Below are 56933 nucleotides of genomic sequence, written 5' to 3' on the forward strand. Positions count from 1 at the left end.
CGACACCGACGGCAAGGTCACCTACGCCGAGGTCCAGGCCAACTACTGGCCCCGCCCCGCCTAGGAGACCGGATGAACGAGGCCCTGCTGGCGTTCCCCGACGTGGAACGCCTCATCGTCGACAACCTCAAGAACCGGCCGGAGCTGGCCGAGGTCAAGGTCGACAACCGCCCGCCGGCCGACTTCAACGGCACCCAGAAGGTCGTCCTGGTCTCCCGGACCGGCGGCGCCTGGATCGACGACCTCCACCTCGACACCCCGCTCGTCGAGCTGGAGGTCTACGGGCCGGACAAGACCACCGCGCACTCGATCTCGCTGGCCGTCCGCGCCGCGCTCCTGACGCTCCGCGGCACCGTCTACGGCTCCGCGGTCGTCACCGACGTCGTCGAGACGGAAGCGGTGCGCTGGCTGCCGGACTACAACCGCCCGGCGGGCAACCGCTACCTCACCACGGTGCGCTTCTCGCTCCGCCCCGCGTAACCGCAACTTCCTGCCTTTCCCCTTCACCTCCCAAGGAGTACCCATGTCCGGAATGAACCCGAGCGAGATCCGTGTTGCCGGCACCGGCCGCATCCTCCTCGCCAAGCCCGGCACCGAAGCCCCGGCCGCCATCGACGCCCCGTGGGGCGACGCCTGGCACGACCTGGGCTACACCAGCACCGACGGTGTGAAGTTCGGCCGCAAGGGCAAGACCGCCAACATCGACACCTGGCAGTCCCTCACCCCGGCCCGCACGATCTACACCGAGCGCGAGCTCACCGTGAAGTTCGGCATGCTCCAGCTGAACGAGGACACCCTGCCGTTCTTCTTCGGCGGCGGCGAGGTCGTCGAGACCGGCCCGAACTCGGGCCTGTACAAGTACGAGATCCAGAGCGACCAGGGCGAGGACGAGCGCGCGCTCGGCGTCGAGTTCACCGACGGCACGGACGTCCGCTACCGCTTCGTCATCCCGCGCGGTGTGGTCACGGTCAGCGATGACGTGGACCTCAACCGCAAGGGCGCGGTGAAGCTGGGCGTCACCTTCACGGCGATGGCCGCGAAGCCGGGGGCGGCGCTGGCGACGTGGCTGATGAAGGACAAGTCCTTCGCCCCGACGGCCGCGCCGGCCAAGTAACCGGGCCCCCTCCGGAACCACCTGAATACGGGCGCCGCCCCGGCCTCCCCCGCCCGCCACCGGGGCGGCGCCCCCTTTTCCCACCGCTTTTTCACCCACTTCTAGGAGCAGCACATGCCCGCTTTCGATGTCAACGCGGCCCGCGCCCAGCGCCTGGAGGCCCACGGCAAGTCGTGGTCCTTCCAGCTGGACGGCGACGCCTTCGAACTCCCCACCGAGATCGGCCACCGCACCGCCCGCGCCCTGCGCGAGCTCGACGACAGCGACGTCGACGGCCTGCTGGGCCTGCTCCTGGGCGAGAAGCAGTTCGCGCGCCTGGTCGAGCACGACCTGACGATGCAGGACATCGCCGCGATCCTGGAGGCCTACGGCCAGGAGACCGGGCTCGGCCTGGGGGAAGACTGAGCCTCGACGCGTTCGTAGCCGAACACGCCGAGGCTCTGGAAGCCGATCTGCTGCGGCACTACGGGGTTGACCTGCTGGACTGGCACCGCGGGACGCTCTCTTCGAGACGCCTCGCGGTGCTGGTCAAGCACATGCCACGCGACAGCGCGGTCAACCGCGACCTGCACGGCGAAGCCGTGGAGTGGGACGCGTCGACGCACCTGCTGGCGGCGCTCGTCGACCACTCGGCTGTCGCCAACTGGATGACGGCGACGATCAACAGCGGCGAGGACGCGGAGCCGCTGGATTACCCGGAGCCGGTGGCAAGACCGGGTGATTCGGATCAGCCGGCGGCGGAAGAGGACAACGCCTTGGACAACGCAAATCCGCCGACCGGGCCCGCACGCGGCGACCTCATCCAGTTTTTCAGCTGATGAGAAGACTCGTGGCTCACAGACCGGAAGCCACGAGAGTCCCCACAGCCACCCCTGATGTCATGGCTGCCATGTGGGTCCAAAAGAAGGCTGCCCGAAGGGAGACATCCCCGTCACTCCCGGGTTCCACGGCAGTGTAAGGGAACGGTTTCTTGACCTTTATGCACCAGAACAAGGACCGTACTCCGAGCCGGCGAATCCCCTTCCAGGCAAGAAGGCAGCCGAAGGCGAATACCAACAAGCCCAGGTGCCCCAGCCTAAAGAAATCTCCCAATCCTTCGGATCGACTTGTGGCCGCCCACATGAGATCGGCGCCGACGCCCACCACAAAGGCCACGAAGGCCAATATGGGGGTGACAGGGCCGCGCCGCTCTCCGCCGAGGACGTAAATCAAGAACGCGATCAAAAGGATGCCGCCGAGGAACAGCGCAGGGACGGACCAGTCCATGCTCCGGGGGCATGCCACTCCCACCCTCGTCCCGCAGTTCCTTCCGGTGGATCCCCACGACGCGACACCGTGGAATGCAAAGGAAAAAGCTGCGTACACGGGAACGCTCAGGACGAAAATCGAAGAGCAGACACCGATCGGGCCTGCGTCGCCTTTCCGGCTTCTTCGCCGCCCTCTCGGGACCTCCAAGCTCGACATACAACACCCCACCCCTCAAGTTGATGATTTGCCCAGAAATGAGCGGATCATAGCACTCCAGGAGCGAATAGACCAAGGAGAAGGTCATGCCTGACAGCGAGCTGGAGAAACTGCAAAAGCAGGTGACCGAGCTCAAGAAGGACGTCGACGGCAAGGTCTCCAGCAACGACTTCGACAAGAAGTGGGACGACAGAAAAAACGCCACTGACGACGATGACAAAAAGAAGAAGGTAAAGCAGTGGTTTGACGAGTGGGTGGAGTACAAGCCCACCGAGCGCACCGGACAGAAGTCCGAACTGAACGGCGCAAAAGAGGAGGCCAACGGGGCGAACATCGCGTTCAACGGTTTCGAAATGGGCGCAAGCGCCGTCAAGGTCGACATGAAGCCGCTTCTCGACCTGTCGGACGGGCCCAACAAGCTGATCGGGAAGATTCAGGACAGGCTCGGTCTGCCGAACCCGGAAAGAATCGCCGAAGAGCGCCTGGTGCGCATGGAAACGAGCATTGGCCGTTTTCAGTCCGCCATCATCCGCCTCAACACCGAGTTCCCTCCGACCAAGCAAGCGGCGAACAATGCCCACAAGCGAATCGACAGGCTTCAGACGCAGCTGAGGTCCCAAGGCAGCTCATCCGCGCAACGGCAGCGAATCAACAACAGCGTTCCCGCCGGACGCGCCACCCAGGCGGCCGCAGTGAGTGACATCTCCAGCGCGGCCCGGGAGATCCAGAAACTCGACGCACGTCTCTCTCGCCTGATCACGGCGCTGGGCTGACAGATCGCAGCCGAACACACAAGCCCAAAGAGGAAGGAGGAACATGTCCCTAGTTCAATCCCTCGGCCGCGCCGGCGGCGCCGCCCGGACTTTCAGAACCAACATCGACGCCGCCGGCCGAGCCGCCGGCACGCTCGGGCGGAACGCCGGCACCGCCAATACCAACGTCGGCAGGATCAAGAACTCCGCCAAGCAGTCCGCCCGTGAGCTCAAGGGCATGAAGACCGCCGCCGATCAGGCGGCCCGGTCGGTGGCCAAGGTCGGCAAGGAGGCCGGCAAGGGCGGGACGTCCATGGGGAAGTTCCAGGGCGGACTGAAGAAGGCCGACGGCGGGTTCAAGGGCCTCAACAAGGCCATGAAGGGCAACGTCATCGGGATGTTGCTCGAACTCTTCGCACCGCTCATCGAGAAGGTCGTCGCCATGGCGTCCAAGTCGAAGGCGATGCAGAAGATCATGAAGGTCGCCTTCGACGTCATCGGCAAGGTCGTCGACACCGTCATGAAGGCCATCGGCCCCCTGATGAAGACCACCGGAAAGATCATCTCGAAGGTCTGGGACGGCATCAAGGCGGCCATCCTGCCCATCGCCCTGTGGATCGGCTCCGCGATCCCCGGTGCGTTCAACACCGTCAAGGACGCCCTGTCCAGCGCCTGGGGCGGGCTGTCCTCCTTCGCCGGAAGTGTCTTCGGCGGCATCCTCTCCGCCGTCAAGTACCCGCTCAACGGCGTCATCAGCCTCATCAACTCGGCGATCGGCGCGCTGAACGGCATCAAGGTCTCCATCCCCGGCTGGGTGCCCCTCGTCGGCGGCAAGACCTTCGGCGTCAGCATCCCCCGGATCCCGATGCTCGCGGAGGGCGGCATCGTCGCGCCCCGCAGTGGTGGTGTGCCGGCGATCGTCGCCGAGGCGGGCGAGCACGAGGCGGTCATGCCGCTGTCGAAGCTCGACCGGCTGCTGAGCCGCACCGCGGTCGAGGCCCGGCTCAAGTCGGCCGGTGTCGGGGGCAGCACAAGCGGCGCGGCCGCCGGGTTCCACATCGAGAACTACTACGCCACCTCGTCCTCCACCCCGCGCGACACCGCCCGAGCCCTGATGTTCCTCGCGAAGGCCCGCGGCTAGGCCCACCGAACAGAGAAGGAGGGACCCCCCATGGCCGCCGCCGCGGCAGCAGCGCTCCCCAGAAATCCGCTCGCCAACTCCGCCGGCGCGTTCCGCAACTTCGGCTCGGCCCTCGGCCAGGCGGCCCGTTCCGTCCGCACCGTCCAGAACGGGGTCAGGAACGCCGCCCGGGCCGCCGACCGCATCCGGACGTCCACCGGTCAGGCCGGCAAGGAGGCCCGGCAGTTCGGTACGGGCGCCGGGGCCGCCGGCCGCTCCGCACTCGCCGTCGGCCGGCAGGCCGGCACCGCCCACACCGGTCTGCTGAAGACGAAGTCCGGCGGCCGGCAGTCCGCCCGGCTGCTGAAGAACATCAACCGCCAGGCCACCGCCTCCGGCAGGGCGATCGCCCGCACCGGCAAGAGCGCCGGAATCCTCGGCAAGTTCACCGGGATCCTCGGCGGCAAACTCAAAATCGCCGGCGGCATCATGACAGCCGTCAACCTCGTGATGAAGACGAACCCGTTCGTCCTCGTCCTCTCCCTCCTCGCCCCCTTCGCCACCGAGCTCATCGACTTCGCGCTGAACTCGGAGCTCGGGCAGCAGATCATGGAGACGGTCTTCGGGCTCGTCGAGGCGTACTTCACCACCGCCCTGACCGTCGTCGTCCCCGTGATCACCGGCTACCTCGCCGTGATCAAGGGCGTCTGGAAGACGCTCGAGAGCGTCGTCAAGCCGGTGGTCACATGGGTCACCAAGGACATCCCTGGCGGGTTCAGGAAGGTCAACTCCGCGATGGAGAAGGCCCTCCACGGCATGGGCGACTTCCTGCAAACCGGATTCCAGATGGTCACCGGCGTCGTCAAGGGCCCCCTCAACGGGCTCATCGCCTTCGCCAACTGGGTCATCGACGGCCTCAACAGCCTCAGCTTCAACTTCCTCGGCAAGCACTTCGGCGTCGACCTCCCGAAGATCCCGATGCTCGCCGAAGGCGGCGTCGTCAGCCCCCGCGAGGGCGGCGTCCCCGTGATCCTCGCCGAGGCGGGCGAGGCCGAGGCGGTACTGCCCATGCCGAAGCTCGAAGCGTTGCTGGCCCGTACGGCCGAGACGGCCCGGCGCGCCGCCCCCGCGCGGGCCGGTGCCCGCATCGGCACCTATCACGAGCCCGAGGGCCGCGGCGCCCACGCCATCGCCTCGGACCTGCTCTTCCTCGCCGCGGCCCACGCCTGAGCGCACGCCGCAGCCCATGCCACGGCCCACGCCACGGCCCACGCCTGAGCCCAAGGCGGACCCCTACACGCGGACCCATACACCCGGAGGTGAGGCCCACCCATGCCCACAGCGACCCAACTCGACACCGCGACCGCCACCGCTCCCCCCGGCTCCCAGATCACCCAGGACGGGCAGATCGAGTGGGCCGGGCTCCTCATGGGCCCCGGTACGCCCTACCAGATCGACGCCAAGGGCCTGACCGGCTGGGACGACCTGCCCGAGCTGGACTCGGCCGACGTGCCCCGGCCCGACCAGCACGGCTCCTGGCCCGGCGCCCAGTGGGCCAAGCCGCGGACGGTCGCCGCGACCGTCTGGCTGCTGCCCGACCGCCCCGACCAGGCGCAGGCCGTCGCCCGGGCGTTCCGCGCCGCCACGGCCGTGCACAGCGGCGAGCAGTGGCTCGCCGTGCGCCTCCACGGCCAGACCCTCGCCTGCCGGGCGCGCGTCGACCGCCGCGTCGTCCCGACGGACCGCACCTACGTCACCACCGGCATCGCGTCCGTCTCCGTCCAGTGGCTGTGCACCGACCCCCGCCGTCTCGGCATCACCGAGCAGCTGGGCCGCACGGTCCTCCCCACGTCCGAGCCCGGCCTGCTGTGGCAGCCGGACGGCGGCCTGGAGTGGTCGCTGGAGTGGGGCGCCGCCGGCAGCACCGGAGTGATCACGGCGGTGAACGAGGGCGACGCCCCCGTCAGCCCCCTGATCGAGTTCCGCGGTCCGGTCTCCCTCCCGTCCCTCACCCGGATCGGCGACGGGCGGCAGCTGGAGTACGACATCCAGCTCGCCGAGGCCGACGTGCTCACCGTCGACACCGCCGACGGAACGGTCCTGCTCAACGGCACCGCCTCGCGGCTCTACACCGCCACCGCCCGCTCCACTCCGGAGCAGCTGTTCCAGCTGGAGCCGGGCGACACCTCGCTGGCCTTCCGCGCCGGCCCCGACTCGACCGACCCGCGCGCCTCGGTGACCGTCCGCTGGCGCAACGCCCACTGGTGACCCACCCCCACGGGTGAACCACCCACCCGCCGCCTTTCCCCACCTCCCCACCTCCCCACCACCTTCCTCGGAGGACGAGATGAACAACGTCCGCAGCGCATGGCTGCTCAACCGCACCGACGCCGGCGGGGGCCAGTCCCGCGTCGACACCCGGCTCGCCCCGCTCGGCACCATGGCCCCGGAGGGCGTGCTGGCCACCCGGGACGGCGTGATCCCCGGCGCCCAGGGCGGCGGGCGCGCCATGGACGGCCTGTACGTCTTCGGCGACCAGGGCATGACGGGCAAGGTCACGCCGGGCCGCGCCGTCGTGCAGGGCACCGAGCCGACCGGTGCCTACCCGGTCGTGGTGACCGACTACGTCCCCCTGACCTTCGCCGACGGCGACGCGAACAACCCCCGCGTGGACCTGGTCGTGCTGCGCGTCTACGACGCCCAGCAGGACACCTCCAACCGCACCGAGGCCGTCGTCGAGATCGTCCAGGGCGTGCCGGCCGCCAACCCGGCCGCGCCCGCGACGCCCCGCGCGGCCATCGCCCTCGCCGAGGTCACCGTCCCCGCCGGGGCCTCCGCCGGCAAGGGCGGGATCAACTGGGACACCGTCCGCGACCGCCGCCGGGCCACCGTCGCCGTCGGCGGCATCATCCCGCGCGGCTGGGGCCAGAACTTCCCCGGCGGCTACGTCGGCCAGTACCGCGACACCGGCACGGGCCTGGAGCGCTGGGACGGCTCCCAGTGGAAGGCGTACCCGGAGCCCCGGCCGGGCTGGCGGGACTACACGCCGGAGTGGGGCGCCGACAACGGCCCCGCGCCGCGCGTCGGCAACGGCTCGCTGACCGGCCGCTACCTCCAGGACGGGGCGATCGTCCACTTCACCGCGACCCTCCGGATCGGCTCGTCCTCCAACTGGGGCGGCGCCGGCCGGAACGGCAACTGGTGGGTCTCCCTGCCCGTCCGGCCCACCGGCCCCAGCATGTCCGGCAGCCTCAAGTTCCGCACCAACTCCGGCTACTACCACGGCGGCTGCTACCTGGAGGCCACCCGCCACCCCAACGGTTCCGCCTGCGGCTGGACCGCCAACAACGCCTCCCGCCAGGTCAACGGCGGCTGGGCCGACGGCGACTGGCCGGACACCGTCGTCGAGGGCAACTGGTTCACCGTCTCGGGCTTCTACGAGGCGAGCGCATGACCGTGGCTCCCCAGCCCGCCTACCGCGCCCTCTTCTGCGATCTGCGCAGCGACCAGGTCGTCGACGCCCTGCCGCTGACCGGCGTCGAGTTCGACGACTACATCGGCAAGACCGGATCGCTGCGCGCCACCGTGCCCCTGCCGGACCGGGCGCTCGCCCAGCGCGCCCGGTCCGCGCTCCAGCCCGGCCGCACCGCGGTCTGGCTGGAGCGCGGCGGCGAGATCTGGTGGGGCGGCATCCTGTGGACCTGCACGCCCTCCGGCGACGAGAGCGGGCGGATGACGGCCGAGATCCAGGCCGGGACCTTCGACTCGTACCTCGACCACCGGATCCTGTCGAGCGGCTTCGAGGCCAAGGACGTCGACCAGTTCGACGTCGTCCGCGGCCTCTTCGACCACCTCCAGGCGCAGCCCGGCGGCGACCTCGGCATCGAGTACGGCAACGAGGTCTCGGGCGTCCGCCGCACCCAGAACTACGCCTACACGGACGTCGCCCGGATCCGCGAGATCCTCGACGGGCTCGCCGCCCAGCGGGACGGCTTCGAGTGGCGGGTCCACTGCTACCGCGACCCCGTCAGCGCCCGGCGCGTCAAGCGCCTCCAGCTCGGCCACCCGAGGATCCACGTCGGCGCCCAGGACATCGTCCTGGACCGGCCCGGCCCGCTGCTGTCGTACAGCCTGCCGAGCGACGCGACGCTCCAGTCCAACGTGTGGGTGGCCCGCGGCGATTCGGCCAACCGCAACCAGGCCGCGGACTCCGTGCCGACGGTGTCGGAGCGGAAGGTCTCGATCGAGGACCTGAACGCCGGCTGGCCGCGGCTCGAAGGCACCTCCGACCACAGCTCGATCAGCGACCGCGACATCCTCAACGGCCTCGCCGACGCCGAACTGGCCCGATCCCGGCGCCCCCAGCTCATCCCCGAGGTCACCATCCGCGTCGACGGCCGGATGACACCCGCCCTCATCGGCGCCACGGTCCGGCTGCGCGTCACCGACCTGTGGCACCCGGAAGGACTCGACGCCCGCTACCGGGTCGTCGGCATGACCGTCTCGCCGCCCGAGCGGGCGAAGGCCGAGACCGCCAAGCTCTATCTGGAAGGACTCTGATGGCCGCGATCCCCCTCGACATCCTCGACCGCATCCGCGATCTGGAACGACAGGTCCGCGCGCTGATGGGCAGCGCCAACACGCGGCCCAGGATGGACGAGATCCAGGGCGGCCGCGTCGTCATCGGCGACGGCGGCTCGCTGACCGTCCGCACGCCCGACAACAAGGACCTCGCCTACATCGGACGGGTGTGGCCGGACCGGGAGGGCGGCCAGTACCAGCAGGGCTTCCGCGTCCGGCGTGACGACGGCTCCGTCGCACTCGACATCTGGACCGGCGACCCCAAGAACATGCCGGTCCAGCCCATCCGGATGTGGGACGCCAAGGGCAACATCATCTTCGCCGAGGACGCCCAGAACTTCGGCCTGGCCAAGCCCTACCTCCCCTACCCGCTGCCCGGCCCGGAGGACGCCACGAAGTGGCAGTCCACCAGCTCGACGAGCTGGCAGACGCTGTACAGCAGCCAGGCGATCATTCAGCACCCCCGGCTCTACTGCAAGATCGACTACGCCTTCGCGGGCGACGGCGGGGAGGTCCGGCTGCTCGTGAACGATCAGCAGGTCGGGCCGACCGGCAAGAACGGCCTGTGGTTCTACGAAAAGATCGGCGCGGCATACGACGCCGACGTCACCTTCAAGGTCCAGGCGCGCGCGGCCAATTCCAAGAGCACCGTCTGGTGCATCCCCCGCGCTCTCTACGGCGTTCAGTCCTGAGCGCCCCCAGCCCCTGAGCCCCCATTCGCCCCACGACAGGAAGGCGCGCCTCGTGCTACCCGGTGCCATCCCCACCGTCACCGTAACCGCCCGCTACCTCTCCATCGACGGTCACGCCCTGTCGGGCAGCGTCACCTTCGAACCGCCCCCGCTGCTCACCCACAGCGACAGCGACGTCATGCTCGGCGGAATCTTCTCCGCGCCCCTCGACGCCGACGGGCGGATCAGCGTCACGCTGCCCGCCACCGACGCGCCGGGCATGAACCCGACGAACTGGGCCTACACCGTCACCGAGCGGCTGTCGGGGCTGCCCGCCCGCGCCCCGTACAAGATCCTGCTGCCGGCCGCGCGGCCGAAGGTCGACCTGGCCGACATCGCCCCCAGCGATCCCCGCACCCCCGACTACGTCCCGGTCGCCGGGCTCCCCGGCCCGCCCGGGCCGCCCGGACCGGCCGGCGCCCCCGGGCCGGTGCGCTCCGTGAACGACCACACCGAGGCCGAGATCCGGCTCGACGCCAAGGACGTGGGCGCCGTGCCGGTCACCGGGGGCACGGTGACCGGCACGTTCACCGTCCGCGGCAACGGCAACGGCGCCGCCCTGGACGTCCAGGACACCACGGGCGCCAGCCGGGTGCGGGTCGACTCCACCGGTGGCCTTGTGGCCAACGCCGACGCCCGCTTCACCGGCAATGTGCAGATCGGCGCCACCGTCGCCGACAGCGCGGGCGGCCAGTCCGTGCTCGGCATGAAGAACGTCACCGCCGTGCCCACGGGCAAGCCCACCGACGGCATCGTGCTGTACGCCAACGGCGGCGTCCTGGCCTACCGCAAGCCCGACGGCACCACGGTCACGCTCGACGAGCGGGCGGCGGGCGTACGGTCCGTCAACGGCTACAGCGGCATCGTGAACCTCACCGCCGCCGATGTCCGCGCGGAACCCGCCGGCCGGTCGGTCCTGCTCTCGGGCGCGCAGACCGTCGAGGGCGCGAAGACCTTCACCACCGCGCCGTCCGTCACGGTCGACCCGACCGCCCCGGAGCACCTCGTCCGCAAGTCCTACGTCGACGCCGCGGCACGCTCCGGCAACTGGGCACCGTCCGACCTGGGCTTCCTCGCCTGGACGTTCGACCCGGGGCTGGGCGACGGCAAGAGCCCCATCAACTCGGGGGCGCCCGGCGACATCCCGGCGAGCGGACGCATCTACTACAGCGCGGTGATCCTCCGCTCGGCGGCCACCGTCAAGGAGATCTGCGTCCAGACGCTCGGCTACTCCGGCGCGTCGGGCGGGATCGGGCCGGGATCGTTCGCGGGACTCTACGACGCCGCCGGCAAGCGGGTCGGGCAGAGCGCCGACCTCAGCATGGTCTACCCCGAGGCGCACGACATCGGCGGCATGACCTCGTTCCTGCCGCTGACCGCACCGGCGACGCTCCAGCCCGGCATCTACGTCGTCGCGCTGCTGCTCAACTACTCCAACTCGTCGAACGCGCCCCGGATCATGACCGGCAACGGCGGCTACGACGTCCCGGGCCGCTTCGGCCGCCCGGGAACCGTCCCCCGCACGGTCATGTCGCCCACCAAGGCCAACACGGCACTGCCCACCGACGTCGACTGGGCCAACGGAACCATGGCCCTGGGCACCCGGTACTGGTTCGCGCTGGCCTGACCGTCCCCTCCCCGCCCCGCACGGACAAGGAACCCTTTATGGCCATCGACTGGATCCCGCTCACCCCCGTGGCACCCATGCACGGAAACCCCCTGGCACGCGTCGTCGGGGACCGAGTGGAGTTCGCCGGACACCTGCAAGGCAGGTTCCAGGTCGCCACCCCGCTGTTCACCCTGCCCGAGGGCATGCGCCCGGCGGGACTGCAGCGCGTGCTGTTCACCGCCAACGTGGGGGCCCACAACCCCTACGGCACGGCGCAGTTCTACATCCACCCCGACGGGAACGTCTATCTGGCGACCTACCCCGAGTACCTCGGGCAGGGCCCCGAGGAGACGGTCCTGCTGAGCGACTCCTTCAGCATGACGGCGCCCATGTAGCGACCCCCGTCCCGCCCCCACCACCCGTGCCCCGGGCCGCCCAGCGGCCCGGGGCCCTCGCATGTCTGGAGCGACTTCCATGGCAACTCCCCTCACCGCCGACCAGTTCGTCGCCGCGCTGCGCGCGGAAGGCGTCGACGTCGTGGAGACCGACGACTGGCGCGACCACAACCGCAACCACAAGGGCGCCTGGGGCCCCGTGCACGGGGTGATCATTCACCACACGGTCACCTCCGGCACCGACTCCTCCGTCGAGCTCTGCTACGAGGGCTACGACGAGCTCCCCGGCCCGCTCTGCCACGGCGTCATCGACAAGTCCGGCACCGTCCATCTGGTCGGCAACGGGCGGGCCAACCACGCCGGTACGGGTGACGGCGACGTGCTCGCGGCCGTGATCGGCGAGACGTCCCTGCCCCGGCCCGTCGCCAACGACACCGACGGCAACGCCCGTTTCTACGGCTTCGAGTGCGTCAACCTCGGCGACGGCGACGACCCGTGGCCGGCCGCGCAGCTCGACGCCATCGAGCGCGTCTCGGCCGCGCTGTGCCGGGCGCACGGCTGGAGCTCGGGCTCCGTGATCGGCCACAAGGAGTGGACGAACACCAAGGTCGACCCGGTCGGCTTCGAGATGGGCGACATGCGCGGCCGGGTCGCCGGCCGGCTGGGCGGGGCGCCGGCCGGGCGCCCGGAGGAGCCCGCCGAGCCGTCCCGCCCCGCCATGACCACGTACACCGTGCGGCCCGGCGACACCCTCAGCGGCATCGCCGAGTCCCACGGCACCACCCCCGCCCGGCTCGCCTCCCTCAACGAGCTGGCCGACCCGGACCGCATCCACCCCGGCGACGAGCTCTCCGTCCCCGGCCCGGGCAACGACTACGCGCCCTTCCCCGGCCAGTCGTTCTTCCGGGCCGAGCCGAAGTCGCCGGTCGTCACGGCGATGGGCCGCCGCCTGGTCGAGGAGGGCTGCTCGGCGTACTCCCAGGGGCCCGGCGAGCAGTGGACCGACGCCGACCGGCAGTCGTACGCCCGCTGGCAGCGCAAGCTCGGCTTCTCCGGGCCGGAGGCCGACGGCTGGCCCGGACGGGTCTCGTGGGACGCGCTGAAGGTCCCCCGCGTCTCCTGAGAGCGGAGAGCGGCCCCACAAAAGAAAGACAGAAAGGAACCACCGTGTCCGACGCCGCCAGGCGGACCCTCCGCACCGTCCTCCAGACCGCCGTCGCCCTCGCGCTCGCCCTGCCCGCGATCGTCGACGCCTCCGGCATCCCGGCCAGCCTGCCGTGGGTGGCCGGGGCGCTCGCCGTCGCCGGCGGGCTCGCCCGCGTCATGGCCCTGCCCGCCGTCCAGGCCCTCCTCCCCCGCTGGCTGCGGGACGGGCGGGACGGACGGGACGGGGACGACGACCGGGGCCGCGCATGAGCGAGCGGCAAGGAAACGAGGCCGCCACGGTCGCCGTGGAGCTGGAGCGGCTGCGCGGCACGATGGAGGCCGGCTTCGCCCGGGTCGACGGCTCGCTCGCCCTGCTCGTCCAGCGCAGCGACCAGACCGACAAACAGCTCGCCGATCACGAGGCCCGGCTGGACGCCCTGGAGCGCGCCCGCTGGCCGCTGGCGAGCGTGGCGGCCCTGACGGCCGTCGGCGGGGTGGTCCTCGCCGGGCTGCAGCTCACCGGCCGCTGACCACCAAAGGCTCAAAAACGCCGCAGGGCGGCCACCCCGCGTGCGCGGGGCGGCCGCCCTGACGAGCGAACCAGAGGCTTACTGGTTGTACGGACCGTAGTCGTAGTCCTCCAGCGGGACCGCCTGGCCGGAGCCGGTGCCGAAGGGCGAGTAGTCGATGTCGTCGTAACCGACGGCCGAGTACATCGCGGCCTTGGCCTCCTCGGTGGGCTCCACCCGGATGTTGCGGTAGCGGGACAGACCCGTACCGGCCGGGATGAGCTTACCGATGATGACGTTCTCCTTGAGGCCGATGAGCGAGTCGGACTTGGCGTTGATCGCCGCGTCCGTCAGCACTCGGGTCGTCTCCTGGAAGGAGGCGGCCGACAGCCAGGACTCCGTCGCCAGCGAGGCCTTGGTGATACCCATCAGCTGCGGACGGCCGGAGGCGGGGTGACCGCCCTCGGTGACCACACGACGGTTCTCGGACTCGAAGCGCGAGCGCTCCACGAGCTCGCCCGGCAGCAGCTCCGCGTCGCCGGACTCGATGATCGTCACGCGGCGGAGCATCTGCCGGATGATGATCTCGATGTGCTTGTCGTGGATCGACACACCCTGCGAGTTGTAGACCTTCTGGACCTCGCCGACCAGGTGGACCTGGACGGCGCGCTGGCCGAGGATCCGCAGGACGTCGTGGGGGTTGGTGGCACCCACGGTGAGCTTCTGGCCCACCTCGACGTGCTCGCCCTCGCTGACCAGCAGACGGGCACGCTTCGAGATCGGGAACGCCGTCTCGTCGCTGCCGTCGTCCGGAGTGACGACGATCTTCTTGGTCTTCTCGGTCTCCTCGATCCGCACGCGGCCGGCGGCCTCGGAGATCGGGGCGACACCCTTGGGCGTACGGGCCTCGAAGAGCTCGACGACACGGGGCAGACCCTGGGTGATGTCGTCACCGGCCACACCACCGGTGTGGAAGGTACGCATCGTCAGCTGGGTACCGGGCTCACCGATGGACTGGGCGGCGATGATGCCGACCGCCTCACCGATGTCCACCAGCTTGCCGGTCGCCAGCGAGCGGCCGTAGCAGAAGGCACAGGTGCCGACCGCGGACTCACAGGTGAGGACCGAACGGGTCTTGACCGTCTCGACGCCGTGGGCGACGAGCTGCTCGATGAGCACGTCACCGAGGTCGACGTTGGCCGGCGCGATGACCTTGCCGTCGACGACGACGTCCTCGGCGAGCATACGGGCGTAGACGCTCGTCTCGACGTCGTCCGTCTTGCGCAGGACGCCGTCCTCGCCCTTGACGGCGATCGCCAGCTTGAGGCCGCGCTCGGTGCCGCAGTCCTCCTCGCGGATGATCACGTCCTGGGAGACGTCGACCAGACGACGGGTGAGGTAACCCGAGTCGGCGGTACGGAGGGCGGTGTCCGCGAGACCCTTACGGGCACCGTGGGTGGAGATGAAGTACTCCAGCACGGTGAGACCCTCACGGAACGACGCCTTAATGGGTCGCGGAATGGTCTCGTTCTTCGCGTTCGACACCAGACCACGCATACCGGCGATCTGCCGCATCTGCATCATGTTTCCTCGGGCACCCGAGTCAACCATCATGAAGATGGGGTTCGTCTTGGGGAAGTTCGCGTTCATCGCCTCGGCGACCTCGTTGGTCGCCTTGGTCCAGATCGCGATGAGCTCCTGCGTGCGCTCGTCCTTGGTGATCAGACCGCGCTCGTACTGCTTCTGGACCTTCTCGTCCTGCGCCTCGTAGCCCTTGACGATCTCCTTCTTCGCCTCGGGAACGACGACGTCGGAGATGGCCACGGTGACACCGGAACGGGTCGCCCAGTGGAAACCGGCCGCCTTCAGGTTGTCGAGCGTCGCCGCCACGATGACCTTGGGGTAGCGCTCGGCCAGGTCGTTGACGATCTCGGAGAGCTGCTTCTTGCCCACCGAGTAGTCGACGAACGGGTAGTCCTCGGGCAGCAGCTCGTTGAAGAGCGCGCGGCCCAGGGTGGTGCGCAGGCGGAACGAGTCACCCTGCTGCCACTCCGGCTCGCCCTCCTCGCGGACCGGGGGAACCCAGCCGCGCGGCGGAACGGTGCCGATCGGGAAGCGGATGTCGACCTTCGCCTGGAGCGAGAGCTCACGGGCGTCGAACGCCATGATCGCCTCGGCGACCGAGCCGAAGGAACGACCCTCGCCGCGGACCTCGCGCTCCTCCTCGTCGGTGGTGAGGAAGAACAGGCCCAGCACCATGTCCTGGGTCGGCATGGTGACCGGACGGCCGTCGGCCGGCTTGAGGATGTTGTTCGAGGACAGCATCAGGATGCGGGCCTCGGCCTGCGCCTCCGCGGAGAGCGGCAGGTGGACGGCCATCTGGTCACCGTCGAAGTCCGCGTTGAACGCGGTGCAGACGAGCGGGTGGATCTGGATGGCCTTGCCCTCGACCAGCTGCGGCTCGAAGGCCTGGATGCCGAGGCGGTGCAGCGTGGGCGCACGGTTCAGCAGCACCGGGTGCTCGGCGATGACCTCTTCGAGGACGTCGTACACCACGGTGCGGCCGCGCTCGACCATGCGCTTGGCCGACTTGATGTTCTGCGCGTGGTTCAGGTCGACCAGGCGCTTCATCACGAACGGCTTGAAGAGCTCCAGCGCCATGGCCTTGGGCAGACCACACTGGTGCAGCTTCAGCTGCGGACCGACGACGATGACGGAACGGGCCGAGTAGTCGACACGCTTACCGAGCAGGTTCTGACGGAATCGACCCTGCTTACCCTTCAGCATGTCGCTGAGGGACTTCAGCGGACGGTTGCCGGGGCCCGTGACCGGGCGACCACGACGGCCGTTGTCGAAGAGGGCGTCGACCGCCTCCTGGAGCATCCGCTTCTCGTTGTTCACGATGATCTCGGGGGCACCGAGGTCGAGCAGACGCTTCAGACGGTTGTTGCGGTTGATCACACGGCGGTACAGGTCGTTCAGGTCGGAGGTCGCGAAGCGGCCACCGTCCAGCTGCACCATCGGACGCAGGTCCGGCGGGATCACGGGGATGCAGTCCAGCACCATGCCGCTGGGGCTGTTGCGGGTCTGCAGGAAGGCGGAGACGACCTTGAGGCGCTTGAGCGCACGGGTCTTCTTCTGGCCCTTGCCGGTCCGGATGATCTCGCGGAGGCGCTCGGCCTCCTCGTCGAGGTCGAAGGACTCCAGGCGCTTCTGCAGCGCGGCGGCGCCCATCGCACCCATGAAGTAGGTGCCGAAGCGGTCGCGCAGCTCGCGGTAGAGCAGCTCGTCGCCCTCGAGGTCCTGGACCTTGAGGTTCTTGAAGCGGCTCCACACCTCGTCGAGGCGGTCGATCTCGCGCTGCGCGCGGTCGCGCAGCTGCTTCATCTCACGCTCGGCGCCCTCGCGCACCTTGCGGCGCACATCGGCCTTGGCGCCCTCGGCCTCGAGCTCGGCCAGGTCGGACTCGAGCTTCTTGGCGCGGGCCTCCAGGTCGGCGTCGCGACGCTGCTCGATCTGCTGACGCTCGACGGAGACGTGGGCCTCCAGCGAGGGCAGGTCGCGCGTACGGCGCTCCTCGTCCACCCACGTGATCATGTAGGCGGCGAAGTAGATGACCTTCTCGAGGTCCTTCGGGGCGAGGTCGAGGAGGTAGCCCAGGCGCGACGGGACGCCCTTGAAGTACCAGATGTGGGTGACGGGAGCGGCGAGCTCGATGTGGCCCATCCGCTCACGGCGCACCTTGGCGCGCGTGACCTCGACGCCACAGCGCTCACAGATGATGCCCTTGAAGCGGACACGCTTGTACTTGCCGCAGTAGCACTCCCAGTCCCGGGTCGGACCGAAGATCTTCTCGCAGAAGAGTCCGTCCTTTTCGGGCTTCAGGGTGCGGTAGTTGATGGTCTCCGGCTTCTTGACCTCGCCGTGGGACCAGGTCCGGATGTCGTCCGCGGTCGCCAGGCCGATCCGCAGCTCGTCGAAGAAGTTGACGTCGAGCACTGTTCGTCAATCCCTCTTTCAGGGTCGTGCCCCTCGCGTTAGCGATTTATGGGCTCTACATCAGTGGTCTGGGGGTCCGGGGACGGTGGGGGCCTCTTGCGAGGCCCCCACCAGACCCGTCAGACCTCTTCGACGCTGCTCGGCTCGCGCCGGGACAGGTCGATACCGAGCTCCTCCGCCGCGCGGAAGACGTCCTCGTCGGTGTCCCGCATCTCGATGGACATGCCGTCCGAGGACAGCACCTCCACGTTGAGGCAGAGGGACTGCATCTCCTTGATGAGCACCTTGAAGGACTCGGGGATGCCGGGCTCGGGGATGTTCTCGCCCTTGACGATCGCCTCGTAGACCTTCACTCGGCCGGTGACGTCGTCGGACTTGATGGTCAGCAGCTCCTGGAGGGCGTACGCGGCGCCATAAGCCTCCAGCGCCCACACCTCCATCTCACCGAAGCGCTGGCCACCGAACTGAGCCTTACCACCCAGCGGCTGCTGGGTGATCATGGAGTACGGACCGGTCGAACGGGCGTGGAGCTTGTCGTCGACCAGGTGGTGCAGCTTGAGGATGTACATGTACCCGACCGAGATCGGGTCCGGGAACGGCTCGCCGGAGCGGCCGTCGAACATCCGGGCCTTACCGGACGGGAGCACCAGGCGCTCGCCGTCGCGGTTGGGGATCGTGGACTCGAAGAGACCGGCGATCTCGTCCTCGCGGGCGCCGTCGAAGACCGGGGTCGCGACGTTGGTGCCGGCGGCGACGTCGTCGGCGCCGATCGCCTGGAGGCGCTTCATCCACTCCTCGTCGCCCTCGACCTTCCAGCCGCGGCTGGCGAGCCAGCCGAGGTGGATCTCGAGGACCTGTCCCGGGTTCATTCGGGACGGGACACCGAGCGGGTTGAGGATGATGTCGACCGGGGTGCCGTCCTCGAGGAACGGCATGTCCTCGACCGGGAGGATCTTGGAGATGACACCCTTGTTGCCGTGACGGCCGGCGAGCTTGTCACCATCGGTGATCTTGCGCTTCTGGGCCACGTAGACGCGGACCAGCTGGTTCACGCCCGGGGGCAGCTCGTCGCCCTCTTCGCGGTCGAAGACGCGGACGCCGATGACCTTGCCGATCTCACCGTGGGGGACCTTCAGCGAGGTGTCACGGACCTCACGGGCCTTCTCACCGAAGATCGCGCGGAGCAGACGCTCCTCGGGGGTCAGCTCGGTCTCACCCTTCGGGGTGACCTTGCCGACGAGGATGTCGCCGGCGACGACCTCGGCACCGATGCGGATGATGCCGCGCTCGTCGAGGTCGGCGAGGACCTCCTCGGAGACGTTCGGGATGTCCCGGGTGATCTCCTCGGGGCCCAGCTTGGTGTCACGGGCGTCGACCTCGTGCTCCTCGATGTGGATCGAGGAGAGGACGTCGTCCTGGACGAGGCGCTGCGACAGGATGATCGCGTCCTCGTAGTTGTGGCCCTCCCACGGCATGAACGCCACGAGGAGGTTCTTGCCGAGCGCCATCTCACCGTTCTCGGTGGACGGACCGTCGGCGAGCACCTGGCCGGCGACGACGCGGGCGCCCTCGTCGACGACGACCTTCTGGTTGAAGGAGGTGCCCTGGTTGGAGCGGGAGAACTTGGCGACGCGGTAGGTGTTGTACGTGCCGTCGTCGTTGGCCACCGTCACGTAGTCGGCGGAGACCTCCTGGACGACACCGTCCTTCTCGGCCTTGATGACGTCACCGGCGTCGACCGCGCAGCGGTACTCCATGCCGGTGCCGACCAGCGGCGCCTCGGCCTTGATCAGCGGAACGGCCTGGCGCATCATGTTCGATCCCATGAGCGCGCGGTTGGCGTCGTCGTGCTCGAGGAACGGGATCATGGCGGTCGCGACCGACACCATCTGGCGCGGCGAGACGTCCATGTAGTCGACCTCGTCCGGCGCGATGTAGTCGATCTCGCCGCCACGGCGGCGGACCAGCACGCGGGCCTCGGTGAAGCGCATGTCCTCACCCAGGGCGGCGTTCGCCTGGGCGATGACGAAGCGGTCCTCCTCGTCGGCGGTCAGGTAGTGCACCTCGTCGGTGACCTGGCCCTCGACGACCTTGCGGTACGGGGTCTCGACGAAACCGAACGCGTTGACGCGACCGTAGGAGGCGAGCGAGCCGATCAGACCGATGTTCGGGCCTTCGGGCGTCTCGATCGGGCACATACGGCCGTAGTGCGACGGGTGGACGTCTCGGACCTCGAAGCCGGCCCGCTCACGGGAGAGACCGCCCGGACCCAGCGCCGACAGACGACGCTTGTGGGTCAGACCCGACAGCGGGTTGGTCTGGTCCATGAACTGGGACAGCTGGCTGGTGCCGAAGAACTCCTTGATGGAGGCGACGACCGGCCGGATGTTGATCAGGGTCTGCGGCGTGATCGCCTCGACGTCCTGGGTGGTCATCCGCTCGCGGACGACGCGCTCCATACGAGCCAGACCCGTGCGGACCTGGTTCTGGATGAGCTCGCCGACGTTGCGCAGACGACGGTTGCCGAAGTGGTCGATGTCGTCGGTCTCGACGACGATGTCCGTGCCGTTCTCGCCGACGGTCTCGACCTCGCCGGCGTGCAGCTTCACCAGGTACTTGATCGTCGCGATGACATCGTCGACGGTCAGCACACCGGCGTCGAGCGGGGCGTCGGCACCCAGCTTCTTGTTGACCTTGTAGCGGCCGACCTTCGCGAGGTCGTAGCGCTTCGGGTTGAAGTAGAGGTTCTCGAGCAGCGTCTGCGCGGCCTCACGGGTCGGCGGCTCGCCCGGGCGCAGCTTGCGGTAGATGTCGAGCAGCGCGTCGTCCTGGCCCTGGGTGTGGTCCTTCTCCAGGGTGGCGCGCATGGACTCGTACTCGCCGAACTCCTCGAGGATCTGCTCGGTGGTCCAGCCGAGAGCCTTCAGGAGGACGGTGACGGACTGCTTGCGCTTGCGGTCGATGCGGACGCCGACCATGTCGCGCTTGTCGACCTCCATCTCCAGCCAGGCACCCCGGGACGGGATGATCTTGGCGGTGAAGATGTCCTTGTCGGACGTCTTGTCGATGGAGGAGTCGAAGTAGACACCCGGCGAACGGACCAGCTGCGAGACGACGACACGCTCGGTGCCGTTGATGCAGAAGGTGCCCTTCGGCGTCATGAGCGGGAAGTCGCCCATGAAGACCGTCTGGGACTTGATCTCACCGGTCTCGTTGTTGGTGAACTCGGCGGTGACGAAGAGCGGGGCCGCGTACGTGAAGTCGCGCTCCTTGCACTCGTCGATCGAGTTCTTCGGGGGCTCGAAGCGGTGGTCACGGAAGGTCAGCGACATCGACCCGCTGAAGTCCTCGATCGGGGAGATCTCCTCGAAGATCTCCTCCAGACCGGACTTGGTGGGGACGTCCTGACCACTTTCCAGCGCAGCCTCGACGCGAGCCTTCCAGGCGGCGTTGCCGAGCAGCCAGTCGAAGCTCTCGGTCTGAAGCGCAAGAAGGTTCGGAACCTCGAGGGGCTCCTTGATCTTCGCAAAAGAGATGCGCAGCGGGGCGGTGCTGGCGCCGGTGTTCGTATTGGCGGTCGAGGCGTTGCGCGAGGCGGCCAAGAGGGGGTCCTTCCGAGGGCTCGGACTCACTACGCGCGTACCGGTCCCACTCGTCGCGTACGAGAGAAATCCCAGCTCAGGGGGTTTCCTTCAGCTGTGCTCGAGAGTGGGCATGCCCCTGGTGACGGGCAGGGAGCAGCTAACAGGCAGCGCAAAGGGTCAGTGTAGCCACTTGGCCCACTGATGTCCAGAGCGGATTTCCGGAGACCGGTGCGATACCAATCTCTCCCTCCGGGATCCTGTTGTTCCGCATCGCCTGGCGTCCTGCCCGACGCAAGCCATGCGCGGGAAGCGCATGACGATACTTCCCGCTCCGCCCCCGATCCATGCCTCGGACGGAGGATCGATGTGGCGGCGCGCCCGTAGGACGCGTCCTGAGAATCGCGCGCGGCGTGCCGTTCGTCAAGGCCCCTCGGCCCCCGGCGGCCGCTCCGGGCGCCCTCCCGCCCTGCTGGGAGCGGGTTCGTCGCCTCGGCGAGGCGGCGAAGATCACCATACTCGTCTCCGGGCCGCCGTGCGCGCATCCGTCCCGGGAACGCCCAAGGGCGACCACCCGTGCGGGTGATCGCCCTTGGTTGATTCCGGCCCGGGGGCCGGAAAGGAGAGTCAGCAGACTCCCGAGGTACTTACTTGACCTCGACGGAGGCGCCGGCGCCCTTGAGGGCCTCGGCGGCCTTCTCCGCGGCGTCCTTGGCGACCTTCTCGAGGACGGGCTTCGGGGTGCCGTCGACGAGGTCCTTGGCCTCCTTCAGACCCAGGGAGGTCAGCTCACGCACGACCTTGATGACCTGGATCTTCTTGTCACCGGCGGCGGTGAGGATGACGTCGAACTCGTCCTTCTCCTCGACCTCGGCGGCAGCGGCGCCACCGGCGGCACCGGCAACGACGACCGGCGCGGCGGCGGCGGCGGTGACGTCGAACTTCTCCTCGAACGCGGACACGAAGGCCGCGAGCTCGATGAGGGTCATCTCCTCGAACTGCGCGAGCAGCTCGTCCTGGGTGAGCTTCGCCATGATGGCGGTCCTTCCACTAAATCGGCAGGTGCCGGGATGTACATGTCGGCGGGCGGACGGCCCGCTACGACCGGTGCCGGGTGGCTCCGGTCAATGCGCGAGCCGAATTACTCGGCACCGCCCTGCTCGGCGAGCTTGGCGCGCAGCGCGTCCGCGGTGCGGACGAGCTTCGTCGGCAGCGCCTGGAAGAGCGAGGCAGCCTGGGACTGCTTGCCCTTCATGGCACCGGCCAGCTTGCTGAGCAGAACCTCGCGGGACTCGAGGTCCGCAAGCTTCTTGATCTCATCGGCGGACAGCGCCTTGCCATCAAGGACACCGCCCTTGATGATCAGGTTCGGGTTCTCCTTGGCGAAGTCACGAAGACCCTTCGCCGACTCCACCGGGTCACCGGTGACGAAGGCGACAGCCGTCGGGCCAGCGAAAAGCTGGGCGTCGAGCTGGTACCCGGCCTCTTCGGCCGCGATCTTGGTCAGCGTGTTCTTCACCACGGCGTACTGCGCGTTCTCACCGAGCGAACGGCGCAGCGTCTTGAGCTGCGCCACGGTGAGACCGCGGTACTCGGTCAGCACAGCGGCGTTGGAGCTGCGGAACTTGTCCGTGAGCTCGGCAACCGCGGCGGCCTTGGCGGACGTCGCCATGAGCCTCGGCCTCCTTCCGGGTGATTCGGACCGCTTAGGCGCGAGAAGGGGGCTTGGGCAAAACGAAACGCCCCGGCGCAGGCGCTCGGGGCGTGACTCGACCGCGGGGACGTAATCCTCTTACGTCTCGGCGGGAGTGCAATCCACGTGACACCTGCGCAGGTCGCCCGCAGCTAGCGGATCCTTCGGCCGTCACACCCCCGGATGGAGGCGCGACAACGACCAGCGGTCTTTGGCTTCCTCAGGAGATTACGCGATAGGTGCGTATGGATGCAAATCGAGCCGGGCCCCGCACCTTCGAAAGAGGTGCGGGGCCCGGCCCGTACTGCTCAGAGCGCCACTACGCGCCCGCGAGGCCGTCTCAGACGGTCTCGTCCTCCACGAGGAGGTTGCGGGTGCGGTTGGAGTCCAGGGCGATGCCCGGGCCCATCGTGGTGGTCAGGGTCGCCTTCTTGATGTAGCGGCCCTTCGCGGCGGACGGCTTGAGGCGGTTGATCTCCTCGAGCGCCGCGGCGTAGTTCTCCACCAGCTTGGCCTCGTCGAAGGAGACCTTGCCGATGATGAAGTGGAGGTTCGAGTGCTTGTCGACTCGGAACTCGATCTTGCCGCCCTTGATGTCGGTCACGGCCTTGGCCGTGTCCGGGGTGACCGTGCCGGTCTTCGGGTTCGGCATCAGACCACGGGGACCGAGCACGCGGCCGAGGCGGCCGACCTTGCCCATGAGGTCCGGGGTGGCGACGACGGCGTCGAAGTCCAGACGGCCCTTGGCGACCTCGTCGATGAGCTCGTCGGCACCGACGATGTCGGCGCCCGCGGCACGCGCGGCCTCGGCACGGTCGCCGGTCGCGAAGACCAGGACCCGGGCGGTCTTACCGGTGCCGTGCGGAAGGTTCACGGTGCCACGGACCATCTGGTCGGCCTTGCGCGGGTCGACACCCAGGCGGAAGGCAACCTCGACGGTCGCGTCGAACTTGGTGGTGGAGGTCTCCTTGGCGAGACGGACGGCCTCGAGGGGAGCGTACAGACGCTCCTCGACCTTGGCGTCCGCAGCGCGGAGAGTCTTGCTGCGCTTCACTTCTGCTCCTGAAAGGTTGAGCGTGGAGTCGTGGTCCGGGCCAGCGCTTGGCCCTTCCACTGAAGGGTGAGACGGGAGCTGATCAGCCCTCGACCGTGACGCCCATGGAACGGGCGGTGCCGGAGATGATCTTCTCCGCGGCGTCCAGGTCGTTGGCGTTCAGGTCGGGCATCTTGATGGTGGCGATCTCGCGGACCTGCTCGCGCGTAAGCTTCGCGACCTTGGTCTTGTGCGGCTCGCCGGAGCCCTTCTCCACGCCCGCGGCCTTGAGGATCAGCTTGGCGGCCGGCGGAGTCTTCGTGACGAAGGTGAAGGAACGGTCCTCGTAGACCGTGATCTCCACCGGCACGACCATGCCACGCTGCGACTCGGTCGCGGCGTTGTAGGCCTTGCAGAACTCCATGATGTTGACGCCGTGCTGACCCAGCGCGGGGCCGACCGGCGGAGCCGGGTTGGCGGCGCCGGCCTTGATCTGGAGCTTGATGAGCCCCGTGACCTTCTTCTTCTTGGGAGGCATTGCTCTCTCCGGGTCCTAGTGAGAGTTTTTTTGCCATACGCACACTGCGCGCAGGCATACCGCACCACGATAACGGGTAACGCGGCCGGGCCAAAAACCGAGAGGTCAGACCGTCCCCCGCAAGCGGGGGGACCCCCAGCGAGAAGCTCGGCCTGACCTGTTCGGTGGTGTGGGCCAGAAGTGTCTTAGTTCTTCTGGATCTGGTCGAAGCTGAGCTCGACCGGGGTCTCGCGGCCGAAGATCTCGACGAGGCCCTTGACCTTCTTCGAGTCGGCGTTGATCTCGTTGATCGTGGCCTGGAGGGTCGCGAACGGACCGTCCGTGACGGTGACCGAGTCGCCGACCTCGAAGTCCAGGACCTGGACCTCGACCTTGCGGGACGGGGCCGGACGGCCCTCGGCCTCGGCGGCCTCCTTGGCGGCCTTCGCCTCGGCCTCCGGGGCGAGCATCTTGACGATCTCGTCCAGGGTCAGCGGGTACGGGTCGTAGGCGTTGCCGACGAAGCCGGTGACACCCGGGGTGTTGCGGACGACGCCCCAGGACTCGTTCGTCAGGTCCATGCGCACCAGCACATAGCCGGGGAGCTTGTTCTGGCGAACGGTGCGGCGGTCGCCGTTCTTGATCTGGACGACCTCTTCCTGCGGCACCTCGGCCTGGAAGATGTAGTCCTCGACGTTCAGCGAGACGGCGCGCTGCTCGAGGTTGGTCTTCACGCGGTTCTCGTAGCCCGCGTAGGTGTGGATGACGTACCACTCGCCGGGCAGACCACGCAGCTCCTCGCGGAGCGCGGCGACCGGGTCGACCGGGGCGGCCTCCTCCTCGGACTCCGCCTCCTCGCCGGCGGCGTCCTCGGCGGCGGCCTCGTCCTCGTCGGACTCGACGTGCAGCGCGGCCTCCTCGGCCGGCTCGCCCGCGGCGGCGTCCTCGGCGTCGAGCTCGTCGACGTTGTCGGCGTTCTCGACGATCTCCTGCGGGGTGTCGTCGCCCTGCACCTCGGCCGAGACAGCCTCGTCAACGTTGGCCTCCGCCGCGACGGGCTCGGCGGCGTCGTTCAGGTTCGGGTCAGACACGTGGCTGCTTCTTCCTGGCTACAAGGGGTGGAACGAGCGAATAGGCGGCACTCTACGAGGGCCGCCTTGCGCACGGGGGCCGGCTCAGCCGAAGACGTACTTGACGGCCTGCTCAAACCCATAGTCAATCACGGTCACCAGTCCAATGACGATGACAACGAAGACGATCACCACAGTGGTGTACGTCGACAGCTGGCTCTTGGTGGGCCAGACGACCTTACGGAGCTCGGCGACGACCTGCCGGTAGAACAGCGCGAGGCGGCCCAGAGGGCCCTTCTTCCCGCGCTTTCCGCCGCGACGCTTCGCGGGCGCCTCGTCCTCGGGACGACCACTCTCAGGTGTCGCGGTGGAGCCGAGGGCTTCCGTCACTACGTCCTCACCTGAATCCCGGTCGTGGCCGTGCCGCGCCCGGGTGAGCCGCACGGCGGTGCATTTCAGTACGTACGCATGCACGCAACCTGGCGGTGCGTGTAGCAGGGCCGAAGGGACTTGAACCCCCAACCGCTGGTTTTGGAGACCAGTGCTCTACCAATTGAGCTACGACCCTTTGTGGTTCCCCCAACGTACCGCATCCGCCCGGAAGCACGGTGTGCCCGGGAGTGGATTCGCCGGTGGAGGCCAACGAGGCATGAGTGTACGTGCTCGAGCCGCCGACGTCGAACAGCTATCAGCGACGACGCGTCCCGGCCGCCGTGACGCCCCGCTCCGGGAGAGTGCCGGGAGGGTGCCGGGACCGGCGGTAACCCCGTGGGGCGGCGCCTCCGGGCAATCCGCGTGCCCGGCTTCCGGCCGGTCTGGGACGATGCCCCTATGACCGCTGCGACTCCTCCCCAGTCCCCCACCGAGCGCCGGGTCTCCGCCCGCGTCGGTGCCATCTCCGAGTCCGCCACCCTGGCCGTGGACGCCAAGGCCAAGGCCCTCAAGGCCGCCGGGCGCCCGGTGATCGGCTTCGGCGCCGGCGAGCCCGACTTCCCGACCCCCGGCTACATCGTCGAGGCCGCGGTGGAGGCCTGCCGTACCCCCAAGTACCACCGCTACACCCCGGCCGGCGGCCTCCCCGAGCTCAAGGCCGCCATCGCCGCCAAGACCCTGCGCGACTCCGGCTACGAGGTCGACGCCTCCCAGGTGCTCGTCACCAACGGCGGCAAGCAGGCCATCTACGAGGCGTTCGCCGCGATCCTCGACCCGGGCGACGAGGTCATCGTCCCCGCCCCGTACTGGACCACCTACCCGGAGTCCATCCGTCTCGCGGGCGGCGTGCCGGTGGACGTCGTGGCCGACGAGACCACGGGCTACCGGGTGTCGGTCGAGCAGCTGGAGGCGGCCCGCACGGAGCGCACCAAGGTGCTGCTCTTCGTGTCCCCCTCCAACCCCACCGGCGCCGTCTACACCCGCGCCCAGGTCGAGGAGATCGGCCGCTGGGCCGCCGAGCACGGCCTGTGGGTGCTGACGGACGAGATCTACGAGCACCTGGTCTACGGCGACGCCGAGTTCTGCTCGCTGCCGGTCGTCGTGCCGGAGCTGCGCGACAAGTGCGTCGTCGTCAACGGCGTCGCCAAGACGTACGCCATGACGGGCTGGCGCGTGGGCTGGATCATCGGCCCGAAGGACGTCGTCAAGGCCGCGACGAACCTGCAGTCGCACGCCACGTCGAACGTGTCCAACGTCGCCCAGGTCGCGGCCCTGGCCGCCGTGTCGGGCGACCTGACGGCCGTCGACGAGATGAAGGTCGCCTTCGACCGGCGCCGCCGGAAGATCGTCTCGATGCTGAACGAGATCGACGGCGTGGTCTGCCCCGAGCCGGAGGGCGCGTTCTACGTCTACCCGTCGGTCAAGGAGCTGCTCGGCAAGGAGATCCGCGGCAAGCGTCCGGCCTCGTCGGTCGAGCTGGCGGCGCTGATCCTGGACGAGGCCGAGGTCGCCGTGGTGCCGGGTGAGGCGTTCGGCACGCCGGGCTACCTGCGGCTGTCGTACGCGCTGGGCGACGAGGACCTGGTGGAGGGCGTCTCGCGGATCCAGAAGCTGCTGGCCGAGGCGAAGTAGCCTACGGCTCGCTTCGGCGTGACGATGCGGGGTTCCGGCCGTGCTGTGCGGCCGGGGCCCCGCATTCGTTTTCGGGTTCGTTTTCGGGTCCGTCCCCGATCAGGGAAAACGCCTTCCGGTCCGGTGCCGGTTGAGGCAGGATCGGGCAATGGAACGCTCGCGTGATCTCCGTCTGCTGCCCAAGGCCCATCTCCACCTGCACTTCACCGGGTCCATGCGCCCCTCGACCCTGCTGGAGCTGGCCGACAAGTACGGCGTGCACCTGCCCGAGGCGCTGAGCGGCGGGGAGCCGCCGAAGCTGCGGGCCACGGACGAGCGGGGCTGGTTCCGCTTCCAGCGGCTCTACGACATCGCGCGCTCCTGCCTGCGGTCCGAGGAGGACATCCGGCGGCTGGTGCGCGAGGCCGCGGAGGAGGACGTGCGGGACGGTTCGGGCTGGCTGGAGATCCAGGTCGACCCCACCTCGTACGCGCCCCGGCTGGGCGGTCTGATCCCCGCCCTGGAGATCATCCTGGACGCGGTGGAGGACGCGTCGCGGGAGACCGGGCTGGGGATACGGGTCCTCGTCGCCGCGAACCGGATGAAGCACCCGCTGGACGCCCGTACGCTCGCGCGGCTGGCGGTGCGCTACGCCGACCGGGGCGTGGTCGGCTTCGGGCTCTCCAACGACGAGCGGCGCGGGCTCGCCCGCGACTTCGACCGCGCCTTCGAGATCGCCCGGGAGGGCGGCCTGCTGGCCGCCCCGCACGGCGGCGAGCTCTCGGGGCCGAGCAGCGTCCGCGACTGCCTGGACGACCTCCACGCGGCGCGTGTGGGGCACGGCGTGCGGGCCGCGGAGGACCCGCGGCTGCTGCGGAAGCTCGCGGAGCGCGGGGTGACGTGCGAGGTCTGCCCGTCCTCGAACGTCGCCCTGGGCGTCTACGACAAGCCGTCGGACGTCCCGCTGCGGACGCTGTTCGAGGCGGGCGTGCCGATGGCGCTGGGCGCGGACGACCCGCTCCTCTTCGGCTCGCGCCTGGCGGCGCAGTACGAGCTGGCGCGGGAGCACCACGGCTTCACGGACGCCGAGCTGGCGGAGCTGGCGCGGCAGTCCGTCCGCGCCTCCCGCGCCCCGGAGGGGGTGCGCCAGGAGCTCCTGGCGGGGGTGGACGCCTGGCTGGCGGCGTAGCCGCCGGGTTGTGGGCAATCGTTCCGCAAGGGCTGGGGGCACCTCCCAGCGGTAGCTGGGGGAGGGTGGGCACAACCCGGCCCGCAGCCGGACGACTACAGACTGACCCCGACGGTCACCGGCTCGTTGACGAGCGTCACCCCGAACGCGGCGTGGACGCCGTCCCGGACCTCGCGGGCCAGGGCCAGGAGATCCTCGGTGCTGGCCGAGCCCCGGTTCGTGAGGGCGAGCGTGTGCTTGCCGGAGATGCGGGCCGGCCCGGAACCGTAGCCCTTGGTGAAGCCCGCCTTGTCGATGAGCCACGCGGCCGAGGTCTTGACCAGGCCGTCCCCCGCCGGGAAGGCGGGCGGCATGACGTCGGCCCCGAGCCGCTCGGTCACGCGGGCCAGGAACGCCTCGTGCTCGGCGGCGGTGAGGATGGGGTTGGTGAAGAAGGAGCCCGCCGACCAGGTGTCGTGGTCCTCGGGGTCGAGCACCATGCCCTTGCCGGCGCGCAGCTTGAGCACGGTCTCGCGGGCCCGGACGGCCGGGACGCGGTCGCCCTGCTCGACGCCGAGCGTGCGCGCGGTCTCCGCGTAGCGGATGGGCGCGGAGAGCCCGCCCGCGTCCTCCAGCTCGAAGCGGACCCGCAGGACGACGTAGCGCGAGGGGTCCTCCTTGAAGCGGCTGTGCCGGTAGGAGAAGGCGCACTCGGTGCTGGTGAGGGTGACGGTCTCGTCGGTGCGGCGGTCGTAGGCGACGACCTCGGTGATCGTCTGGGAGACGTCCTGGCCGTAGGCGCCGACGTTCTGGATGGGGGTGGCGCCGGCGGAGCCGGGGATGCCGGCCAGGCATTCGACGCCGGCGAGGCCGGCGTCGACGGTGCGGGCGACGGCGTCGGACCAGTTCTCACCGGCGGCGAGCTCGAGGCGGGTGCCCTGGAGGTCGAAGCCGGTGGTGGCGATGCGCAGGGCCGTGCCGTCGAAGCCCTTGTCGGAGATGACCAGGTTGCTGCCGCCGCCGATGATCAGCAGCGGGGTGCCGGTGCGGTCGGCCTCGCGGACGGTCTCGACGACCTCGGCGTCGGTGACGGCCGTGATCAGTCGGGTCGCGGGGCCGCCGAGCCGGAAGGTGGTCAGGGGGGCGAGGGGGGCGTCGTGTCGTTCCTGCACGGGCACCAGGGTACGGGGGTGGGTCGGGGTCGGGGCGGGGTGGACGGGCCCTTCCGGGGCTGAGCTCTTCGCGGCCCCTGGTACCAGTAGGGGCACCCGGCCCCTGTCACCAGCGGCGAAGAGCTCTTCACGCCCCTACCAGGGCCCATCCACCCCACCCCGCCCCCTCACGTCACTACCTCGTGGGCACGCTTCCGGGCAATCGGGCGGGTGGGTGGGGTAGAACCCGCGCCGAAGGCGCGGAAAACCCCACCGGGGGAACCCGGAAAGTCCACGGAACCCCGCGCGGGAGGCGCCGGTCAGGCGAGGGCGACGACCGCTCGGGCCATGCCGAGGACCTTCTGGCCGTCGCAGACGGCCGTGAGGTCCACGCGAACCTGACGGGTCTCGTCAGAGAGCTTGGCCGCGACCTTCGCGGAGACCTCGATGACCGCCCCGGCGTCGTCGTTCGGTACGACGACCGGCTTGGTGAAGCGGACGCCGTAGTCGACCACCGCCGCCGGGTCGCCGACCCAGTCGGTAACGACGCGGATCGCCTCGGCCATGGTGAACATGCCGTGCGCGATGACGTCCGGCAGACCCACCTCCTTGGCGAACTTCTCGTTCCAGTGGATCGGGTTGAAGTCGCCGGAGGCGCCCGCGTAGCGGACGAGTGTGGCGCGTGTCACGGGAAAGGTCGCGGTGGGCAGCTCGGTGCCGACCTCGACGTCGTCGTACGAAACCGTGGCCGCCATCACGCCTCCTCGGCGGCGCGCGCCACCAGCTTCGTGTGCGCGGTCACGACGTGTTCGCCGGCCGCGTCGTGGACCTCGCCGCGGACGAGCAGGACGTCGTTGCCCGCCAGCGACTTGATCGACTCGATCGTGGACGTGACCGTCAGCCGGTCGCCCGCCCGGACGGGGCGGGTGTACGCGAATTTCTGGTCGCCGTGCACCACTCGGGAGTAGTCCAGCCCCAGCTGCGGGTCCTGGATGACCAGCCCGGCGGCCTTGAAAGTGATCGCGAACACAAAAGTGGGCGGAGCGATCACATCGGGGTGGCCGAGCGCCTTGGCGGCCTCGGGGTCGGTGTACGCCGGATTGGCGTCGCCGATGGCCTCGGCGAATTCGCGGATCTTCTCCCGGCCGACCTCATAGGGGTCGGTGGCCGGATAGGTCCGTCCGACGTAGGACTGGTCGAGCGCCATGGCCCGGCACCTCCTGAGTGGACTGGTCCTTTGAGGGACTGTTTACGGGTCGGAATATGCCATGAGGCCGCCCCCAGAAGCTGGGGACGGCCTCATGAACGACCTGTGCGCTGTTAGCGCGTCTCGCGGTGCGCCGTGTGGGCGTTGCAACGAGGGCAGTGCTTCTTCATCTCAAGACGGTCCGGGTCGTTACGCCGGTTCTTCTTGGTGATGTAGTTCCGCTCCTTGCACTCCACGCAGGCCAGCGTGATCTTCGGGCGGACGTCGGTGGCAGCCACGTGAGTGCTCCTTGACGGATGGACGGATACAACGCATAAAAGAGTAGCCGATCGGAGGACCGACCCCACAATCGGCTACTGTGTGTAGCGGCGACCGGACTTGAACCGGTGACACAGCGATTATGAGCCGCTTGCTCTACCGACTGAGCTACGCCGCTTTGATGAGGTTGATCCCCCCGTCCGAAGACGGGAGAACCTTCCACACCAGAGCCCCAAAACGGAATCGAACCGTTGACCTTCTCCTTACCATGGAGACGCTCTGCCGACTGAGCTATTGGGGCGAGCGAGGAAGACATTACACGGTCTGCGGCCGAAGGTGAAATCCGTATGCGGCCGCCCCTGCCAGGGCGTTCTTCCCGGCCGTCACCGGCGTGGCCGCCGGCGTGTTCCCGGCCGCCCCGAAGGCCACACCAGTACGACTATTCGGCGGTTCCGCCGACCGGCTCGGTGCGCGGCCTACGCTCGAACCGCTGCGTGATCATGCCCGCCCCGGCCTACCGGAGGATCGTGATGCCCGACAGTCAGCCGCAGCCCGCGAGAAGCCCCGACGGCGACGCCGCCGCCCCGCCGGGCGAGGGCGCGCTGGTGCTCTGCGGTGCCCGGCTCGCCGACGGGCGCGTGGTGGACGTACGCCTCAGCGGAGGGCGCATCGAGGCCGTCGGCACGGCGGGCAGCCTCGCCCCCGGCCCGCGCGTCGACCTCACCGGCTATGTGCTGCTGCCCGCGCCCGCCGAGCCGCACGCCCACCTGGACACCGCGCTGACGGCCGACGCCGGCGGCCCCGTCCCGCACGGCGTCGAGGACGTCCAGCGCCGGACGACGGAGGCCGCCCTGCTGCAGCTGGGCCACGGCGCCACGGCCGTGCGCACCCACGTCCGCATCGGCGACGTGGCGGGGCTGCGCGCCCTGGAGGGCGTCCTGGCGGCGCGGCGCTCGCTACGGGGGTTCACGGAGCTCAGCGCGGTCGCCGTGCCCCGGCTGCTGACCGGCGTCGCCGGGGCCGACGGGCTCGCCATGCTGCGGGACGCCGTCGGGATGGGCGCCACCGTCATCGGCGGCTGCCCCGACCTCGACCCCGACCCCACCGGCTACGTCGAGACCGTCCTCGCGCTGGCCGCCGAGCACGGCTGCGCCGTCGACCTCCACACGGACGGCGCCGAACCGGCCCGGCTGGCCCGGCTCGCCGCCATGGCGGGCGGGCTGCGCCCCGGTGTGGCCATCGGGCCGTGCGGGGCCCTCGCCCGACTCCCCCGGGACCAGGCCGCCCGCGCGGGCCAGCAGCTGGCGGCAGCCGGGGTGACGGTGGTCTGCCTGCCCCAGGGCGACTGCGGGGTCGCGGGCGGCGCCCGGGGCGGCGCGGGCGCCTGGTGCGCGCCGGTACGGCTGCTGCGCGCGGCGGGCGTCAAGGTCGCGGCGGGCAGCGGCTCGCTGCGCGACGCCGTCAACCCCGTGGGGCGCGGCGACCCCCTGGAGGCCGCCTACCTGCTCGCCTCGCACGGCGAGCTGGCCCCCGAGCAGGCCTACGAGGCCGTCAGCGGCCGGGCCCGCGCGGTGATGGGCCTGCCCGAGGTCCGGGTGGAGGCGGGCTTCCCTGCGGAGCTGCTGGCCGTCCGGGGCCGCGCCGTCGCGGGCGTGCTGTCCCTCGGCTACAGCCGGCTCGTCGTCCACCGCGCCCGGGTCGTCGCGCGGACCAGCGCGGTCCGCGAGTACGGCGACGTCCAGGCCACGGTGGCCCTGGACCTGCCCCGGCAGTCGCCGCGCGGCGGGGACCCCTCGTGAGGGGTCGCGACGTACGGTCGGATCATGCGCATTGTCATCGCTGGAGGACATGGCCGGATCGCGCTGCGGCTGGAGCGGTTGCTCGCCGCGCGCGGTGACGAGGTGGCGGGGATGATCCGCCGTCCCGGGCAGGCGGGAGATCTGCTGGCGGCGGGCGCCGAGCCCGTCGTGTGCGATCTGGAGTCGGCGGGCGTGGCGGATGTCGCCCGCCATCTGGAGGGCGCCGACGCGGCCGTCTTCGCGGCCGGCGCGGGCCCCGGCAGCGGGTCCGCGCGCAAGGAGACCGTGGACCGGGCCGCCGCCGTGCTCTTCGCCGACGCGGCGGAGGCGGCGGGCGTACGGCGCTTCGTCGTCGTCTCGTCCATGGGCGCCGACCGCGAGCCGCCGGAGGGCACGGACCCGGTCTTCGCCGCCTATCTGCGGGCCAAGGGCGCCGCCGACGCGGACATCCGCTCCCGGGCCGGGCTCGACTGGACGATCCTGCGCCCGGGCCGGCTGACGGACGAGCCCGGCACGGGCCGGGTCACGCTGTCGGCGGGCTCCACGGGCCGGGGCGACGTCGCCCGGGACGACGTGGCGGCCGTGCTCGCGGCGCTGCTCTCCGAGGACGAGCGGGGGGCCGTGGGCCTGACGCTGGAGCTGATCGGCGGCGACACGCCGGTGGCGGAGGCCGTGCGGGCGCTCGCCTGACAGCGGCGGGGCCCGGAAACGAAAGAAGCCCCTGATCCGTAGATCAGGGGCCTCATTCCGTGGCGGCGCCAGGATTCGAACCTGGGTAGGCTAAGCCGACGGATTTACAGTCCGCTCCCATTGGCCACTCGGGCACACCGCCATGGGTCGTCACCCCGGTCGCTCTTTCGAGCACTCCGTGGCAACGACGTAAACAATACCCGATGACCTGGGGTGCTCCGCCACTCGGTTCACAGCCCCTCGTCCGGGCCCCGGGTGACTAGGCTTGCCACGCGGCCCCCGGGCCGCGCCCCCTGACGGATCTACGCACGAGGAGCCAACTCAATATGGCCGACTCCAGTTTCGACATCGTCTCGAAGGTCGAGCGGCAGGAGGTCGACAACGCCCTCAACCAGGCCGCCAAGGAGATCTCGACGCGCTACGACTTCAAGGGCGTCGGCGCCTCGATCGCCTGGTCGGGCGAGAAGATCGAGATGCGTGCCAACTCCGAGGAGCGCGTGAAGGCCGTTCTCGACATCTTCGAGACCAAGCTGGTCAAGCGCGGCATCTCCCTGAAGTCGCTGGACGCGGGCGAGCCGCAGGCGTCCGGCAAGGAATACAAGCTCTTCGCGTCCATCGAGGAGGGCATCTCCCAGGAGAACGCGAAGAAGGTCGCGAAGATCATCCGCGATGAGGGCCCCAAGGGCGTCAAGGCCCAGGTCCAGGGCGACGAGCTCCGCGTCTCCTCCAAGAGCCGCGACGACCTCCAGACCATCATCGCCCTCCTCAAGGGCAAGGACCTGGACTTCGCGATCCAGTTCGTGAACTACCGCTAGTTCGTGAACTACCGCTGAACCCACCGAAAGGGGTGCGTCAGGAGCGGCTTCGCCGCCGCTCCTGACGCACCCCTTTCGACTGCCGCTCGGTCCTTGCTGGACGGCTATCGCGTCGCGAACGGCCGGTCCGTCGGGACGATCTCGCGCCCCAGGGGCATCAACGAGATCGGGATCAGCTTGAAGTTCGCGATGCCCAGCGGGATGCCGATGATCGTGCAGCACATGGCGATACCGGTGACGATGTGCCCCAGCGCCAGCCACCACCCGGCGAAGACGAACCAGATGACGTTGCCGACCAATGACCCCGCACCGGCGTCCCGCCGCTCTACGGTCGTCCGGCCGAACGGCCACAGCGCGTAGCCGGCGATACGCAGGGAGGCAATGCCGAACGGAATCGTGACGATGAGGACGCAGCAGATCAGGCCCGCCACGACATAGCCGAGCGCCATCCAGAAGCCACAGAGCACCAACCAGATGACATTAAGGATGAACTTCATAACAGCAGCCTTCCACTGGACCGATCCGACAGCCACTGAGACGTCGGCGGACCGGTCCGTAGTTGCTGCCTGACCTGGTGCTCTACCCCGAGAAACCCCCTAGGGGTCATCGCCGGGCGACAGGCTCCCCGTGATCCCCGAACAAAGGGCCGCTGGATCGATACAGCGCACCCCACACGAGGGAGCGGACGCCTGGAGCGATCCGGCCCGGGGCATCCCTTGCCGCGACCAACTCGCGATCACGCAAGGAGACATCATGCTGCTCGTCGTCACACAGCCCCTCGCCCTCGCCGTGGCCGGTCTCGTCGCCCTGTTGAGCCCGATGGCCGGCTTCATCGCGTCCGCCCTCGGCAAGTAGGCGCCTGGCGACGGTGACTTCGGATGGGCCCGGATGCTTTCCGGGCCCTTCGTCGTTCGCGGCGCGCGCCGTGTGCGCCCTGCGCCAACTGTCGCTCGGTGTAGGCGACTTGGCGCCGCATGCGCCGTATGGGGGACGAGGCGCCACCTCGGCGACGCGTTTCGTGACCCGTCCGGCGCAGCCCAGCGCGCCGTGGGGTCCGGGGCGTGGTCATGTGGCTGGACCGGACGTATCACGCGGACGTACGCACGGAACGGACGACAGGACGAGGAGTCGGAGCCCCATGCACACGTACCGAATCGCAGGTCTGGCGGTCGCGGCGGTGGCGATCGTCGCCGTGAGCGCGCCCAGCAGCGCTCGCGCCGCCACTCCCGCCACTCCCGTCGACATCGACATTCTGAAGTGCGTCACCGGGGGCGGTTGGCCCGGCTACCCCGGCGACGACGACGGGCTCGGAGTCCTCGACGACGACAACAACACGATGGTGTGCCAGGGCGGTTCGCACAACGGCGAGACGATCAGCCTGGCCAGCGGGCGGCCGTCGTCGGGGCACCGGCCGCCCGGTGGTCACCGGCCGACCAACGGGCACCTCCCGGGCCTCAGCGACCGGCCGACCAACGGGCGCCCGCCGGCTCACGGCGACCGGCCGACCAACAGCCACCTCCCCGGCCTCAGCGACCGGCCGTCCGGCGGTCACCACCGGCACTGAGCGATCCTGCCGAAGCGCGGTGCGGGTACCGCGCCCCGTAGGGGCGCGGGGAACTGCGCGACAAGCCACGACGTGCCCGCAGATTGCCCGGACCCCGGGGTGGCGTGTCGGCTGCGGGCCGTCGCCGGCCGATCGCGCAGTTCCCCGCGCCCCTTACGGGGCGCCCGCCGGGCACGGCCTAGGCGCGCGGGCCCGCCATCCGCTCCAGCCGCGCGATGCGCTCCCGCATGGGCGGGTGCGTCGAGAAGAGCTTCGACATGCCCTCGCCCGGGCGGAACGGGTTCGCGATCATCATGTGGCTCGCCGTCTCCAGGCGGGGCTCCGGCGGCAGGGGCAGCCGCTGGGTGCCGAGCTCCAGCTTGCGGAGGGCGGCCGCCAGGGCCAGGGGGTCGCCGGTGAGGCGGGCGCCGGAGGCGTCGGCCTCGTACTCGCGGGAGCGGCTGACGGCGAGCTGGATGAGGGAGGCCGCGACGGGGCCCAGGATCATAATCATGATCATGCCGACGATGCCGGGGCCCTCGTCGTCGTCGGAGCGCCCGACGGGGATCAGCCAGGCGAAGTTGACCAGGAACATCACCACCGAGGCGAGGGCTCCGGCCACCGACGAGATGAGGATGTCGCGGTTGTAGACGTGGCTGAGCTCGTGGCCGATGACGCCGCGCAGCTCGCGCTCGTCCAGCAGGCGCATGATGCCCTCGGTGCAACAGACGGCGGCGTTGCGCGGATTGCGGCCGGTGGCGAAGGCGTTGGGGGCCTCGGTCGGGGAGATGTACAGCCGGGGCATCGGCTGGCGGGCGGCCGTGGAGAGTTCGCGGACCATGCGGTAGAGCTGAGGGGCCTCGAACTCGCTGACGGGCCGGGCCCGCATCGCGCGCAGGGCGAGCTTGTCGCTGTTCCAGTAGGCGTAGGCGTTGGTGCCGAGGGCCACCAGGACGGCGACGATCAGGCCGCCGCGCCCGAACATGCTGCCGATGACGATGATGAGCGCGGACAGGCCTCCGAGGAGCAGGGCCGTCCTGAGCCCGTTGTGCCGGCGGTGCACGGTACGCCCTCCAAATGGTGCGGCAGGGGAACCCTTGAACCAGTGGAACCTTTCGAACTGGTCAACGCCAGACGAGGGCCGCTAGTTCCCTTGTGCACCCCCGCAGGGACTGCGGGGAGCCGCCGAGGGCCGCGCCATTCGGGTGAAAAAGCGGTGATACCGCTACAGGAGTGCCTGCGAGGCGAAGCGCAGGACGAGCTGGGGCGCGCCGGAGAGGACCACTCCGATGGCCGTGGCCAGGGCGATGGCCGCGCCGAGGGTGGCCGGAACGCGCACCGCCGGGGCGGTCGTCGCGCCGGCCGGCAGCGCTTCCCCCGTCTCCTCGCGGCCGCCCTTGAAGAGGACCGCTGTCCACTGGAGGTAGTAGTAGAGCGCGATCACGACGTTGACGGCCATGACGACGGCCAGCCAGCCCAGCCCCGCGTCGACCGCCGCCGAGAAGACGGTGACCTTGGCGAAGAGGCCGATGACGCCCGGCGGCAGGCCGGCGAGGCACAGCAGGAAGAAGGCGTGCGCGAGGGCGGCGAGCGGATTGCGGGAGGTCAGGCCGCGGTAGTCGGTGATCCGGTTGTCCGGGCGGGTGCGGGCCACGAGGGCGACGACCGCGAAGGCGCCGAGGTTCACGGCCGCGTACATCAGGGCGTAGGCGACGGTGGAGCCGACGGCCCGCGAGGGGTCGCCGGAGTAGCCGGCGGCGGCGAGCGGGACGAGCAGGTAGCCCGCCTGGCCGACGGAGGACCAGGCCAGCAGACGTACGGCGCTGTGCTTCCGGTCGGGGCGCTGGCGCAGCGCGGCGACGTTGCCGACGGTCATGGTGAGCGCGGCGAGCACGGCCAGGGCGGGGCCCCAGACGTCGGCGTACGAGGGGAAGGCGACGACCGTCACCAGGGCGATGCCGGTGAAGCCGACCGCCTTGCCGACCACCGACAGGTACGCGGCGATGGGCAGCGGCGCGCCCACGTAGGTGTCGGGCACCCAGAAGTGGAAGGGGACGGCGGCGGTCTTGAAGGCGAAGCCGACGAGGGTCAGGGCGACGCCGGCCTTGGCGAGGACGGCCAGGCGGGGGTCGACGTGGCCGAGGCCGTCGGCGATCTCCGTGAGGTGGAGGGTGCCGGTGGCGGCGTAGAGGAAGGACACGCCGAGGAGGGTGACGGCGGTGGCGGTCACGGACGACAGGAAGAACTTCAGTGCCGCCTCGGAGGAGCGGCGGTCGCCGCGGCGCAGGCCGACGAGGGCGAAGGCGGGCAGCGAGGCCACTTCCAGGGCGACGACGAGGGTGGCCAGGTCACGGGAGGCGGGCAGCAGCGCGGCGCCGGCGGCCGACGACAGCAGCAGGAACCAGTACTCCCCCGCGGGAAGTTTGGAATCGGCGATCGCGCCAACGGACAGCAGGCCCGTCAGCAGGGCGCCGCCCAGCACCAGCAGCTGGATGACGAGCGTGAAGTGGTCCGCCGTGTAGCTGCACGCCGTGACGGCGACGTCGGGGCCGGTGAGGCAGAAGGTCGAGCGGTCGCCGCGCAGGAGCGGGAGGAGGGAGAGCCCGGCCAGGACGAGACCGCCGAGGGCGATCCGGCCGAGGAGGGGTTTGCGGTCCTCGGGGAGGAAGAGGTCGACGACGAGGACGACCAGCGCCACGGCGGCCGTGACGGTGGGCGGGGCGATGGCGAGCCAGTCGACGGACTGGACCAGGGAGCCCATCAGTTGCCTCCTGCGAGGAGCTGCTGAACGGCCGGGTCGGTGAGGCCGAGGAGGGCCGCGGGCCAGAGTCCGGCGAGGACGGTGAGGGCGACGAGCGGGGACCAGGCGGCGAACTCGTACCGCCGGACGTCGGCGAGGGCCGGGCCGTCGGGCATCAGGCCCGCCTTCTCGGCCGCCGGGTCCACGTCGCCGCCCATGCAGACGCGCCGCACGACGATCAGCAGGTAGGCGGCGGTGAGCAGGGTGCCGAGGCCGGCCAGGGCCATGAAGACGAGGAACGCGGGGCGGCTGAGCCCGTCGGCGGGGCGGAAGGAGCCGAACATCGCCAGCATCTCGCCCCAGAAGCCGGCGAGGCCGGGGAGGCCGAGGGAGGCCACGGCGCCGAAGGCCAGCAGGCCGCCGAGGCGCGGGGCGCGGCCGTAGAGCGCCGCGCCGGTGGTGCCGGCGAGGCTGTCGAGGTCGCTGGTGCCGTAGCGGTCCTTGATGGCGCCGACGAGGAAGAAGAGGAGGCCGGTGATGAGGCCGTGGGCGACGTTGGCGAAGAGGGCGCCGTTGACCCCGGTGGGGGTGAGGGTGGCGATGCCCAGGAGGACGAAGCCCATGTGGCCGACGGACGAGTAGGCGATCAGGCGCTTGAGGTCGCCCTTGGCGCCCTTGCGGGCGAGCGCGATGCACACCAGGGAGCCGTAGACGATGCCGACGGCCGCGAAGGCGCCGAGGTAGGGCGCGAAGGTGTGGGCGCCGTCGGGGGCCACCGGCAGGATGATGCGCACGAACCCGTAGGTGCCCATCTTCAGCAGGACGCCCGCGAGGAGCACCGAGCCGACGGTGGGGGCGGCGGTGTGGGCGTCGGGCAGCCAGCTGTGCAGGGGCCACATGGGGGCCTTGACGGCCAGTCCGACGCCGATCGCCAGAACCGCGATGACCTGCGTGGTGTGGCTGAGCGAGGACCCGTTGTCAGTGGCGAGTGCCACCATGTCGAACGTGCCGCCGTCCAGACCGACGAGGAGGAGGCCCAGCAGCATCACGACCGAGCCGAGCAGCGTGTAGAGGATGAAGCGCCAGGAGGCGCGCTCCCGGCCCTCGCCGCCCCAGCGGGCGATGAGGAAGTACATCGGGATGAGCACCGTCTCGAAGGCCAGGAAGAACAGCATCAGGTCGAGGACGGCGAAGGTCGCCAGCGTGCCGGTCTCGAGCACGAGGAGCAGCGCGACGAATGCCTTGGGGGACGGGCCCGATGGCATCTTGAAGTAGCTGTACAGCGCGCAGAGGAAGGTCAGCAGCGCGGTCAGGACGAGGAGGGGGAGCGAGATGCCGTCGACGCCGAGGTGGATCCGGATGCCGAGGGCGGGGATCCAGGGGAGGTCGGTGGTCGCCTGCATCCGGGCCGGGTGGTCGTGGTCGAAGCCGGCGGCGAGGGCGACGGACAGCGCGAGGACGACGCCCGTGACGGTCACTCCGTGGCGGAGCACGGCCTGCTCGGGGCTGGTGCCCTTCAGGCCGGGCGGGGCGGGGAGCAGGGCGGCGACGGCTCCCAGCAGGGGGAGGACGACGATCGCGGCGAGGAGGAGCTGCATGACGGTGTGACTCATGGATCAGGCTCCGGTGGCGACGAGGACGGCGGTGACGGCCAGGACGACGGAGCCGGCGAGCAGGGCGCCGAGGTAGGTCTGCACATTGCCGGTCTGGGCGCGGCGGACGGCCGCGCCGAGCAGCCCGGGCGCGGTGGCGGCGGCGCGCACGTACGCGTCGACGACCTCGCGGTCGAGGAAGCGGGCGAGGCGGGCGGCGGCGCGGGTGGGCCGGACGAACAGTGTGGAGTAGACGGCGTCGAGGTGGAATCCGGTGACGGCGTGCCGGTGGAGGGGGCCGAGAAGCAGCCTGCCGGGGTCGCCGGGGTCGGGGGCGGCGGCGATGGTGCCGTACACGGGCTCGTGGCTGGCGATGGCCTCGATCTCGGAGACGGCGGGGGAGGCGTCCGGGTCGGCGGCCACGGCGCCCAGGGGGGTGCGGGTGGCGAGCGCGGCGGTGCGGCGCCAGGCCGCGTACATGACGAGCGCGCCGGCGACGGCGCAGCCGGTGGACAGGACGGAGGTGGTGAGGCCGGGGGTGAGCGAGCGGCCGTCGAACCAGTCGGGCAGCTTCCAGGCGGCCAGGCCCAGGGCGGCGGTGGGCACGAACAGGACCCACAGCACGCCGTTCATGGCGACGGGCTCGCGGCCGTGGTCGGGGGCCTCGGCGCCCTTGCCGCGGAAGGCGAGCAGCCACAGGCGGGTGGCGTAGCCGGCGGTGAGGGCGGCGGTGACCAGGCCCGCGATCAGGACGGTCCAGCCGGCCGGGCCGGCCGCGGCGGCGGGGATGCCGTGGGCGCCGCCGGTGGCGGCGTGCTCGGCGGCGCCGAGGACGGCCTCCTTGGAGAAGAAGCCGCTGAACGGGGGGATCGCGGCGAGCGCCAGGAGGGCGACGGTCATCGTCCAGTAGGCGTCGGGGATCCGCTTGGCCAGGCCGTTCATGCGGGCCATGGCGGCGAGCGAGTTGGTGCCGGCGGCGTGGATGATCACGCCTGCCCCGAGGAAGAGGAGGGCCTTGAACGCGCCGTGGGAGATGAGGTGGGAGACGGCCGCGCCGCGGTCGCCGACGGCCAGGGCGCCGGTCATGTAGCCGAGCTGGCCGACGGTGGAGTAGGCGAGGACGCGCTTGATGTCGTCCTGGGCGAGCGCGGCGAGGGCCGAGCCGACCATGGTGACCGCGGCCATCACGGCGAGGACGACCAGGGCCGCCGCCGAGGCGGCGAAGACGGGGAGGAGCCGGGCGATGAGGTAGACACCGGCGGCGACCATCGTCGCGGCGTGGATCAGCGCGGAGACGGGCGTCGGGCCGGCCATCGCGTCGGGCAGCCAGGTGTGGAGGGGGAACTGCGCGGACTTGCCCGCGACGCCCGCCAGGAGCAGCAGCGCGACGAGGGTGGGGTGGTCCAGCCCGCCGGAGGCGGCGGTGGCGATGATGCCGTTGATCCGGAACGTGCCGGCGTCGGCGGCCAGCGCGAAGATCCCGATCAGGAAGGGGACGTCGCCGAGCTTGGTGACCAGGAAGGCCTTGAGGGAGGCGGACCGGGCGGCCTCGGTCTCCCAGTAGTGGCCGACGAGGAAGTACGAGCAGATGCCCATGATCTCCCAGCCGACCAGCAGCACCATCAGGTCGCCGGTGTAGACGACGAGGAGCATCGCGGCGGTGAAGAGGGAGACGAGGGCCGCGTAGGAGGGGTAGCGGGGGTCGTCGCGCAGATAGGCGGTCGAGTACAGCTGGACGCAGGCGGCCACGACCCCGACGAGCACGGCCACGAGCACGGCGAAGCCGTCGAGATGGAGGGCGAGGTCGACGGGCACGGAGCCGGTGGGGGTGAGCCGGGTGGCGGCGTCGAGCGCCGCGTCGCCGCCCTGCCGGCAGGCGACGACGATCGCGAGCACGGCGGCGGCGAGCGTCGGCAGCACGGCCAGCGGGCGGACGAGGCCGGGGGCGCGGCGGCCCGTCAGGAAGCCTGCGAGGGCGCCGAGGAAGGGCAGCAGGGGGACGAGGACGGCGGTGGTCGTGGTGCTCACGCGGCGGCCTCGGCCTTCTCCTCGCGGTGCTCATGGTCGGTGTCGGGGTCGGGGGCGTCCTCGGCGAGGTCGCGGAGCCGGTCGACGTCGGCGGTGCCTCGGTTGCGGTGGACCTGGAGGACGATCGCCAGGCCGATGCCGATCTCGGCGGCGGCGATGGCGATGGTGAAGAGGGTGAGCGCCTGGCCGGCGTGGAGCGTGTCGCGCAGCCACACGTCGAAGGCGACGAGGTTGAGGTTGACGGCGTTGAGCATCAGCTCGACGGACATCAGGACCAGGATCGCGTTGCGCCGGGCGAGGACGCCGTAGAGGCCCACGCAGAACAGGAGGGCGGCGAGGACGGCGGGGTAGACGAGATGCATCAGCGCTCCTCCTCCTTCTTCCTGCGGGACAGGACGATCGCGCCGACGAGCGCGGCGAGCAGCAGGACGGACAGCGCCTCGAACGGCAGCACCCAGTGCCGGAAGAGGATCTCGCCGGAGACCTTCGTGCTGCCCTGCGGCGCGCCGTCCAGGTCGATCCAGGTGGTGCGGAAGGCGTCCACGACCACCCAGACGAGGGCTGCCGCGGCGGCTCCGGCGACCCCGAGGGCGGCCCACCGGTTGCCGGAGTCGGCGTCCGGGGAGCGGCCGATGGGGGCCTTGGTGAGCATGAGTCCGAAGAGGAGGAGGACCACGACGGAACCGACGTAGATCAGCACCTGCACCCAGGCGATGAACTCCGCCGTCAGCAGCAGGTACTCCACGGCGAGCCCGCCGAGCGCCACGACCAGCCAGAGGGCGGCGTGCACCAGCTGCCTGGTGGTGACGGTGACGACGGCCGCGCCGAGGGTGACGAGGCCGACGAGGAGGAAGACGATCTCGACACCGGAGGTGGAGAGGAAGCCGCGCGAGACGTGCTCGGCGGCGAGCGCGCTCAGGGCGGTGCCGGTCACGCTTCTCCCTCCTTCTCCTGCTGCTCCCGTTGGGCTGCCAGTTTCTCGGCCGTCTTGCGGGCCGCCGCGATCTCCTTGGGCTCCTCGGCCGCAGGGTCGAGCGCGGGCGGCTCGGGCACGGTCCACATCCACTCGCGGAGCTTGTCGCGCTCGTGGGTGAGCTCGTGGATGTCCGTCTCGGCGTACTCGAACTCGGGCGACCAGAACAGCGCGTCGAAGGGACAGACCTCGATGCAGATGCCGCAGTACATGCACAGCGCGAAGTCGATCGCGAAGCGGTCGAGGACGTTCCGGCTGCGCTCGCGGCCGCCCGGGGCGGCCGGGGGCACGGTCTCCTTGTGGGAGTCGATGTAGATGCACCAGTCCGGGCACTCGCGGGCGCACAGCATGCAGACCGTGCAGTTCTCCTCGAACAGCCCGATGACGCCGCGCGTGCGGGGCGGCAGCTCGGGCTGGGCGTCCGGGTACTGCGCGGTGATCGAGCGCCGGGTCATGGTGCGGAGGGTGACGGCGAGGCCCTTGGCCAGGCCGGAGCCGGGGATGCCCATGGTTACTGGATCACCACCTTGACGACGCCGGTGAGGGCGATCTGCGCGAGGGCGAGCGGGATGAGGACGGTCCAGGCCAGCTTCTGCAGCTGGTCCTCGCGCAGCCGCGGATAGGTCACGCGGAGCCAGATCACGACGAAGGCGAGGACGAGGGTCTTCAGCAGCGTCCACAGCCAGCCCAGCCCGTCGGCCCCGAACGGGCCGTGCCAGCCGCCGAGGAACAGCACGGTCGTCAGACCGCACAGCACGACGATGCCCGCGTACTCGGCGAGCAGGAACATCGCGAACCGCAGACCGGTGTACTCGGTGTACGCACCGAAGATGATCTCCGAGTCGGCGACCGGCATGTCGAACGGCGGACGCTGGAGCTCGGCCAGACCCGCCGTGAAGAACACGACGCCGCCGACGATCTGCCACGGCACCCACCACCAGTGGAAGGCGTCGACGATCCCCGGCAGCGACACGGTGCCCGCCGCCATGGCGACGGACGCCGCCGCGAGGAGCATCGGCAGCTCGTACGCGAGCAGCTGCGCGGCGGTGCGCAGGCCGCCGAGCAGCGAGAACTTGTTGGCCGACGCCCAGCCGGCCATCAGCGACCCCAGGACGCCGACGCCCATCACGGCGAGCACGAAGAAGATGCCCGCGTCGACGGCCTGCCCGACGGCGTTGCCCGGTCCGACCGGGATCGCGAGCAGCACGAGGAGGTACGGCAGCAGCGCCACGGCGGGGGCGAGCTGGAAGATCCGCCGGTCCGCGTCGGCCGGGACGACGTCCTCCTTCTGCGCGAACTTCACCCCGTCCGCGACGAGCTGCGCCCAGCCGTGGAAACCACCGGCGTACATGGGGCCGAGGCGGCCCTGCATGTGGGCCATCACCTTGTGCTCGGTCTGACCGATGACCAGGGGCAGCACGAGGAAGCAGACGAAGACGGCGAGGAGACGCAGCACGACGTCGAGAGTGTCGCTGCTCATGCGGGGTCGCCTCCGGCGGGGTTCTGATCGTTCTCGGGCTCGCCCTCGCCTGCGCGTTCGGCTGCGCCGGGCTTCCGGGTGCCGGGGTCGGCTGCGCCGGGCTCGGGTGCAGCCGGGCTCGCGTCCGGGCCGGGGGCCTCGGGTTCCGGTGAGTCCGGCACCGCCGGGTCGCGGCGTTCGGGCTGGGCACCGTCGCGGCGGGGGGACGCGGGCTCGCCCGAGCGGGGTTCGCCTGCGGCGGGCGCGGCGGACTTGTCCGTACGGGCGGGTGCCTCGGCTTCGGGTGCGGGCTTGCCTGCGGCGGTCCGGGTGGGGGGCTCGTCCGTGCCGGGGGCCTCGGGTGCCGGTGCGTCCGGCACCGCCGGGCTGCGGTCCGCTGGCTGAGCGCCGTCGCGGCGGGGGGACGCGGGCTCGTCCGTGGACGGGGGCTTGGAGGCCGGTGTTTCGTCGAAGGCCGGGCGGGCATGGTGCCAGGGGGCGTCCGAGGAGCGGGGGGCCGGGCGGGTGGGCCGGGCGGCGGCGTCCTGCTGCTGGCTCGCGGAACCGTCCGCCGCGCTGCGGGTACGGCGAGGCGCCGCCTCCGCACCCCCCGCCTGGCTCGCGGAACCGTCGGCGGCGCTCCGCGCGCGGCGCGGGGCCACGCCCTCGGCCGCCTGGCTCGCCGAGCCGTCCGCCGCGCTGCGCGCGCGGCGCGGGGGCGTGCTCTCGGGTGTCTGGCTCGCCGAGCCGTCGGCCACGCTGCGGGTACGGCGAGGCGCCGCCTCCGCGCCCGCCTGGCTCGCGGAGCCCTCCGACGCGCTGCGCGCGCGGCGGACCGGGCGTTCCGCGCCCGCCGCCGCGCCCGCGGCGCGCGGGGTGCGGGCCGGGCGGGCGGGGGCCGGGGGGAGCTGGCCCTTGAGGGGGCCCCATTCGTTGGGGTCGGGGACGCCCGGGGGAAGCATCTGGCGGCGCTTGGGGCCGCCTTCCGCCGCCTCGCCGGGCTCCTTCGCGCCCGGCCACGCCTTCACCACGCGGGCCGCGAGGACGAAGTCCTTGCGCAGCGGGTGGCCCTCGAAGCCCTCGGGCAGCAGGAGCGGCACGAGGTGGGGGTGGCCCGGGAAGTCGATGCCGAACATCTCGTGGGTCTCGCGCTCGTGCCACGCCGCGCCCGCGTAGACGCCCACCGCGCTGGGCAGCGCGGGGGCCTCGTGCGGCACGGTCGTGCGCAGGAGCAGCCGGCGCGTCGTACCGCCCGCGCCCCCCGGCAGCGCCGCAACGTGCGCGCAGACGCGGAAGCCCGTGCCGGGCTCGTCGACGGCGCTCAGCCAGTCGAAGAACGTGCAGCCCAGCACGGAACGCGCGGTCTCGAGCGCGGTCAGCCACTCCCCCGCCGGGACGTCGACCGTCAGCAGGTCGTACGCCTCCTCGGCGGTCGCGTCCGCGCCGAAGAGGTCCGTCACGGCGCCCGGAAGCCAGGCAACGGGCTCGGTCATCGGTCCGTCTCCTCGGAAGGGGGCGGCGGCGGGGTCACCAGGCCGCTGCGGAGCGCCGCCGTGGACGCCCGCCCCCCGCCGGAGGCGTACCGCTCACCCAGCGACTCCTTCGCGATCTTCTCCTGAAGCTTGATGATCCCCTGGAGCAGCGCCTCCGGCCGCGGCGGGCAGCCCGGCACGTACACGTCCACGGGGATGATCTGGTCGACGCCCTTGGTCACCGAGTACGAGTCCCAGTAGGGCCCGCCGCAGTTGGAGCAGGCGCCGAAGGAGATCACGTACTTGGGCTCGGGCATCTGCTCGTACAGCCGCTTCACGGCCGGGGCCATCTTGTCCGTGACCGTGCCCGAGACGATCATGAGGTCGGCCTGGCGCGGGCCGGGCGCGAAGGGGATCACGCCCAGGCGGATGAAGTCGTGCCGCGCCATGGACGCCGCGATGAACTCGATCGCGCAGCAGGCGAGCCCGAAGTTGAAGACCCACAGGCTGTAGCGGCGGCCCCAGTTCAGGACGACCTTCATGGGCTCGGGGGCCAGGCGCGCCAGCGGGCCGAGCCGGCGGGGCTCGGGCAGGTCGACCGGGGGTGTCACGTCCATTCCAGGACGCCCTTCTTCCATGCGTACAACAGGCCCACGGCGAGGAAGCCGAGGAAGACGAACATCTCCACGAGCGTCGCCCCGCCGAAGCCCGGCGCGGCGAACACCGTGGCCCAGGGGAACAGGAAGATCGAGTCCACCGCGAAGATCACGTACAGGAACGCATAGACGTAGTAGCGGACCTGTGTGTGGGCCCAGCCCTCGCCGACGGGGTCCACTCCGCACTCGTACGTGAGCAGCTTCTCGGGCGTCGGCACCACCGGTCGCAGCAGCCGTCCGGCCCCGAAGGCCACGGCCACGAACAGCACGCCGATGACGGCGAGCAGTCCGACGACCGAATAGGCGTGGAAGTAGTCCGCCGCGAGCTGGACATCGGCGCCACTGGTGCGCACGGTCGCCTCCGGCACGTCCGCCCCTCGCTCCCTGTCCTGTTTGTTCGACGATCTGTACGCACGCGAGTCTAGGCCCTGTGGCGCCCGGGACGATCCGCCCCGGCGGGCGCGGGGTGGGGTTATCCCCACCCCGCGGCACCCACGGCCCCCATGGCGGCGGCGGTCCTGACCAGGGCACGCTTGCCGTATGACCGCCCGTACCCGCACCCGTTCCCACGCCGTCCAGGTCGCCGCCGAGGACGACGACCGGCTGCCTCCCGCGCGCTTCGCCTTCGGCTCCGTGACATGGAAGGAGGTCGCGCACCTCCACCTCAATCTGCTGGAGGGGATCCTCGGCTTCGTCTACGTCTCCCTGTGGCTCTACGCGGGCGCGCTGCTGTCGGTCACGGTCGTCGGGCTGCCGCTGCTGGCGGCCGGCCTGATGGGCGCGCGGGTGCTGGGCAGGGCCGAGCGGTGGCGGGCGCGGGTGCTGCTGGGCGTGCGGATCGACGAGCCGAGCCCGCTCCCCCGGCACCGTGCCCGCGGTTTCCTCAACCGGATGTGGATGACGCTGAAGGATCCGGTGGCCTGGCGGAGCACGCTGTACGCGTTCATACGACTGCCATGGGGTGTTCTCACGTTCGCCATCGCGCTGACGTCCCTCTTCGTCGCGTGGCCGGTGCTGGGGCACATCGCGCGGGGGCTGACCAATGTGGACCGGGCGATGGTGCGCGGGCTGCTGTCGCCGTCGAGCGAGCTGGAGCGGCGGATCGCCGAGCTGGAGGAGGACCGGGGCGTGGTCGTGGACACGGCCGCCGCCGACCTCCGCCGTATCGAGCGCGATCTCCACGACGGCGCCCAGGCCCGTCTCGTCGCCCTGGCCATGGGGCTCGGCCTGGCGAAGGAGCGGCTGCTGGAGGACCCGGAGGCGGGCGCGCGGATGGTCGACGAGGCGCACGGCGAAGCGAAGCTCGCCCTCCAGGAGCTGCGCGACCTCGCCCGCGGCATCCACCCCGCGATCCTCACCGACCGCGGCCTCGGCCCGGCGCTGACGTCGGTGGCCGGGCGCTGCACGGTGCCGGTGAAGGTGGCCGTGGACCTGGAGTCCCGTCCGGCGCCCGCGATCGAGGGCATCGCCTACTTCACCGTCTCCGAGCTGCTGCAGAACATCAGCAAGCACAGCGGGGCCCGGACGGCGGAGGTCGAGCTGTGGCGCGCTACGGACGGCGCGAAGGACCGTACGGAGGACCGGCTGCTGATCCGGGTCAGCGACGACGGGCGGGGCGGTGCCTCGACCGCCCGGGGCAGCGGGCTGGCCGGGCTGGCCGAGCGGCTGGGCTCGGTGGACGGGCTGTTCGTCGTGGACTCCCCCGCCGGCGGCCCGACGGTCGTCACGGCCGAGCTGCCCTGGCGGAGCCGCACCGAGAGCCGGAGCGAGAGCCGTACCGGCGGCCGTCCCTAGCCCGGGGGTGGGGCTTTCCCCACCCCGAGGACACCCACCCGCCTCATGGTCCCCGGCCGCCCGCCGGGAGAGCCTGGACGGGACAGGACACAGGCTCACGAGGACAGCACGAGGACAGGACGACATGGCCATCGACCACGCGACCGGACGACCCCACCGGGTCCCCGCCGTGCTGCGCGCCCCGCTGGAGGGCCGCACCTGGCGGGAGTTCCTCTACCTGATGACGAGCCTGCCCATCGCGGCCGTCGCCTTCGCGCTCGCCGTCACCCTGACCGCCGCGGGCGTCGGCACGCTGGTCACCTTCGTCGGCGTGCCGCTGCTGGCCGCCACCCTCGCCGCCGCGCGCGGGCTGGGCGTCCTGGAGCGGGCGCGGGCCCGGGGGCTGCTGCGGCTGGAGATCGCCGAGCCCGAGCCGGTCCGGGTCCGGCGGCGCCGCGACGGGCGCGGCCCCGGCCCGATGGCGTGGGTGGGCGCGCTGTTCAAGAGCGGTACGTCCTGGCGGCACCTGCTCTACGCGGTGGTGCACTTCCCGTGGGCGCTGTTCACGTTCGTCCTGTCGCTGGTGCTGTGGTCGGTCGGCTGGACCACCTTCCTCTACCCGCTCTGGCAGTGGACGCTGCCCACGTTCGCGCACCAGCCCGGGATCCAGATCTACGGCGAGACCGGCGGCCGGCACTTCTACGTCGACTCCCCCTTCACGATCGGCATCACCTGCGCCCTCGGCCTTCTCCTCGTGCTGGGCACGCCGTGGGTGATCCGGGGCCTGGCGCACGTGGACCGGCTGCTGGTGCGCGGGCTGCTGGGGCCCTCGCGGCTGGCGGAGCGCGTCTGGGAGCTGGAGGAGGACCGGGGCGTGGTCGTGGACACCGCCTCCGCCGACCTCCGCCGCATCGAGCGCGACCTCCACGACGGCGCCCAGGCCCGTCTCGTCTCCCTCGCCATGGAGCTGGGCCTGGCGAAGGAGCTGGTGGAACGGGACCCGGAGAAGGCCGCCCGCATGGTCGACGAGGCCCACGGCGAGGTGAAGCTCGCCCTCCAGGAGCTGCGCGACCTCGCCCGCGGCATCCACCCCGCGATCCTCACCGACCGCGGCCTCGGCCCGGCGCTCGCCTCGCTGGCCGGCCGCTGCACCGTGCCGGTGGCGACCGAGGTGGACCTGGACTCCCGCCCCGCGCCCGCCATCGAGGGCATCGCCTACTTCACCGTCTCCGAACTCCTCCAGAACGTGAGCAAGCACAGCCGGGCGCGCTCCGCCCAGGTGGACGTCTGGCGCTCGGGCGACCGGCTGATGCTGCGGGTGGGGGACGACGGACGCGGCGGCGCCGGGACCACGAGCGGCAGCGGCCTGGCGGGGCTCGCCGAGCGGCTGGGCTCGGTGGACGGGCTCCTGGTCGTCGACTCGCCCGTCGGCGGCCCGACGACCGTCACCGCCGAGCTGCCCTGGCGCGCCCGGGGCTAGCGCCCCGCGCACAACCCGCCCCCGCGCACACCCCGCCCCGGCCGCCCCGGCCACGCGCCGCACGCTCCGCCCCCGGATGCTGCGATGCTGACGCGGTACGAACCACGTCGGCAGCAACACCAGGGGGCAGGAGAAAACGTGATCGCGGACGACAGCGTGCGGGTGGTCATCGCCGAGGACTCGGTGCTGCTCAGGGAGGGCCTGACCCGGCTGCTCACCGATCTGGGGCACGAGGTCGTGGCGGGTGTGGGCGACGCGGAGGGGCTGCTCAAGACGATCGCCGAGCTCTCCGCCGCCGACGCCCTCCCCGATGTGGTCGTCGCGGACGTCCGGATGCCCCCGACCCACACCGACGAGGGCGTCCGCGCGGCGGTGCGGCTGCGCCGCGACCACCCGGAGCTGGGGGTGCTGGTCTTCTCGCAGTACGTCGAGGAGCAGTACGCCACCGAGCTGCTGGCCGGCAGCACCCGGGGCGTCGGCTATCTGCTGAAGGACCGCGTCGCCGAGGTCCGCGAGTTCGTGGACGCGGTCGTCCGCGTCGCGCGCGGCGGGACCGCGCTGGACCCCGAGGTCGTCGCCCAGCTGCTGGGCCGCAGCCGCAAGCAGGACGTGCTCGCCGGGCTCACCCCGCGCGAGCGGGAGGTCCTCGGCCTGATGGCCGAGGGCCGGACGAACTCGGCCATCGCCAAGCAGCTCGTGGTCAGCGACGGCGCGGTGGAGAAGCACGTCAGCAACATCTTCCTGAAGCTGGGCCTCTCCCCGAGCGAGGGCGACCACCGCCGGGTGCTGGCGGTGCTCACGTATCTGCGGTCCTGACAGACCAAAGAGTCCTGACCACCCGAAGAGCCCGGTGACGGCGAGGGCACCGACCGGAGCGTTACCGTCCGCGGTTGATTCGTTGATCCGCTCGGGGAAGGCTGCCCTTGCCCACGTACGATGGCCGTGGGATCGCCGGTCGGCGCCATCGTCCGGCCGGCGCCGCCACGAGGGAGGTCCGAAGCAGTGACCAGCCAGGTCAGCAGCCCGGCCGAAGAGGCCGCACCCGACGGTCCGGGCGGCGAGGCCGACGCCCGTGAACGCCTCGCCGGACAGCGCGGCCCGACCGACGGCCCGGACGGCGCCAAGGAAGTACGCCGGCTGGACCGGGTGATCATCCGGTTCGCGGGTGACTCGGGTGACGGCATGCAGCTCACCGGGGACCGGTTCACCTCCGAGACGGCGTCGTTCGGCAACGACCTCTCCACCCTGCCGAACTTCCCCGCCGAGATCCGGGCCCCCGCCGGCACCCTCCCGGGTGTGTCCTCGTTCCAGCTGCACTTCGCCGACCACGACATCCTCACCCCCGGCGACGCGCCGAACGTCCTGGTCGCGATGAACCCGGCCGCGCTCAAGGCCAACATCGCGGACGTGCCCCACGGCGCGGAGATCATCGTCAACACGGACGAGTTCACCAAGCGCCCCATGGCGAAGGTGGGTTACGACAGCAACCCCCTGGAGGACGGCTCGCTGGACGCCTACAACGTCCATCCGGTGCCGCTGACGACGCTGACCATCGAGGCGCTCAAGGAGTACGGCCTCTCCCGCAAGGAGGCGGAGCGCAGCAAGAACATGTTCGCGCTCGGCCTGTTGTCGTGGATGTACCACCGGCCGACCGAGAGCACCGAGGCGTTCCTGCGGAAGAAGTTCGCCAAGAAGCCGGAGATCGCGGAGGCCAACGTCACCGCCTTCCGGGCGGGCTGGAACTTCGGTGAGACGACGGAGGACTTCGCGGTCTCCTACGAGGTCGCGCCCGCCACGGCGGCCTTCCCGCCGGGCACCTACCGCAACATCTCCGGCAACCTCGCGCTGTCCTACGGCCTGATCGCCGCCGCCCGCCAGGCGGACCTGCCGCTCTACCTGGGCTCGTACCCGATCACCCCGGCCTCGGACATCCTCCACGAGCTGTCGAAGCACAAGAACTTCGGCGTGCGCACCTTCCAGGCCGAGGACGAGATCGCCGGCATCGGCGCGGCGCTGGGCGCGGCGTTCGGCGGCGCGCTCGCCGTGACCACCACCTCCGGCCCGGGCGTGGCCCTGAAGTCCGAGACGATCGGCCTGGCCGTCTCGCTCGAACTGCCGCTGCTGATCGTCGACATCCAGCGCGGCGGCCCCTCCACCGGCCTGCCCACCAAGACCGAGCAGGCCGATCTGCTGCAGGCGATGTACGGGCGCAACGGCGAGGCCCCCGTGCCGATCGTGGCCCCCCGGACGCCCGGCGACTGCTTCGCCGCCGCCCTGGACGCGGCCCGGATCGCGCTCACCTACCGGACGCCGGTCTTCCTGCTGAGCGACGGCTACCTGGCCAACGGCTCCGAGCCCTGGCGGGTCCCGGAGCCGGACGAGCTGCCCGACCTGCGGGTCCAGTTCGCCTCCGGGCCCAACCACACCCTCGCCGACGGCACCGAGGTGTTCTGGCCGTACAAGCGCGACCCCCACACCCTGGCCCGCCCCTGGGCCGTGCCGGGCACCCCGGGCCTGGAGCACCGCATCGGCGGCATCGAGAAGCAGGACGGCACGGGCAACATCTCCTACGACCCGGCCAACCACGACTTCATGGTCCGCACCCGCCAGGCCAAGGTCGACGGCGTCGACGTCCCCGGCGTCGAGGTGGACGACCCGTCGGGCCAGGCCCGCACGCTGGTGCTCGGCTGGGGCTCCACCTACGGCCCCATCACGGCGGCGGTACGGCGCGTACGGGCGGGCGGGGGCGCGGTGGCCCAGGCCCATCTGCGCCACCTCAACCCCTTCCCCGGGAATCTCGGCGAGGTCCTCGGGCGTTACGAGAAGGTGGTCGTACCGGAGATGAACCTCGGTCAGCTCGCCACGCTGCTGCGGGCGAAGTACCTCGTCGACATCCGCTCGTACACCCAGGTGAGCGGAATGCCGTTCAAGGCCGAGCAGCTCGCCACCGTGCTCAAGGAGGCCATCGATGACTGAGGCGCTGAAGCTGGTGCCCAAGGCCGAAGCCCGGCAGACGATGAAGGACTTCAAGTCCGACCAGGAGGTGCGCTGGTGCCCCGGCTGCGGTGACTACGCCATCCTCGCCGCCGTCCAGGGCTTCATGCCGGAGCTCGGGCTGGCGAAGGAGAACATCGTCTTCGTCTCCGGCATCGGCTGCTCCTCCCGCTTCCCGTACTACATGAACACCTACGGGATGCACTCCATCCACGGCCGCGCCCCGGCCATCGCCACCGGCCTGGCCACCTCGCGCCGCGATCTGTCGGTGTGGGTCGTCACGGGCGACGGCGACGCGCTGTCCATCGGCGGCAACCACCTGATCCACGCCCTGCGGCGGAACGTCAACCTGAAGATCCTGCTGTTCAACAACCGGATCTACGGGCTGACCAAGGGCCAGTACAGCCCGACCTCCGAGGTCGGCAAGATCACCAAGTCCACGCCCATGGGCTCCCTGGACGCGCCCTTCAACCCCGTGTCGCTGGCGCTCGGCGCGGAGGCGTCCTTCGTCGCCCGCACGGTGGACTCCGACCGCAAGCACCTCACGGAGGTCCTGCGGCAGGCCGCCGACCACCCGGGCACGGCGCTCGTGGAGATCTACCAGAACTGCAACATCTTCAACGACGGCGCCTTCGACGTCCTGAAGGACAAGCAGCAGGCCGAGGAGGCGGTCATCCGCCTCGAACACGGCGCTCCGATCCGCTTCGGCGTGGACGGCGAGAAGGGCGTGGTGCGGGATCCGGCGACGGGTGATCTGAAGGTCGTCGCGGTGACGCCGGAGAACGAGGCGTCCATCCTGGTCCACGACGCGCACAGCGCGTCCCCGACCACGGCCTTCGCGCTCTCGCGCCTCGCCGACCCGGACACGCTCCACCACACGCCGATCGGCGTCTTCCGCAGCGTCGACCGGCCGGTCTACGACGCGCTGATGGCCGAGCAGCTGGAGACCGCCGTCGAGCAGAAGGGCAAGGGCGACCTGGCCGCGCTGCTGGGCGGGAACGACACCTGGACGGTGGTCGGGTAAGTCTGGGCCCAAACGCCGGACGGGCTGTTTTCGGCCCGTCCGGCGGGGCGTCTGACGCCCCGGCGGCTGGGCAGCCGTTCTCATATGAACATGGCCGAGCCCGAACCCGTCGTCCGCGACCGCCTCGCCTACCGACTGAAGCGCGCGTTCCTCGGTCCTCCGCTGGTCACCGAGCGGCTCTCGCAGGAGAAGCTGTCCAACCCGATGGCGCTCGGCGTCCTCGCCTCCGACTGCATCTCGTCGACCGCGTACGGCACCGAGGAGATACTGCGCATCCTCGTCCCCGTCGCCGGTGTCGCCGCGTTCACGCTGCTCATGCCCGTGACCGGCGGGATCCTGCTGGTCCTGCTGCTCCTGACGCTCTCCTACCGCGACGTCGTCTCCGTCTACACCCGCGCGGGCGGCTCGTACGTCGTCGCGCGCGAGAACTTCGGGCCGCGCGTCGCGCAGATCGCGGCGGTGGCGCTGCTCGTCGACTACATCGTCACCGTCGCCGTACAGACCTCCGCCGGCACCGACGCCCTCATCTCCCTCGCCCACCTCACCGGTGACGGCTACACCGGCATCGACCACCTCAAGCTCCCCATCACGGCGGGAGTGGTGGTGGTGCTGATGTACGGGAATCTGCGCGGGGTGCGGGAGGCGGGGCGGGCGTTCGCCGCGCCCGCGTACCTCTTCATGCTCGCCGTCGCGGCCATGCTGGTCGTGGGGCTGCTGCGGGCGCTGGACGGCGGGCTGCCGCACGCGGACGTCCGGGCCCACGGCGCGGTCCCGCTGGGCGAGCCCGGGCACGGCTGGCTGTACGGGGCGTCGCTCTTCATGGTGCTGCGCGCCTTCGCCAACGGCGGCTCCTCCCTGACCGGCCTGGAGGCCATCTCCAACGGCGTCTCCGCCTTCCGCCGCCCCCAGGGCGTCAACGCCCGGCGGACGCTCACCGCGATGAGCTGCGTCCTGGGCGTCATGGTCTTCGGCGTCTCCGCGCTCGCCCACTTCACCCACGCCATCCCCTACACCGACGGCAACCCCACCGTCCTCGCCCAGGAGGCGCGTCTGGTCTTCGGCGGCGGCTGGGCGGGCACCGCCGGGCTCGTCTACGTCCAGCTCGCCACCGCGCTGATCCTCTACACGGGCGCCAACACGCCCTTCACCGGCTTCCCCTTCCTCGCCAGCTTCGTCGCCGAGGACCGCTTCCTGCCCCGGCAGCTGATGCGGCGCGGGCACCGGCTCGCCTTCTCCAACGGGATCATCTGCCTCACCGTCGTCTCGCTGGCCCTGCTGCTGGTGACGCGCGCCAGCGTCGACAAGCTCGTCGCGCTGTACGCCATCGGCGTCTTCACCGGCTTCACGATGGCGGGCGCCGGGATGACGGCCCACTACTGGCGGCGCCGCGAGTCCCTCTGGAAGACGGCGACGAACCTCGCCGCGGCCGTGGTCTCCGCGCTGGTCGTCGTGATCTTCGCGATCACCAAGTTCACCGAGGGCGCCTGGCTGGTCGTGGTGGTCTTCCCGCTCGGGGTGTGGGCGCTGATCCGGATCAACCGCCAGTACCGGGAGGAGGCCGCCGCCCTGGAGAACGTCCCCGCGTTCGTCTCGGACCGCCCCCACTGGCGGCGGCACGTCGTCCACGTCCTCGTCGACAGCCTCGACCTGGCCACGATCAAGGCCCTGCAGTACGCCCACGAGGTGCGCCCCGACGAGGTGCGCGCCCTCCACTTCGTCATCGACGAGCCCCGGGCGCGGCGGCTGGTGGCCCGCTGGGACGCCTCGTCCGGCACGACCGTCCCGCTGGAGCTCGTGGACTGCCCCGACCGACGGCTGCGGCACGCCGTGGCCGGGCACGCCGCCCGGACGACGGCCGACGGCACGACAGCGCTGACCCTGCTGATCCCCCGCCGCACCTACCGCTCCCCGCTGGGCCGGCTGCTCCACCGCGGCACGGCGGAGGAGATGGCCCGGGTCCTGGAGCAGCTGCCGAACGTGGCGGTGACGATCCTGCCCTTCGACGTCACCACCGCGATGCAACGTGTCCGCGCGGGGGGCGTACCACGACCGTAAGCGGGGGCGTACCACGACCGTAATGCGATACGGGCATGACAGTCCCGCGCGCCGGGGTCTACCGTCGCTAGGTCGCCGTCGCCGCACCCAGGGAGGGACCCCGTGTCACCCGAGCCATCACCCCAGGAATCCCGCGCAGGGCTGCTCTACGGGGTGGCCGCCTATGGCATCTGGGGGCTGTTCCCCCTCTACTGGCCGCTGCTGGAGCCCACCGGGGCGGTCGAGATCCTCGCCCACCGCATGGTGTGGTCGCTGGTCACGGTCGCGGCCGTACTGGCCCTGACCCGGCGCTGGGGCTGGATACGCCCGCTGCTGCGGCAGCCCAAACGACTGGCGATGGCGGCGGTGGGCGCGGCCGTCATCTCCGTGAACTGGTGGGTCTACATCTGGGCCGTGAACTCCGGCCACGTCGTGGAGACCTCCCTGGGGTACTTCATCAACCCCCTCGCCACCATCGGCCTGGGCGTCCTCGTGCTGCGCGAGCGGCTGCGCCCGGCGCAGTGGGCGGCGGTCGGCGTGGGCGTCGCGGCGGTGATCGTGCTGGCCGTGGGCTACGGCAAGCCGCCGTGGGTGGCGCTCACCATCGCGGCGACGTTCAGCACCTACAGCCTGGTGAAGAAGAAGGTGGGGCTGGGCGGCCTGGAGTCGATGGCCGTCGAGACGGCCGTGCAGTTCCTCCCGGCGCTCGTGGTGCTGCTC

At 70.8% G+C, this 56933-nt stretch carries 54 protein-coding genes and 4 tRNA genes (1 of these 58 running past the window's edge); 29 read left to right on the top strand and 29 right to left on the bottom strand.

The genetic code is table 11. The features are described 5' to 3' along the window. The first annotated feature begins 72 nt into the window (after positions 1 to 72). From IE096_RS28185 to IE096_RS28200, 4 genes are all read left to right on the top strand, one after another. Positions 73 to 480, top strand: a complete 408-nt coding sequence (locus IE096_RS28185; protein WP_126914700.1) for a hypothetical protein — start codon at positions 73 to 75, stop codon at positions 478 to 480. Between the two features lie 43 nt (positions 481 to 523). Further along, positions 524 to 1114 carry a phage tail tube protein gene (locus IE096_RS28190; protein ID WP_189456466.1) on the top strand — a complete coding sequence of 197 codons (591 nt, stop codon included), beginning with the start codon at positions 524 to 526 and terminating at the stop codon, positions 1112 to 1114. Between the two features lie 114 nt (positions 1115 to 1228). Continuing rightward, entirely contained in the window at positions 1229 to 1519 is a 291-nt protein-coding gene (locus tag IE096_RS28195) for a hypothetical protein (protein ID WP_126914702.1), read from the top strand. Between the two features lie 116 nt (positions 1520 to 1635). After that, positions 1636 to 1932: a hypothetical protein gene (locus IE096_RS28200; protein WP_229820668.1), complete on the top strand. Its 297-nt coding sequence runs from the start codon at positions 1636 to 1638 to the stop codon at positions 1930 to 1932. A gap of 16 nt (positions 1933 to 1948) precedes the next feature. Here the strand turns inward: IE096_RS28200 and IE096_RS28205 are convergent, their stop codons facing one another. Further along, positions 1949 to 2380, bottom strand: a complete 432-nt coding sequence (locus IE096_RS28205; RefSeq protein WP_189456468.1) for a hypothetical protein — start codon at positions 2378 to 2380, stop codon at positions 1949 to 1951. Positions 2381 to 2664: 284 nt separating this feature from the next. Between IE096_RS28205 and IE096_RS28210 the strand changes: the two genes are divergently transcribed. The 12 genes from IE096_RS28210 to IE096_RS28265 all read left to right on the top strand — a co-directional run bounded on the left by IE096_RS28210 (position 2665) and on the right by IE096_RS28265 (position 13442). Further along, on the top strand, positions 2665 to 3351 hold the full coding sequence (locus IE096_RS28210) for a hypothetical protein (RefSeq protein WP_189456470.1): 687 nt from the start codon (positions 2665 to 2667) through the stop codon (positions 3349 to 3351). Positions 3352 to 3394: 43 nt separating this feature from the next. Beyond that, positions 3395 to 4471 (top strand): phage tail family protein, encoded by a 1077-nt coding sequence (locus tag IE096_RS28215; protein WP_189456472.1) that lies wholly within the window; start codon positions 3395 to 3397, stop codon positions 4469 to 4471. A gap of 30 nt (positions 4472 to 4501) precedes the next feature. Beyond that, the gene (locus IE096_RS28220) at positions 4502 to 5680 is read left to right on the top strand and encodes a phage tail family protein (protein ID WP_189456474.1); all 1179 of its coding nucleotides are present in this window, start codon (positions 4502 to 4504) and stop codon (positions 5678 to 5680) included. A gap of 102 nt (positions 5681 to 5782) precedes the next feature. After that, entirely contained in the window at positions 5783 to 6718 is a 936-nt protein-coding gene (locus tag IE096_RS28225; RefSeq protein ID WP_189456476.1) for a phage distal tail protein, read from the top strand. Positions 6719 to 6797: 79 nt separating this feature from the next. Further along, on the top strand, positions 6798 to 7904 hold the full coding sequence (locus IE096_RS28230) for a hypothetical protein (RefSeq protein ID WP_189456478.1): 1107 nt from the start codon (positions 6798 to 6800) through the stop codon (positions 7902 to 7904). Continuing rightward, entirely contained in the window at positions 7901 to 9010 is a 1110-nt protein-coding gene (locus IE096_RS28235; protein WP_189456480.1) for a hypothetical protein, read from the top strand. Before IE096_RS28230 ends, IE096_RS28235 begins: the two co-directional genes overlap by 4 nt. After that, positions 9010 to 9723 carry a hypothetical protein gene (locus IE096_RS28240; protein ID WP_189456482.1) on the top strand — a complete coding sequence of 238 codons (714 nt, stop codon included), beginning with the start codon at positions 9010 to 9012 and terminating at the stop codon, positions 9721 to 9723. Before IE096_RS28235 ends, IE096_RS28240 begins: the two co-directional genes overlap by 1 nt. A 52-nt stretch (positions 9724 to 9775) precedes the next feature. Beyond that, positions 9776 to 11389 (top strand): phage tail protein, encoded by a 1614-nt coding sequence (locus tag IE096_RS28245; protein ID WP_189456484.1) that lies wholly within the window; start codon positions 9776 to 9778, stop codon positions 11387 to 11389. Between the two features lie 38 nt (positions 11390 to 11427). Then, the gene (locus IE096_RS28250) at positions 11428 to 11766 is read left to right on the top strand and encodes a hypothetical protein (RefSeq protein WP_189456486.1); all 339 of its coding nucleotides are present in this window, start codon (positions 11428 to 11430) and stop codon (positions 11764 to 11766) included. A gap of 79 nt (positions 11767 to 11845) precedes the next feature. Then, a complete protein-coding gene (locus IE096_RS28255; protein ID WP_189456488.1) occupies positions 11846 to 12889 on the top strand; it encodes a peptidoglycan-binding protein in 1044 nt (347 codons plus the stop codon). 44 nt (positions 12890 to 12933) lie between these two features. Continuing rightward, on the top strand, positions 12934 to 13182 hold the full coding sequence (locus tag IE096_RS28260; RefSeq protein ID WP_189456490.1) for a hypothetical protein: 249 nt from the start codon (positions 12934 to 12936) through the stop codon (positions 13180 to 13182). After that, complete coding sequence (locus IE096_RS28265) at positions 13179 to 13442, top strand: hypothetical protein (protein WP_189456492.1); 264 nt, start codon at positions 13179 to 13181, stop codon at positions 13440 to 13442. Before IE096_RS28260 ends, IE096_RS28265 begins: the two co-directional genes overlap by 4 nt. 78 nt (positions 13443 to 13520) lie before the next feature. Here the strand turns inward: IE096_RS28265 and IE096_RS28270 are convergent, their stop codons facing one another. The 9 genes from IE096_RS28270 to IE096_RS28310 form a co-directional block, all read right to left on the bottom strand. Further along, positions 13521 to 17420 carry a DNA-directed RNA polymerase subunit beta' gene (locus tag IE096_RS28270; protein WP_126914717.1) on the bottom strand — a complete coding sequence of 1300 codons (3900 nt, stop codon included), beginning with the start codon at positions 17418 to 17420 and terminating at the stop codon, positions 13521 to 13523. A 119-nt stretch (positions 17421 to 17539) separates the two neighbouring features. Then, complete coding sequence (gene rpoB, locus IE096_RS28275; protein ID WP_189456494.1) at positions 17540 to 21022, bottom strand: DNA-directed RNA polymerase subunit beta; 3483 nt, start codon at positions 21020 to 21022, stop codon at positions 17540 to 17542. A 626-nt stretch (positions 21023 to 21648) separates the two neighbouring features. Then, positions 21649 to 22035 carry a 50S ribosomal protein L7/L12 gene (gene rplL / locus IE096_RS28280; RefSeq protein WP_126914720.1) on the bottom strand — a complete coding sequence of 129 codons (387 nt, stop codon included), beginning with the start codon at positions 22033 to 22035 and terminating at the stop codon, positions 21649 to 21651. A 107-nt stretch (positions 22036 to 22142) separates the two neighbouring features. After that, positions 22143 to 22673, bottom strand: coding sequence for a 50S ribosomal protein L10 (gene rplJ / locus IE096_RS28285; protein ID WP_126914721.1), 531 nt, complete (start codon positions 22671 to 22673; stop codon positions 22143 to 22145). Between the two features lie 361 nt (positions 22674 to 23034). Beyond that, entirely contained in the window at positions 23035 to 23748 is a 714-nt protein-coding gene (gene rplA / locus IE096_RS28290) for a 50S ribosomal protein L1 (protein ID WP_189456496.1), read from the bottom strand. An 82-nt stretch (positions 23749 to 23830) separates the two neighbouring features. Continuing rightward, on the bottom strand, positions 23831 to 24265 hold the full coding sequence (gene rplK / locus IE096_RS28295; protein WP_126914723.1) for a 50S ribosomal protein L11: 435 nt from the start codon (positions 24263 to 24265) through the stop codon (positions 23831 to 23833). Positions 24266 to 24450: 185 nt separating this feature from the next. Next, entirely contained in the window at positions 24451 to 25335 is an 885-nt protein-coding gene (nusG, locus tag IE096_RS28300; RefSeq protein WP_189456498.1) for a transcription termination/antitermination protein NusG, read from the bottom strand. 84 nt (positions 25336 to 25419) lie between these two features. Beyond that, entirely contained in the window at positions 25420 to 25704 is a 285-nt protein-coding gene (secE, locus tag IE096_RS28305; protein WP_189456499.1) for a preprotein translocase subunit SecE, read from the bottom strand. A 105-nt stretch (positions 25705 to 25809) separates the two neighbouring features. Beyond that, a tRNA-Trp gene (locus IE096_RS28310) sits at positions 25810 to 25882 on the bottom strand. A gap of 263 nt (positions 25883 to 26145) precedes the next feature. Here IE096_RS28310 and IE096_RS28315 point away from each other — a divergent pair. Continuing rightward, positions 26146 to 27378, top strand: coding sequence for a pyridoxal phosphate-dependent aminotransferase (locus tag IE096_RS28315; RefSeq protein ID WP_189456501.1), 1233 nt, complete (start codon positions 26146 to 26148; stop codon positions 27376 to 27378). Positions 27379 to 27526: 148 nt separating this feature from the next. Next, positions 27527 to 28546, top strand: a complete 1020-nt coding sequence (locus IE096_RS28320) for an adenosine deaminase (RefSeq protein WP_189456503.1) — start codon at positions 27527 to 27529, stop codon at positions 28544 to 28546. Positions 28547 to 28641: 95 nt separating this feature from the next. On the opposite strand, the gene IE096_RS28325 is transcribed toward IE096_RS28320, so the two are convergent. From IE096_RS28325 to IE096_RS28350, 6 genes are all read right to left on the bottom strand, one after another. Beyond that, positions 28642 to 29697 (bottom strand): UDP-N-acetylmuramate dehydrogenase, encoded by a 1056-nt coding sequence (locus IE096_RS28325; protein WP_189456505.1) that lies wholly within the window; start codon positions 29695 to 29697, stop codon positions 28642 to 28644. Positions 29698 to 29996: 299 nt separating this feature from the next. After that, entirely contained in the window at positions 29997 to 30431 is a 435-nt protein-coding gene (locus tag IE096_RS28330; protein WP_189456507.1) for a MaoC family dehydratase, read from the bottom strand. Then, entirely contained in the window at positions 30431 to 30883 is a 453-nt protein-coding gene (locus tag IE096_RS28335) for a MaoC family dehydratase N-terminal domain-containing protein (RefSeq protein WP_189456509.1), read from the bottom strand. The genes IE096_RS28330 and IE096_RS28335 overlap by 1 nt, the downstream gene beginning before the upstream one ends. Positions 30884 to 30996: 113 nt before the next feature. Next, on the bottom strand, positions 30997 to 31161 hold the full coding sequence (rpmG, locus tag IE096_RS28340) for a 50S ribosomal protein L33 (RefSeq protein ID WP_004571794.1): 165 nt from the start codon (positions 31159 to 31161) through the stop codon (positions 30997 to 30999). 85 nt (positions 31162 to 31246) lie between these two features. Then, positions 31247 to 31319, bottom strand: a tRNA-Met gene (locus IE096_RS28345). Positions 31320 to 31369: 50 nt separating this feature from the next. Beyond that, positions 31370 to 31442, bottom strand: a tRNA-Thr gene (locus IE096_RS28350). A 229-nt stretch (positions 31443 to 31671) separates the two neighbouring features. On the opposite strand from IE096_RS28350, the gene IE096_RS28355 reads away from it, so the two are divergent. Both IE096_RS28355 and IE096_RS28360 read left to right on the top strand, forming a co-directional pair. After that, positions 31672 to 32940 carry an amidohydrolase family protein gene (locus tag IE096_RS28355; protein WP_189456511.1) on the top strand — a complete coding sequence of 423 codons (1269 nt, stop codon included), beginning with the start codon at positions 31672 to 31674 and terminating at the stop codon, positions 32938 to 32940. Positions 32941 to 32964: 24 nt separating this feature from the next. Then, entirely contained in the window at positions 32965 to 33630 is a 666-nt protein-coding gene (locus IE096_RS28360) for an NAD(P)H-binding protein (RefSeq protein ID WP_189456513.1), read from the top strand. A gap of 60 nt (positions 33631 to 33690) precedes the next feature. On the opposite strand, the gene IE096_RS28365 is transcribed toward IE096_RS28360, so the two are convergent. Then, positions 33691 to 33772, bottom strand: a tRNA-Tyr gene (locus tag IE096_RS28365). A 184-nt stretch (positions 33773 to 33956) separates the two neighbouring features. Between IE096_RS28365 and IE096_RS28370 the strand changes: the two genes are divergently transcribed. Continuing rightward, positions 33957 to 34445: a YajQ family cyclic di-GMP-binding protein gene (locus tag IE096_RS28370; RefSeq protein ID WP_189456515.1), complete on the top strand. Its 489-nt coding sequence runs from the start codon at positions 33957 to 33959 to the stop codon at positions 34443 to 34445. Positions 34446 to 34549: 104 nt separating this feature from the next. On the opposite strand, the gene IE096_RS28375 is transcribed toward IE096_RS28370, so the two are convergent. Beyond that, complete coding sequence (locus tag IE096_RS28375) at positions 34550 to 34942, bottom strand: YccF domain-containing protein (protein WP_189456517.1); 393 nt, start codon at positions 34940 to 34942, stop codon at positions 34550 to 34552. 641 nt (positions 34943 to 35583) lie between these two features. Between IE096_RS28375 and IE096_RS28380 the strand changes: the two genes are divergently transcribed. Then, positions 35584 to 36009: a hypothetical protein gene (locus tag IE096_RS28380; RefSeq protein WP_189456519.1), complete on the top strand. Its 426-nt coding sequence runs from the start codon at positions 35584 to 35586 to the stop codon at positions 36007 to 36009. A gap of 178 nt (positions 36010 to 36187) precedes the next feature. Here IE096_RS28380 and htpX read toward each other — a convergent pair whose 3' ends face one another. The 11 genes from htpX to IE096_RS28435 form a co-directional block, all read right to left on the bottom strand. Continuing rightward, positions 36188 to 37051 carry a zinc metalloprotease HtpX gene (htpX, locus tag IE096_RS28385; protein WP_189456521.1) on the bottom strand — a complete coding sequence of 288 codons (864 nt, stop codon included), beginning with the start codon at positions 37049 to 37051 and terminating at the stop codon, positions 36188 to 36190. A gap of 162 nt (positions 37052 to 37213) precedes the next feature. Then, positions 37214 to 38749 carry an NADH-quinone oxidoreductase subunit N gene (locus IE096_RS28390; RefSeq protein ID WP_189456522.1) on the bottom strand — a complete coding sequence of 512 codons (1536 nt, stop codon included), beginning with the start codon at positions 38747 to 38749 and terminating at the stop codon, positions 37214 to 37216. Then, complete coding sequence (locus IE096_RS28395; RefSeq protein WP_189456524.1) at positions 38749 to 40341, bottom strand: complex I subunit 4 family protein; 1593 nt, start codon at positions 40339 to 40341, stop codon at positions 38749 to 38751. The genes IE096_RS28390 and IE096_RS28395 overlap by 1 nt, the downstream gene beginning before the upstream one ends. Positions 40342 to 40344: 3 nt before the next feature. After that, positions 40345 to 42348: an NADH-quinone oxidoreductase subunit 5 family protein gene (locus IE096_RS28400; RefSeq protein WP_189456527.1), complete on the bottom strand. Its 2004-nt coding sequence runs from the start codon at positions 42346 to 42348 to the stop codon at positions 40345 to 40347. After that, positions 42345 to 42710, bottom strand: coding sequence for an NADH-quinone oxidoreductase subunit NuoK (gene nuoK, locus IE096_RS28405; protein ID WP_126914740.1), 366 nt, complete (start codon positions 42708 to 42710; stop codon positions 42345 to 42347). The genes IE096_RS28400 and nuoK overlap by 4 nt, the downstream gene beginning before the upstream one ends. Next, a complete protein-coding gene (locus IE096_RS28410) occupies positions 42710 to 43282 on the bottom strand; it encodes an NADH-quinone oxidoreductase subunit J family protein (RefSeq protein ID WP_189456530.1) in 573 nt (190 codons plus the stop codon). The genes nuoK and IE096_RS28410 overlap by 1 nt, the downstream gene beginning before the upstream one ends. Then, a complete protein-coding gene (locus tag IE096_RS28415) occupies positions 43279 to 43830 on the bottom strand; it encodes a NuoI/complex I 23 kDa subunit family protein (RefSeq protein WP_189456532.1) in 552 nt (183 codons plus the stop codon). Before IE096_RS28415 ends, IE096_RS28410 begins: the two co-directional genes overlap by 4 nt. Before the next feature lie 2 nt (positions 43831 to 43832). Further along, a complete protein-coding gene (locus tag IE096_RS28420) occupies positions 43833 to 44801 on the bottom strand; it encodes a complex I subunit 1/NuoH family protein (RefSeq protein ID WP_189456534.1) in 969 nt (322 codons plus the stop codon). Further along, a complete protein-coding gene (locus IE096_RS28425; protein WP_189456535.1) occupies positions 44798 to 46273 on the bottom strand; it encodes an NADH-quinone oxidoreductase subunit C in 1476 nt (491 codons plus the stop codon). The genes IE096_RS28420 and IE096_RS28425 overlap by 4 nt, the downstream gene beginning before the upstream one ends. Next, positions 46270 to 46869: an NADH-quinone oxidoreductase subunit B gene (locus IE096_RS28430; RefSeq protein WP_189456537.1), complete on the bottom strand. Its 600-nt coding sequence runs from the start codon at positions 46867 to 46869 to the stop codon at positions 46270 to 46272. Before IE096_RS28430 ends, IE096_RS28425 begins: the two co-directional genes overlap by 4 nt. Next, entirely contained in the window at positions 46860 to 47276 is a 417-nt protein-coding gene (locus tag IE096_RS28435; RefSeq protein ID WP_126914744.1) for an NADH-quinone oxidoreductase subunit A, read from the bottom strand. The genes IE096_RS28430 and IE096_RS28435 overlap by 10 nt, the downstream gene beginning before the upstream one ends. A 172-nt stretch (positions 47277 to 47448) precedes the next feature. Here IE096_RS28435 and IE096_RS28440 point away from each other — a divergent pair, with 172 nt between their 5' ends. The 7 genes from IE096_RS28440 to rarD form a co-directional block, all read left to right on the top strand. After that, positions 47449 to 48702, top strand: coding sequence for a sensor histidine kinase (locus tag IE096_RS28440; RefSeq protein ID WP_189456539.1), 1254 nt, complete (start codon positions 47449 to 47451; stop codon positions 48700 to 48702). Positions 48703 to 48826: 124 nt separating this feature from the next. Further along, positions 48827 to 50161 (top strand): sensor histidine kinase, encoded by a 1335-nt coding sequence (locus IE096_RS28445; protein ID WP_189456541.1) that lies wholly within the window; start codon positions 48827 to 48829, stop codon positions 50159 to 50161. A gap of 156 nt (positions 50162 to 50317) precedes the next feature. Beyond that, positions 50318 to 50977, top strand: coding sequence for a response regulator transcription factor (locus IE096_RS28450; RefSeq protein ID WP_189456702.1), 660 nt, complete (start codon positions 50318 to 50320; stop codon positions 50975 to 50977). Between the two features lie 186 nt (positions 50978 to 51163). After that, a complete protein-coding gene (locus tag IE096_RS28455; protein ID WP_189456543.1) occupies positions 51164 to 53137 on the top strand; it encodes a 2-oxoacid:acceptor oxidoreductase subunit alpha in 1974 nt (657 codons plus the stop codon). Next, positions 53130 to 54179 (top strand): 2-oxoacid:ferredoxin oxidoreductase subunit beta, encoded by a 1050-nt coding sequence (locus IE096_RS28460; RefSeq protein ID WP_189456545.1) that lies wholly within the window; start codon positions 53130 to 53132, stop codon positions 54177 to 54179. Before IE096_RS28455 ends, IE096_RS28460 begins: the two co-directional genes overlap by 8 nt. A 90-nt stretch (positions 54180 to 54269) precedes the next feature. Beyond that, positions 54270 to 56234, top strand: coding sequence for an APC family permease (locus IE096_RS28465; protein WP_189456547.1), 1965 nt, complete (start codon positions 54270 to 54272; stop codon positions 56232 to 56234). 102 nt (positions 56235 to 56336) lie between these two features. After that, positions 56337 to 56933 carry the 5' portion of an EamA family transporter RarD gene (gene rarD / locus IE096_RS28470; RefSeq protein ID WP_189456548.1) on the top strand. The gene runs 408 nt beyond the window's last position, so only the first 597 of its 1005 coding nucleotides appear in the window; it begins with the start codon at positions 56337 to 56339; the stop codon falls past the right edge of the window.

It is taken from the genome of Streptomyces abikoensis (assembly GCF_014648775.1).
Taxonomy (GTDB): domain Bacteria; phylum Actinomycetota; class Actinomycetes; order Streptomycetales; family Streptomycetaceae; genus Streptomyces; species Streptomyces abikoensis.

Excerpts from the sequence above, each read along its gene's own strand:
- IE096_RS28380 (WP_189456519.1), top strand. The coding sequence starts at position 35,584 with ATGCACACGTACCGAATCGCAGGTCTGGCGGTCGCGGCGGTGGCGATC.
- nuoK (WP_126914740.1), bottom strand. The coding sequence starts at position 42,710 with ATGCATCTCGTCTACCCCGCCGTCCTCGCCGCCCTCCTGTTCTGCGTG.
- rplK (WP_126914723.1), bottom strand. The coding sequence starts at position 24,265 with ATGCCTCCCAAGAAGAAGAAGGTCACGGGGCTCATCAAGCTCCAGATC.
- IE096_RS28355 (WP_189456511.1), top strand. The coding sequence starts at position 31,672 with ATGCCCGACAGTCAGCCGCAGCCCGCGAGAAGCCCCGACGGCGACGCC.
- IE096_RS28205 (WP_189456468.1), bottom strand. The coding sequence starts at position 2,380 with ATGGACTGGTCCGTCCCTGCGCTGTTCCTCGGCGGCATCCTTTTGATC.
- IE096_RS28185 (WP_126914700.1), top strand. The coding sequence starts at position 73 with ATGAACGAGGCCCTGCTGGCGTTCCCCGACGTGGAACGCCTCATCGTC.
- IE096_RS28240 (WP_189456482.1), top strand. The coding sequence starts at position 9,010 with ATGGCCGCGATCCCCCTCGACATCCTCGACCGCATCCGCGATCTGGAA.
- rplL (WP_126914720.1), bottom strand. The coding sequence starts at position 22,035 with ATGGCGAAGCTCACCCAGGACGAGCTGCTCGCGCAGTTCGAGGAGATG.
- IE096_RS28370 (WP_189456515.1), top strand. The coding sequence starts at position 33,957 with ATGGCCGACTCCAGTTTCGACATCGTCTCGAAGGTCGAGCGGCAGGAG.
- IE096_RS28320 (WP_189456503.1), top strand. The coding sequence starts at position 27,527 with ATGGAACGCTCGCGTGATCTCCGTCTGCTGCCCAAGGCCCATCTCCAC.
- IE096_RS28445 (WP_189456541.1), top strand. The coding sequence starts at position 48,827 with ATGGCCATCGACCACGCGACCGGACGACCCCACCGGGTCCCCGCCGTG.
- IE096_RS28440 (WP_189456539.1), top strand. The coding sequence starts at position 47,449 with ATGACCGCCCGTACCCGCACCCGTTCCCACGCCGTCCAGGTCGCCGCC.
- IE096_RS28210 (WP_189456470.1), top strand. The coding sequence starts at position 2,665 with ATGCCTGACAGCGAGCTGGAGAAACTGCAAAAGCAGGTGACCGAGCTC.
- IE096_RS28335 (WP_189456509.1), bottom strand. The coding sequence starts at position 30,883 with ATGGCGCTCGACCAGTCCTACGTCGGACGGACCTATCCGGCCACCGAC.
- IE096_RS28190 (WP_189456466.1), top strand. The coding sequence starts at position 524 with ATGTCCGGAATGAACCCGAGCGAGATCCGTGTTGCCGGCACCGGCCGC.
- IE096_RS28430 (WP_189456537.1), bottom strand. The coding sequence starts at position 46,869 with ATGGACGTGACACCCCCGGTCGACCTGCCCGAGCCCCGCCGGCTCGGC.
- IE096_RS28330 (WP_189456507.1), bottom strand. The coding sequence starts at position 30,431 with ATGGCGGCCACGGTTTCGTACGACGACGTCGAGGTCGGCACCGAGCTG.
- IE096_RS28230 (WP_189456478.1), top strand. The coding sequence starts at position 6,798 with ATGAACAACGTCCGCAGCGCATGGCTGCTCAACCGCACCGACGCCGGC.
- IE096_RS28425 (WP_189456535.1), bottom strand. The coding sequence starts at position 46,273 with ATGACCGAGCCCGTTGCCTGGCTTCCGGGCGCCGTGACGGACCTCTTC.
- IE096_RS28375 (WP_189456517.1), bottom strand. The coding sequence starts at position 34,942 with ATGAAGTTCATCCTTAATGTCATCTGGTTGGTGCTCTGTGGCTTCTGG.
- IE096_RS28390 (WP_189456522.1), bottom strand. The coding sequence starts at position 38,749 with ATGGGCTCCCTGGTCCAGTCCGTCGACTGGCTCGCCATCGCCCCGCCC.
- IE096_RS28395 (WP_189456524.1), bottom strand. The coding sequence starts at position 40,341 with ATGAGTCACACCGTCATGCAGCTCCTCCTCGCCGCGATCGTCGTCCTC.
- IE096_RS28220 (WP_189456474.1), top strand. The coding sequence starts at position 4,502 with ATGGCCGCCGCCGCGGCAGCAGCGCTCCCCAGAAATCCGCTCGCCAAC.
- IE096_RS28215 (WP_189456472.1), top strand. The coding sequence starts at position 3,395 with ATGTCCCTAGTTCAATCCCTCGGCCGCGCCGGCGGCGCCGCCCGGACT.
- rplJ (WP_126914721.1), bottom strand. The coding sequence starts at position 22,673 with ATGGCGACGTCCGCCAAGGCCGCCGCGGTTGCCGAGCTCACGGACAAG.
- IE096_RS28255 (WP_189456488.1), top strand. The coding sequence starts at position 11,846 with ATGGCAACTCCCCTCACCGCCGACCAGTTCGTCGCCGCGCTGCGCGCG.
- IE096_RS28315 (WP_189456501.1), top strand. The coding sequence starts at position 26,146 with ATGACCGCTGCGACTCCTCCCCAGTCCCCCACCGAGCGCCGGGTCTCC.
- IE096_RS28360 (WP_189456513.1), top strand. The coding sequence starts at position 32,965 with ATGCGCATTGTCATCGCTGGAGGACATGGCCGGATCGCGCTGCGGCTG.
- IE096_RS28265 (WP_189456492.1), top strand. The coding sequence starts at position 13,179 with ATGAGCGAGCGGCAAGGAAACGAGGCCGCCACGGTCGCCGTGGAGCTG.
- IE096_RS28460 (WP_189456545.1), top strand. The coding sequence starts at position 53,130 with ATGACTGAGGCGCTGAAGCTGGTGCCCAAGGCCGAAGCCCGGCAGACG.
- IE096_RS28250 (WP_189456486.1), top strand. The coding sequence starts at position 11,428 with ATGGCCATCGACTGGATCCCGCTCACCCCCGTGGCACCCATGCACGGA.
- IE096_RS28225 (WP_189456476.1), top strand. The coding sequence starts at position 5,783 with ATGCCCACAGCGACCCAACTCGACACCGCGACCGCCACCGCTCCCCCC.
- IE096_RS28420 (WP_189456534.1), bottom strand. The coding sequence starts at position 44,801 with ATGAGCAGCGACACTCTCGACGTCGTGCTGCGTCTCCTCGCCGTCTTC.
- IE096_RS28235 (WP_189456480.1), top strand. The coding sequence starts at position 7,901 with ATGACCGTGGCTCCCCAGCCCGCCTACCGCGCCCTCTTCTGCGATCTG.
- IE096_RS28195 (WP_126914702.1), top strand. The coding sequence starts at position 1,229 with ATGCCCGCTTTCGATGTCAACGCGGCCCGCGCCCAGCGCCTGGAGGCC.
- IE096_RS28465 (WP_189456547.1), top strand. The coding sequence starts at position 54,270 with ATGGCCGAGCCCGAACCCGTCGTCCGCGACCGCCTCGCCTACCGACTG.
- IE096_RS28415 (WP_189456532.1), bottom strand. The coding sequence starts at position 43,830 with ATGGGCATCCCCGGCTCCGGCCTGGCCAAGGGCCTCGCCGTCACCCTC.